This window comes from Geomonas diazotrophica, from assembly GCF_019063885.1.
Classification (GTDB): Bacteria; Desulfobacterota; Desulfuromonadia; order Geobacterales; family Geobacteraceae; genus Geomonas; species Geomonas diazotrophica.
Genome location: NZ_CP077684.1, coordinates 3,055,769 through 3,113,439 on the forward strand (window position 1 = coordinate 3,055,769; position 57,671 = coordinate 3,113,439).

Annotated in this window: 46 protein-coding genes (2 of these 46 running past the window's edge); 22 read left to right on the plus strand and 24 right to left on the minus strand. The window is 63.9% G+C overall.

Going from position 1 to position 57,671, the window contains the following annotated elements; genetic code table 11:
• From dxs to xseA, 4 genes are all read right to left on the minus strand, one after another.
• Positions 1–398: the beginning of a 1-deoxy-D-xylulose-5-phosphate synthase gene (dxs, locus tag KP003_RS13300; RefSeq protein WP_217299673.1), read on the minus strand. Its footprint begins 1,540 nt before the window's first position; only the first 398 of its 1,938 coding nucleotides appear in the window; it begins with the start codon at positions 396–398; its stop codon lies beyond the left edge, outside the window.
• Positions 399–1,283: a polyprenyl synthetase family protein gene (locus tag KP003_RS13305; protein ID WP_216499476.1), complete on the minus strand. Its 885-nt coding sequence runs from the start codon at positions 1,281–1,283 to the stop codon at positions 399–401.
• A gap of 101 nt (positions 1,284–1,384) precedes the next feature.
• Positions 1,385–1,612 carry an exodeoxyribonuclease VII small subunit gene (locus KP003_RS13310; RefSeq protein ID WP_216499477.1) on the minus strand — a complete coding sequence of 76 codons (228 nt, stop codon included), beginning with the start codon at positions 1,610–1,612 and terminating at the stop codon, positions 1,385–1,387.
• Positions 1,613–1,691: 79 nt separating this feature from the next.
• The gene (xseA, locus tag KP003_RS13315; protein WP_216499555.1) at positions 1,692–3,068 is read right to left on the minus strand and encodes an exodeoxyribonuclease VII large subunit; all 1,377 of its coding nucleotides are present in this window, start codon (positions 3,066–3,068) and stop codon (positions 1,692–1,694) included.
• Positions 3,069–3,481: 413 nt separating this feature from the next.
• Between xseA and KP003_RS13320 the strand changes: the two genes are divergently transcribed.
• Positions 3,482–4,855 (plus strand): ParA family protein, encoded by a 1,374-nt coding sequence (locus KP003_RS13320; protein WP_216499478.1) that lies wholly within the window; start codon positions 3,482–3,484, stop codon positions 4,853–4,855.
• Positions 4,856–5,019: 164 nt separating this feature from the next.
• Here KP003_RS13320 and KP003_RS13325 read toward each other — a convergent pair whose 3' ends face one another.
• A complete protein-coding gene (locus tag KP003_RS13325) occupies positions 5,020–5,970 on the minus strand; it encodes a divergent polysaccharide deacetylase family protein (protein ID WP_216499479.1) in 951 nt (316 codons plus the stop codon).
• A 206-nt stretch (positions 5,971–6,176) separates the two neighbouring features.
• Between KP003_RS13325 and KP003_RS13330 the strand changes: the two genes are divergently transcribed.
• From KP003_RS13330 to KP003_RS13345, 4 genes are all read left to right on the plus strand, one after another.
• Complete coding sequence (locus tag KP003_RS13330; RefSeq protein WP_216499480.1) at positions 6,177–6,596, plus strand: bacteriohemerythrin; 420 nt, start codon at positions 6,177–6,179, stop codon at positions 6,594–6,596.
• 158 nt (positions 6,597–6,754) lie between these two features.
• Complete coding sequence (ric, locus tag KP003_RS13335) at positions 6,755–7,486, plus strand: iron-sulfur cluster repair di-iron protein (RefSeq protein WP_216499481.1); 732 nt, start codon at positions 6,755–6,757, stop codon at positions 7,484–7,486.
• A 353-nt stretch (positions 7,487–7,839) separates the two neighbouring features.
• Entirely contained in the window at positions 7,840–8,556 is a 717-nt protein-coding gene (locus KP003_RS13340) for a c-type cytochrome (RefSeq protein ID WP_216499482.1), read from the plus strand.
• Entirely contained in the window at positions 8,553–9,923 is a 1,371-nt protein-coding gene (locus tag KP003_RS13345; RefSeq protein WP_216499483.1) for a cbb3-type cytochrome c oxidase subunit I, read from the plus strand. The genes KP003_RS13340 and KP003_RS13345 overlap by 4 nt, the downstream gene beginning before the upstream one ends.
• 615 nt (positions 9,924–10,538) lie before the next feature.
• Here KP003_RS13345 and hcp read toward each other — a convergent pair.
• Positions 10,539–12,188 carry a hydroxylamine reductase gene (gene hcp / locus KP003_RS13350; protein ID WP_216499484.1) on the minus strand — a complete coding sequence of 550 codons (1,650 nt, stop codon included), beginning with the start codon at positions 12,186–12,188 and terminating at the stop codon, positions 10,539–10,541.
• Positions 12,189–12,387: 199 nt separating this feature from the next.
• On the opposite strand from hcp, the gene KP003_RS13355 reads away from it, so the two are divergent.
• Positions 12,388–12,564 carry a hypothetical protein gene (locus KP003_RS13355; RefSeq protein WP_216499485.1) on the plus strand — a complete coding sequence of 59 codons (177 nt, stop codon included), beginning with the start codon at positions 12,388–12,390 and terminating at the stop codon, positions 12,562–12,564.
• On the opposite strand, the gene KP003_RS13360 is transcribed toward KP003_RS13355, so the two are convergent.
• Positions 12,561–13,226, minus strand: coding sequence for a hypothetical protein (locus KP003_RS13360; RefSeq protein ID WP_216499486.1), 666 nt, complete (start codon positions 13,224–13,226; stop codon positions 12,561–12,563). The two genes, KP003_RS13355 and KP003_RS13360, sit on opposite strands and share 4 nt — an antisense overlap.
• A gap of 387 nt (positions 13,227–13,613) precedes the next feature.
• Here KP003_RS13360 and KP003_RS13365 point away from each other — a divergent pair, with 387 nt between their 5' ends.
• From KP003_RS13365 to cobO, 10 genes are all read left to right on the plus strand, one after another.
• Positions 13,614–15,017 carry a cbb3-type cytochrome c oxidase subunit I gene (locus KP003_RS13365; protein ID WP_216788771.1) on the plus strand — a complete coding sequence of 468 codons (1,404 nt, stop codon included), beginning with the start codon at positions 13,614–13,616 and terminating at the stop codon, positions 15,015–15,017.
• A 12-nt stretch (positions 15,018–15,029) separates the two neighbouring features.
• The gene (locus KP003_RS13370) at positions 15,030–15,893 is read left to right on the plus strand and encodes a cbb3-type cytochrome c oxidase subunit II (protein WP_216499488.1); all 864 of its coding nucleotides are present in this window, start codon (positions 15,030–15,032) and stop codon (positions 15,891–15,893) included.
• A gap of 1 nt (position 15,894) precedes the next feature.
• A complete protein-coding gene (locus tag KP003_RS13375) occupies positions 15,895–16,080 on the plus strand; it encodes a cbb3-type cytochrome c oxidase subunit 3 (protein WP_216499489.1) in 186 nt (61 codons plus the stop codon).
• Entirely contained in the window at positions 16,064–16,555 is a 492-nt protein-coding gene (locus tag KP003_RS13380; RefSeq protein ID WP_216788773.1) for a c-type cytochrome, read from the plus strand. The genes KP003_RS13375 and KP003_RS13380 overlap by 17 nt, the downstream gene beginning before the upstream one ends.
• A gap of 11 nt (positions 16,556–16,566) precedes the next feature.
• Positions 16,567–17,775 (plus strand): 4Fe-4S dicluster domain-containing protein, encoded by a 1,209-nt coding sequence (locus tag KP003_RS13385; RefSeq protein WP_239027530.1) that lies wholly within the window; start codon positions 16,567–16,569, stop codon positions 17,773–17,775.
• Between the two features lie 233 nt (positions 17,776–18,008).
• The gene (locus KP003_RS13390; RefSeq protein ID WP_216788776.1) at positions 18,009–18,464 is read left to right on the plus strand and encodes a FixH family protein; all 456 of its coding nucleotides are present in this window, start codon (positions 18,009–18,011) and stop codon (positions 18,462–18,464) included.
• The gene (locus tag KP003_RS13395) at positions 18,461–20,881 is read left to right on the plus strand and encodes a heavy metal translocating P-type ATPase (RefSeq protein WP_239027531.1); all 2,421 of its coding nucleotides are present in this window, start codon (positions 18,461–18,463) and stop codon (positions 20,879–20,881) included. The genes KP003_RS13390 and KP003_RS13395 overlap by 4 nt, the downstream gene beginning before the upstream one ends.
• Positions 20,874–21,149 (plus strand): cbb3-type cytochrome oxidase assembly protein CcoS, encoded by a 276-nt coding sequence (ccoS, locus tag KP003_RS13400; RefSeq protein WP_216499493.1) that lies wholly within the window; start codon positions 20,874–20,876, stop codon positions 21,147–21,149. The genes KP003_RS13395 and ccoS overlap by 8 nt, the downstream gene beginning before the upstream one ends.
• A gap of 19 nt (positions 21,150–21,168) precedes the next feature.
• Positions 21,169–21,843 (plus strand): sulfite exporter TauE/SafE family protein, encoded by a 675-nt coding sequence (locus tag KP003_RS13405; protein WP_216499494.1) that lies wholly within the window; start codon positions 21,169–21,171, stop codon positions 21,841–21,843.
• Between the two features lie 141 nt (positions 21,844–21,984).
• Entirely contained in the window at positions 21,985–22,566 is a 582-nt protein-coding gene (gene cobO / locus KP003_RS13410) for a cob(I)yrinic acid a,c-diamide adenosyltransferase (RefSeq protein WP_216499495.1), read from the plus strand.
• On the opposite strand, the gene KP003_RS13415 is transcribed toward cobO, so the two are convergent.
• Positions 22,560–23,525: a diguanylate cyclase gene (locus KP003_RS13415; RefSeq protein ID WP_216499496.1), complete on the minus strand. Its 966-nt coding sequence runs from the start codon at positions 23,523–23,525 to the stop codon at positions 22,560–22,562. The genes cobO and KP003_RS13415 overlap by 7 nt on opposite strands.
• Positions 23,522–27,190, minus strand: a complete 3,669-nt coding sequence (locus KP003_RS13420; protein WP_217299674.1) for a PAS domain S-box protein — start codon at positions 27,188–27,190, stop codon at positions 23,522–23,524. Before KP003_RS13420 ends, KP003_RS13415 begins: the two co-directional genes overlap by 4 nt.
• A gap of 228 nt (positions 27,191–27,418) precedes the next feature.
• Between KP003_RS13420 and KP003_RS13425 the strand changes: the two genes are divergently transcribed.
• The 3 genes from KP003_RS13425 to KP003_RS13435 all read left to right on the plus strand — a co-directional run bounded on the left by KP003_RS13425 (position 27,419) and on the right by KP003_RS13435 (position 29,322).
• Positions 27,419–28,699: a 4Fe-4S dicluster domain-containing protein gene (locus KP003_RS13425; RefSeq protein WP_239027532.1), complete on the plus strand. Its 1,281-nt coding sequence runs from the start codon at positions 27,419–27,421 to the stop codon at positions 28,697–28,699.
• Between the two features lie 85 nt (positions 28,700–28,784).
• Positions 28,785–29,063: a type II toxin-antitoxin system Phd/YefM family antitoxin gene (locus tag KP003_RS13430; protein ID WP_216499499.1), complete on the plus strand. Its 279-nt coding sequence runs from the start codon at positions 28,785–28,787 to the stop codon at positions 29,061–29,063.
• Positions 29,053–29,322 carry a Txe/YoeB family addiction module toxin gene (locus KP003_RS13435; protein WP_216499500.1) on the plus strand — a complete coding sequence of 90 codons (270 nt, stop codon included), beginning with the start codon at positions 29,053–29,055 and terminating at the stop codon, positions 29,320–29,322. Before KP003_RS13430 ends, KP003_RS13435 begins: the two co-directional genes overlap by 11 nt.
• A 7-nt stretch (positions 29,323–29,329) precedes the next feature.
• On the opposite strand, the gene KP003_RS13440 is transcribed toward KP003_RS13435, so the two are convergent.
• From KP003_RS13440 to KP003_RS21490, 14 genes are all read right to left on the minus strand, one after another.
• Positions 29,330–29,947, minus strand: a complete 618-nt coding sequence (locus KP003_RS13440) for a LysE family translocator (protein WP_216499501.1) — start codon at positions 29,945–29,947, stop codon at positions 29,330–29,332.
• Between the two features lie 20 nt (positions 29,948–29,967).
• A complete protein-coding gene (locus KP003_RS13445) occupies positions 29,968–31,302 on the minus strand; it encodes an MFS transporter (protein ID WP_216499502.1) in 1,335 nt (444 codons plus the stop codon).
• A gap of 6 nt (positions 31,303–31,308) precedes the next feature.
• Complete coding sequence (locus KP003_RS13450; protein WP_217299676.1) at positions 31,309–31,851, minus strand: surface-adhesin E family protein; 543 nt, start codon at positions 31,849–31,851, stop codon at positions 31,309–31,311.
• A gap of 34 nt (positions 31,852–31,885) precedes the next feature.
• Positions 31,886–32,587, minus strand: coding sequence for an aspartate/glutamate racemase family protein (locus tag KP003_RS13455; protein ID WP_217299677.1), 702 nt, complete (start codon positions 32,585–32,587; stop codon positions 31,886–31,888).
• A gap of 15 nt (positions 32,588–32,602) precedes the next feature.
• The gene (gene recD2, locus KP003_RS13460) at positions 32,603–34,813 is read right to left on the minus strand and encodes an SF1B family DNA helicase RecD2 (protein WP_217299678.1); all 2,211 of its coding nucleotides are present in this window, start codon (positions 34,811–34,813) and stop codon (positions 32,603–32,605) included.
• Positions 34,814–34,900: 87 nt separating this feature from the next.
• Positions 34,901–35,620, minus strand: a complete 720-nt coding sequence (locus KP003_RS13465) for a general secretion pathway protein GspB (RefSeq protein WP_216499506.1) — start codon at positions 35,618–35,620, stop codon at positions 34,901–34,903.
• 1 nt (position 35,621) lies between these two features.
• Positions 35,622–37,280, minus strand: coding sequence for an AAA family ATPase (locus tag KP003_RS13470; protein WP_217299679.1), 1,659 nt, complete (start codon positions 37,278–37,280; stop codon positions 35,622–35,624).
• 191 nt (positions 37,281–37,471) lie between these two features.
• Entirely contained in the window at positions 37,472–45,769 is an 8,298-nt protein-coding gene (locus KP003_RS13475; protein WP_217299680.1) for a retention module-containing protein, read from the minus strand.
• Positions 45,770–46,112: 343 nt separating this feature from the next.
• Entirely contained in the window at positions 46,113–48,086 is a 1,974-nt protein-coding gene (locus KP003_RS13480; RefSeq protein ID WP_217299681.1) for a hypothetical protein, read from the minus strand.
• Positions 48,058–49,164, minus strand: a complete 1,107-nt coding sequence (locus KP003_RS13485) for a hypothetical protein (RefSeq protein ID WP_216499510.1) — start codon at positions 49,162–49,164, stop codon at positions 48,058–48,060. The genes KP003_RS13480 and KP003_RS13485 overlap by 29 nt, the downstream gene beginning before the upstream one ends.
• Positions 49,161–49,634, minus strand: a complete 474-nt coding sequence (locus KP003_RS13490; protein ID WP_216499511.1) for a hypothetical protein — start codon at positions 49,632–49,634, stop codon at positions 49,161–49,163. The genes KP003_RS13485 and KP003_RS13490 overlap by 4 nt, the downstream gene beginning before the upstream one ends.
• Before the next feature lie 10 nt (positions 49,635–49,644).
• Positions 49,645–50,220, minus strand: a complete 576-nt coding sequence (locus tag KP003_RS13495; RefSeq protein ID WP_217299682.1) for a hypothetical protein — start codon at positions 50,218–50,220, stop codon at positions 49,645–49,647.
• 19 nt (positions 50,221–50,239) lie between these two features.
• Positions 50,240–50,782 (minus strand): hypothetical protein, encoded by a 543-nt coding sequence (locus KP003_RS13500; RefSeq protein WP_216499513.1) that lies wholly within the window; start codon positions 50,780–50,782, stop codon positions 50,240–50,242.
• A 77-nt stretch (positions 50,783–50,859) separates the two neighbouring features.
• Positions 50,860–53,211 carry an OmpA family protein gene (locus tag KP003_RS21490; protein WP_217299683.1) on the minus strand — a complete coding sequence of 784 codons (2,352 nt, stop codon included), beginning with the start codon at positions 53,209–53,211 and terminating at the stop codon, positions 50,860–50,862.
• A gap of 324 nt (positions 53,212–53,535) precedes the next feature.
• Between KP003_RS21490 and KP003_RS13510 the strand changes: the two genes are divergently transcribed.
• The 3 genes from KP003_RS13510 (at position 53,536) to KP003_RS13520 (ending at position 57,610) form a co-directional block, all read left to right on the plus strand.
• On the plus strand, positions 53,536–54,837 hold the full coding sequence (locus tag KP003_RS13510) for a TolC family outer membrane protein (RefSeq protein WP_216499516.1): 1,302 nt from the start codon (positions 53,536–53,538) through the stop codon (positions 54,835–54,837).
• 88 nt (positions 54,838–54,925) lie between these two features.
• Positions 54,926–55,615, plus strand: a complete 690-nt coding sequence (locus KP003_RS13515) for a transglutaminase-like cysteine peptidase (RefSeq protein ID WP_236026952.1) — start codon at positions 54,926–54,928, stop codon at positions 55,613–55,615.
• Positions 55,616–55,633: 18 nt separating this feature from the next.
• Positions 55,634–57,610 carry a bifunctional diguanylate cyclase/phosphodiesterase gene (locus KP003_RS13520; RefSeq protein ID WP_217299684.1) on the plus strand — a complete coding sequence of 659 codons (1,977 nt, stop codon included), beginning with the start codon at positions 55,634–55,636 and terminating at the stop codon, positions 57,608–57,610.
• Here the strand turns inward: KP003_RS13520 and KP003_RS13525 are convergent.
• Positions 57,603–57,671 carry the 3' portion of a hypothetical protein gene (locus KP003_RS13525; protein WP_216499518.1) on the minus strand. Its footprint extends 252 nt past the window's final position, so 69 of the gene's 321 nt are visible here — the last part of the coding sequence; the start codon falls outside the window, past its right edge; the stop codon is at positions 57,603–57,605. The genes KP003_RS13520 and KP003_RS13525 overlap by 8 nt on opposite strands.

Sequence of the window (57,671 nt, forward strand, 5' to 3'; positions counted from 1 at the left end):
AGGTCGCGCGCCACGGCGAAGCCGACCCCGGCGGAGATGGAGGTGGAGGAGTGCCCGACGTCGAAGCAGTCGTGGGCCGACTCGGCCCGCTTGGGGAAGCCGCTGATCCCCCCGCGGGTGCGCAGGGTGCCGAAGCGCTCCTTCCTGCCGGTCAAAAGCTTGTGGGCGTAGGCCTGGTGCCCGACGTCCCAGACGATCTTGTCCTTGGGGGAATCAAAGACCCGGTGCAGCGCGATGGTGAGCTCGACGACACCCAGGCTCGGGGCCACGTGTCCGCCGTTGGCGGCACAGGTCTCGATGATGCGCGCGCGCAGCTCTTCGGCGAGCGTCTCGAGCTCGCGCAGCGAGAGCGCCTTCAATTGACTCGGGTCGGTGATGCCGTCAAGGATACTGGGCATTTAAGATTTCCTTTTCACGATGTAGGAGGCGATGGCGCGCAGCGGCTCCGCCCGTTCGTCGAAGGAGGCGAGCGCGTCGAGGGCGATCTGCACCAGCTCCTGGGCGCGCGCCTTGGACGCCTCCAGACCCATCAGAGCGGGGTAGGTCGCCTTGCCGCGGGCCTGGTCGCTGCCGGCGTCCTTCCCCAGCTCCTCGGTGGTCCCCTCGACGTCGAGGATGTCGTCGGCGATCTGGAAGGCGAGGCCGATGGCGTCAGCGTAACGGGTGAGGGACTTGAACTGCTCCTCGCTCGCCCCGCCCAGGATGGTGCCGCAGCGGACCGAGGCCCGGATCAGGGCGCCGGTCTTGTGGGTGTGGATGTAGGAGAGCGTGGCGAGGTCGACGTCGTGGCGCCCCTCGCTTTCCATGTCGACCACCTGCCCGCCTACCATGCCGCGCGAGCCGGAGGCGACGGCGATCTCCTGGATCACCCTGAGCCGCGCAGCGGGGTCTCCCCCGGCGCCGTTGGAGAGCAGGATGAAGGCCTCGGTCAACAGGGCGTCGCCGGCCAGGATGGCGGTCGCCTCGCCATATACTTTATGGTTGGTGGGGTTTCCCCTGCGGAAGTCGTCGTTGTCCATGGCGGGAAGGTCGTCATGGATCAGCGAGTAGGTGTGGATCATCTCCATGGCGCAGGCCGCCGGCATGACCGCATCCGCGGAGCCGCCCACGGCCTCGCAGGCCGCCAGCATGAGCACCGGGCGAACGCGCTTGCCGCCGGCGAAAACCGAGTAGCGCATGGCGCCGTGCAGGGATGCCGGGAGCTCCTTGGCATCGGGAAGGTAGCGCTCCAGCGCCTGGTCGACCAGCTGGCACTTCTGCTTCAGGTATTCCTTAAGATCCATGCGAGATTCCCTTGTAATCGAGATCCCCCTCCCCTTGCGGGAGGGGGGGAGGCGTCCTGCTTTGAGATGCGTGGCAGCCGTGACGAACGCGGACGCGGGTGTTACTCCTCCTCTTCGAAAGGCCTGGTGGAGAGACTTCCGTCGCGCTGCTTGATGAGGAGTTCGACCCGCCGCTCGGCCTCGTTGAGCTTCTTGGAGCAGAAGGCGGAATGCTTCACCCCCTCCTCGAACGCCTTCAGGGAATCCTCCAGGGAAAGCTCCCCCCCCTCCAGCTTCTTCACGACGTCCTCGAGCTTCTTCAGTGCGGTCTCGAACTTTTCAACGGCCATGCCAACCTCGTGTCCGGTTACTGCCGCGGCGGCAGATTAGGAGCGCCGTCGCGTTTAATTATTAAAAAGTGATCGCCTATTATACCGATCGCTCTGGAGCCGTCAAGGATTCACTCTGCCCGCGGGTCTCATCCACGGTGCAAAGGGCGGAACCGGCGGCGAAGGAGAGTTCTAGCCGGTCCCCGGGGGCCAGTTGCCTAAAGGAGGTGATGACGGAGCGGCCGGGGAGCTTGCGGGCGATGCTATAGCCGCGCGACAGGGTGGCCAGGGGAGAGACCGCGTTCAAGGTTCCCGTGGCACGGCCGACGCTCTCGGCGGCGCAGGCCAGGCGCCGGGTGACGGCGTGGTCCAGGCGCAGCGTGAGCGTCGAGAGCCGCTCCGCGTTCTGCCTCAGCACCAGCGCGGGGCTCTGGCGTGCCAGGCGCGCCGACAGGGTGACAATCCGCTCCGAGGCGTCGTCGAGGATCAGCCCCGCCTCCCGCACCAGGCGGGCGTCCAGCGAGTCGACCCGCTGCGCCAGGTGACCGAGGATGCGGCTCGGGTCGGTGACGGCGCGGCTCAAGGCCGTCACCAGCGCGCGCGAGCGCTCAAGCCGGCGCAGTTGCGCGACCTGGAGCCGGTGGTTGAGCGCCTCCACCGCCGCGGTCAGCTCCTGCTTGCTCTGCACCACGAGCTCCGCCGCGGCCGAAGGCGTGGCGGCCCGCAGGTCCGCCACGAAGTCGGCGATGGTGAAGTCGATCTCGTGCCCCACCGCCGAGATGACGGGAACGGCGGACTTATGAATGGCGCGCGCCACCACCTCCTCGTTGAAGGCCCAGAGATCCTCAAGCGATCCTCCCCCGCGCCCTACGATCATGACATCCACGTTGCCCGCCCGGTTCAGGTCGGCGATGGCCGCCGCGATCTCCTGGGCCGCCCCCTCCCCCTGGACCCGGACCGGCGCGATCAGGAGTTCCACGTTGGCGAAGCGGCGGGAGAGCACGGTGAGGATGTCGCGGATGGCGGCGCCGGTGGGAGAGGTGACCACGCCGATCCTGCGGGGGAGTTTCGGGATCTCGCGCTTGTGGAGCTCCGAGAAGAGCCCCTCCTTGGCGAGACGCTCCTTCAGCTGGATGAAGGCGAGCTGGAGTCCGCCGATCCCCTGCGGTTCCATGGTGTCGACCGAGAGCTGGTACTCCCCGCGCGGCTCGAACAGGGTCATCCGGGCGCGCACGAGCACCCGCATCCCGTCGCGCGGTGTGAATTTGAGGGTGCGGAAGGCGCCGCGGAACATGACGCAGCGGATCTGTGCGCCGGGGTCCTTGAGGGTGAAGTAGCAGTGCCCCGACTGCGGGCAGGCGAGGTTGGAGATCTCCCCCTCGACCCATACCTGGTCGAAGTTCTCCTCCAACAGGCCGCGCACCAGCGCAGTCAAAGCGCTTACCGTGAGGACCCGCCGTTCCTTGAAAAGTTGCACGTACCCTCCTTGCTTGCTGATCCCCCTCTCCCCGTGGGAGAGGGTCGGGGTGAGGGCGCTGCCCATCGCATCCCCCCTCGCCCTCCGGGAGAGGGGCAGGGGTGAGGGCGCTGCCTGATGGCAAAATCGTGCCGCCGCCATCGCCCTCACCCGGCCTTCGGCCACCCTCTCCCGGAGGGCGAGGGGAAAAACTCTGCTGAGACAGGGTGAGACGACAAAGTGAAAAAGGATAGCGCGCCTGCAGTAACGCCCCTCCGCCCGGAGGGGGGAAGCCGGTGCACGACGCTGCGCGCCTCCTCCCCCTCCGGGGCGGGGAAGAAGCGGTCCATCCAAACGACATCTGCAGCCGTTTTCTAGCACGCACCCAGCGCCACTGTCAAACGGGTTGACCGTCCGGGCGTGTCGATGTTAGTATGCGCGCCATGAAAAATTACCCTTATGTAATAACCGTTTCCTCGGAAAAGGGGGGCGTCGGCAAGACGACCTTGGCGACCAACCTCGCGATCTTCCTGAAGGCCCTGGACGAAAACCTCCCGGTGTCGATCTTCTCCTTCGACAACCACTTCACCATCGACAAGATGTTTTCGATCAAGGGGCAGAAGCAGAACGGGAGCGTGGCCGATCTCCTGCTGGAGACCCGCGGGCGCGACCTATTGCACACCGGCCAGTACGGGGTGAATTACATCCCCTCCTCCACCACCCTTCCCGAGCTGCGCGGCTCGCTCAAGGGACCGATGGTGCTGGCGCGGCTCCTGGCGATGTCCGAGATCCCCGGCATCCTGATCGTCGACACCCGCCCGGACCTCGACGTGTTGACCCAGAACGCGCTCTACGCAGCGGACCGGGTGCTGGTCCCGATCAAGGACATGGCCAGCATGGACAACTGCCGCAACATCTTCGAGCTCTTCGACAAGAGGGGGCTGGACAGAAAGAGCCTGTCGCTTATCCCCTGTCTCATCGACGAGAGGATCAAGTTCGAAGGGATGTTCAAGGACCAGAAGACGCTCCTGAAGGCCTTCGCCATCAACCGCGGCTTCCGCTGCTCCGACATATTCATCTCCAAGAGCCCCAAGGTCGAGAGCCTCAACACCAACCCCGAAGGGAAGATCTACCCGATCCTCACCCACGGGCGCGGCACCGACGTCTATGGCCAGTTCGCGGCGCTGGGGCAGACCTGTCTCAACGAGTTCTACGAGACCGAAGAGCCGCGCGCCATGCTCTACGACAAGTGGCAGCACGAGGAGAACAAGAGAAAGAAAGAGGAGTACTTCGGCAGGCTGTCCGGGCTGAAGAGCCAGTGCCTGGTCTGCGGCAAGGAGTTGAGCCAGGAATCGCAGGTTTCCTACTACTGCGAGAGTTCCGACGGCGCCGCCAGCGGCTACATGGAAGCCGACTGCTTCACCGGCTTCCTGGTCTCGACCATCTTCAAGATCGAGCGCCAGTTGCCGCATGACGATCCGACCAGGCAGATGATCCACCAGACCGCGCTGGAATCGGTGTTCGTGCTGAATCCCGGGGTTGGTGACGAGGCGGGGAGCATCGACTTCCACCGTTTCGATTTGAGCGGCAGCGAGCTGTTGAAGAAGAAGTACCCCTTGGCCCGCGCGCCGGAGCGCGATGGCTTCTCCGGGATCATGTCGGAAACGCTGGCCGGGTACGAGGGGGAATTGCGGGACGCCTTCCTGATAGTTCACCCGGTGAACGGCGACAACCCCGCCTCCATCCTGGTGGACGACAAGTACCGCGAAGTGTCGAAGCTCAAGAAGAGGATCGCGGCACAGCTCTAAACACGTTCAGCCAAAACAAGTTCTACGTTCTACGTTCTATGTTCTACGTTAACAGCCCCAACCTGTAACTCAAAGGTTGGGTGAATTTTACTTTAACATCCCGAAGCTGTAACACTCCCAAGGCTGGTGGGTTTTAACATAGAACTTAGAACATAGAACGGCTTCTAGTTGGTCAGCTCCGACGCATGGACAAAGGTGATGCCGCTTTTGGCCAGTTCGGGCATATAGAGCTTCAGGGCTCGCATGGTTGCAGGGTGCGGATGACAGATTGCTATCGCCGCACCCTTTTTTCTTGCTATGGCGGCGGCCTGCGCCAACTGCTTGCCGATCGCACTCTCGTCCTGCACGTTGTCCAAAAACACCTGGCGCGCCGCACACCTCATCCCCAGCGCCTTCGCCTCCCGGTACCCGACCGAGGCCGGCGAGGTCTTGCTGTCCACGAAGAACAACCCTTTCTCCTTCAGTATCTGCAGCACGACTTTCATCTTTGCCGGATCCTGGGTGAAGCGCGATCCCATGTGGTTGTTGGCACCCACGGCGTGGGGCACCGTGGCGAAATAGCTCTTGATCCGCCCGGCGATCTCCGCATCGTCCATGGCGACCAAAACGCCTACCGACTCCATCTTCTGCTTGGGATACCCCTCGGGCTCCATCGGCATGTGCACCATCACCTCGGCGCCCGCGGCATGCGCGCCCTCGGCCACCTGCCTGGCGTGGGCGAGGCTCGGGATGACCGAGTAGGTAAGCGGCTGCCCGATCGACTGCAGCGTCTTCAGCTCCTGCATGCTGGTTCCCATGTCATCGATGATGATGGCGAGACGCCCGGGACCAGCGGCCTTGGGGAGTGCGGCCGGATGCGGTTTGGCTGCCGGCGCCTGCGCGGTGGAAAGTTTCTGCTGCACCGGGGCCGGCCGCTCCGGGATCGGCTGATGCTTCGACGCGCTGACCGCGGGCTTTGCGGGAGGTTGAGGCGGCGGAGAGGGCTTTTTAAAGTGCTCCAGCAGGAAAAAAGCCGCGGCTATGAGTATCGCGACTATCAAAAGCGCCATGAGCGGCTTGCGCCCGCCGCCCGGTGCAGGTTTACGTCTGTTTACCGCCTTACCCTTCTTTGCCACACACACCTCCGCTGGGACGTGCACAGCAACAAGGAGTTGCGGAGCCCGCCCCGGGACATCATTTTAATGTGAGATAGCATGAGGCACGGTGCCATTGCAAATGATTTGCAAAGGGAGACTCGAGAAAGGAAAAGGCAAACATTAAAGATATTGATAAAACGGAGGCGACTAAGGTATAAACACCGAAGACAGTTACGGAGGAATCTATGTTGGTGGAGTGGCGAGACGACCTGAACATCGGGATGCTGGAAATCGATATCCAGCACAAGCTTCTTTTCGACAAGTTCAACGCGTTCGTCAGCGCCTACCAGTCCAACCAGGACCAGGACGAGATCATGCGCATGTTCTGGTTCCTCGAAGCCTACGCCGTCACCCACTTCAAGGAAGAGGAAAAGCTGATGCAGCAGGTCCGGTACCCGGACTTCGTGGGGCACCGTGAAAAGCACCTCGCCTTCATCGACCAGATCAACCGGCTGAAAGAGCGCCTGAAGGTGGAGGGGATCACGCAAAACATGGTCAGCACCATGACCGGCTTCATCACCAGTTGGCTCATCGAGCACATCTCCACCATGGACCGCGCCATCGGCCGCTTCGTCAACAATTCCCCCCTCACCCCCCTGCCCTGATCGTCGCCCCCTCCCCGCACGACCTCTCACTTTTTGATCTGGATCATACTCTGAATTGCATATAGTGTTACCATGGGTCTCAAGGGGGCACGCAAACGCCCCGCAACGTCTGTCTGAACCGGCCGCTCTTCCATCAAGAGCGCCAAGGGAGCGACACCATGGAAAAAACAAATCAGGAACCGGCTGCAGCAACCAACACTGAAACCGTAGGCTCGGTGGTCGCCAGGGATTTTCGCGCCGCCGAAGTCTTTGAAAAATACGGCATCGACTTCTGCTGCGGTGGCAACATGCCGCTGGCACAGGCCTGCCGGGAAAAAGGGATCGACCTCGCGGCGCTGCTGCGCGACCTGGAGCAGGTAGCGGCCCGCCCGCTGGAGCGCAGCCAGAACTACGACGCCTGGGAGCTTCCCTTCCTGGCCGACTACATCGTCAACGCACACCACAGCTACTTGAAGGAAAACATCCCCACCATCGAGGCCTACGCCAACAAGATCGCGCAGGTACACGGACCCAACCACCCCGAGGTGGTGCAGATCGCGGGGATCTTCGCCAAGGTCGCAGCCGACATGGCGCAACACTTGAAAAGCGAAGAGGAACAACTCTTTCCGGCCATCAGGAAGCTGACCGAACTGAAGAAGGAGGGGGCCGCACCGGACCCGGAAGAGATCAAGAGGCTGAAGGCGGTCCTGGCGGAACTGGGACACGAGCATGACGAGGTAGGGGCCGCGGTGCACGAGATCCGCCGGCTGTCCAAGAACTACTCGGTCCCCGGCGACGCCTGCAATACCTTCACGGTCACCTACCAGAAGCTGGAGGAGTTCGAGGACGACCTGCACAAGCACGTCCATTTGGAGAACAACATACTGTTCCCCAAAGCAGGCAAGCTGTAAGCCCCCCTACCGGCCCCCTCTCCCCTTGCGGGAGGGGAAACCCAAAACAAATAACAAGGAGCAGCGATGACCCTCATAGTAGCAATGTTCGCTTTATCGTGGCTGGCGCTGGCAGCCCTTTCTCTTTGCCCCCTGAGGCAGCGCAAAGATTAGCAGGCCGCCGCCACCCCCACATTAGCCCCTCCGCCCAAACCGCCACCGTATCGCAAGGCCCCGAAAAAGGATCCCTACAATCCTTTCGGGGCCTTATTTGTACCGCCGGGTTGACATCCGTCCTCCTCACGGTATCCTTCCTGCTGTCAATCATTAGAACAATCTAACCATATCATCAACCACGGCAAAAGGAGGGCGGTATGACCGGAAAAACAGCCCGGCTGATCTTCTGGGTGGGAACCCTCACCTCGGCAGCGATTTTCCTCTGGCAAACCTATGACTTCCACATGCAGACCCCCAAGTTCACCCACACGGACAAGCTCACCGAACAGGTAGTTGCCGGCAAGAAGGTCTGGCACAAGTACAACTGCAACGACTGCCACACCATCCTCGGCTTCGGCGGCTACTACGCGCCGGACATGACCAAGGCCTTCTACCGGCTGGGGGAAAACAACATCGCCTCAATCGTGCAGCACCCGGAAGTGATGTACAAAAACTCCTTCCGGAAGATGCCCCACCTTGGCGTCAGCGAGACGGAAACCACGCAGTTGGTCACCTTCCTGCGCTGGGTCGGCGAGATCGAGAACCGGCACTGGCCCCCGCAGGACGAGAAGTTCGTGGAGGCATACAAGCTGCGCGAGTCCCAGCCGCAAAAGCTCGACAAGGTGCATTTGGTCCTGCAGGCCTGCGGCGGCTGCCACACCTTCGAGAACCAGGGACGCAATGTGGGCGGAGACCTCACCGCCATCGCCAACCGCATCACCTACGACCGGCAAACCCTCATCAACTACATGATCAACCCGCAGTCGGTGCGCCCCGGTGTGACCATGCCGCCGCAGGATGTCAGCCCGCAGACCGCCGGGATCATCGCCGATTTCGTGCTGAGCCTTAAGTCGAACAAGGAGGTGAGCAAATGATGCTGATCGAATACCAAAGCCAGCGGGTGTCGCTGTGGTACTTCCGTCTCGCCCTGGTTCTTTTCATACTGCAGGTGATCATAGGGCTGTGGCTCTCCATCAACTACGCCTTCACTCTGCCGCAGGAACTGGTCAACGTCTTCCCCTTCTCCACCGCCCGCGAGATCCACACCAACACGCTGGTGGCCTGGATGCTCTTGGGGTTCATGGGAGGAACCTATTATATCCTCCCCCCGGAGTGCGGCCGTGAGCTCTACAGCCCGAAGATCGCCTACGCCCAGCTCATCATCTTCGTCGCCGCCGCGGTCACCGCGGTCGTCGGCTTCCTGTTCGGCTGGACCCGCGGCAAGCCGCTTTTGGAGATCCCCTTTCCACTCAACGCCCTGATCGTGGTTGCAGCGCTTCTCTTCATCGCCAACGTCGCCATGACCATCATCCAGTCCAAGGAGAAATCGGCCCTGCAGTGGATGCTGCTGGGGGGCGTCACCTTCCTTGCGGTCATGTATCTCTTCGGGATGCCCTTCTACAAGAACCTGAACACGGATTACTACTATTGGTGGTGGGTGATTCATCTCTGGGTGGAGGGGGCCTGGGAGGTGGTGACGGCGTCCATCGTCGCCTACATCATCATGAGGGTGACCGGGGTGGACCGCAAGGTGGTGGAGAAATGGCTCTACGTGGAGACCGGGCTCTTCCTCTTCACCGGCATCGTCGGCACCGGCCATCACTACTACTGGATCGGCGCCCCCGACTACTGGCTCTGGTGGGGGGGCGTGTTCAGCGCACTCGAACCGCTCCCCATCGTGCTCATGGTGGTGGACACCTGGATGCACGTGCGCGAGCGCAAAAACCCCATCGTGAACCCGCTCACCTGGTACTACATCGTCGGGCTCGCCATCTATCACCTGGTCGGCGCCGGGCTTTGGGGCTTCATGCACACGCTGCCGCCGATCAACTACTACACCCACGGCAGCCAGATCACCGTCTCTCACGGTCACTTAGCCTTCTTCGGCGCCTACGCCCTGCTGAACCTCACCATCTTCTACTTCGCCATGCCGCGGCTGAAGGGGATCAACAAGTACAATGACCGGCTGGGCAGGTGGGGCTTCTGGATCATGACCATCGCCATGTTCCTCCTGGGGCTCGTCTTCGGAATCGCGGGGATCCTGCAGACCTACCTGGAGCGGTTCCTGGACATCGGTTACAGCACCGCGCACCTCACCATGATGTTCTGGTTCCGGGTCGCCTTCGGCGTGGGTCTCGTCTTCCTCGCCGGCGTCATCATCACCGTGTACCATCTCTTCACCATCAAGCAGTCCAACCTCCCCGCGCCCGAACCGGTGGTAACGCCGGCCGCAAACATCTGACCCCAGGCGAAATAAAGAAGGGACCATACACCTTTGTATGGTCCCTTCCCTGACATCCGTCTGCCCTATGGCACCAGCCTGAACTGCTGCTTAGGCTGGCGTCATTTGATCACCCTGATCACGTCCCCCCCTCGAAGGCAACCTCTCCCACCCAAATAATAGAAAAGCCCGCCGAAATGATGGACCTCGCATTGCAAGTCCAGCATCAATTTCTCTTCGAGCGCACGGATTGAATCGGTAGCGTTGGCGATTTATCGCCGACGCCAAAGATTGAATCACCAGCGCGGGCAATTTATCGTCGACGCCGAAGATTGAATCGGCAGCGCGGGCGATTTATCGCCGACGCCGAAGATTGAATCGGCAGCGCGGACAATTTATCGCCGGGGCCGGAGGTTGAACGCGTTGATTATTATTAAACAGGTGTGGTGTAGCTTGGGAGTGAGTGCTACGCATCGCGGGAATTTACTCGATGGACCCGAATTACAGGATGAAAAAAAGGCGCCAGGTCTGCCCGGACCTGGCGCTAAAGGAGCTACATCTGCTCTGGTGCTGCGTGCTGCTACTGCAGGGACCGGCTAAGGCCGGTCCCCTTAGATTATTGTCCGAGGCCCGCTATTACTGCCCGAGGCTCGCCTTGAGGTCCGCGTCAACGCTGCCGATCTGGCCGATGTTGAAGTTGTCGACCAGGAACTGCAACACGTTGGGCGACAGGTAGGCGGGAAGCGCGGGTCCCAGCTTGATGTTCTTGACGCCGAGGAAGAGCAGGGACAGCAGGATGACGTGGGCCTTCTGCTCGTACCAGGAGAGGATGAAGGAAAGCGGCAGGTCGTTCAGCCCGCAGTTGAAGGCACCGGCCAAGGCCGAGGCGATCTGCACCGCGGAATAGGCGTCGTTGCACTGCCCCACGTCCAGAAGACGCGGGATGCCGCCGATGTCGCCGAACTCCAGCTTGTTGAAGCGGTACTTGCCGCAGGCGAGGGTCAGGATGACGCAGTCCTTGGGCACCTTCTCGGCGAACTCGGTGTAGTAGTTACGCCCGCTCTTCGCGCCGTCGCAGCCGCCGATCAGGAAGAAGTGCTTGACCGCACCCGCCTTCACCGCCTCGATCACCTTGTCCGCCACACCGAGCACCGCGTTGTGACCGAAGCCGGTCAGGATCTCCTGCCCCGGTGCGTCGGGGAGGTCCGGGCACTCCAGGGCCTTGTTGATCACCTCGTCGAACTTCCAGCCGGTGAGGTGCTTGGCGCCGGGCCAGCCCACTTCGCCCCAGGTGAACAACCGGTCCTTGTAGCTCTCCGCCGGGCGCTGGATGCAGTTGGTATTGAAGATGATGGCGCCGGGGAAGTTCGGGAACTCCTTGGCCTGGTCCTGCCACGCGCCGCCGAAGTTGCCGTAGAGGTGCGGGTACTTCTTGAGCCCCGGGTAGCCGTGAGCCGGGAGCATCTCGCCGTGGGTGTAGACGTCGATCCCCTTCCCTTCGGTCTGCTTCAAGAGCTCTTCGAGCATGCGCAGGTCGTGACCGGAAACCAGGATCCCCTTGTTCTTGCGGGTGCCGAGCTGGACCTTGGTCGGGACCGGATGCCCGTAGTGCTCCACGTGCCCGGTGTTGAGCATCTCCATGACCTTGATGTTCAACTTGCCGCACTCCATGGCGATCCCCACGAAGTCCATGAGCCCCTTGGTGGTGTCGGTGGTGGCGGCGAGCGCCTTGTGGAAGAAGGCGAAGACCTCCTCGTCGGTCTTGCCCAGGATGATGGCGTGTTCCGCGTAGGCCGCCATCCCCTTCAGGCCGTAGATGATGATCTCGATGGCGGAAAGGATGTCGGGGTCGCTGTGCTGGCTCTTCACCCCGTGGGCCTGTCCCTGTGCGACCAGCCCTTCCAGGTTGTCGGCGATCACCCAGGCGGCAGGGCCGTCAGTGATGGCGGGGGCCTCCGCGCCGTTCTTCTCGCGGTAGGCGCTCTCGTACATCGCCTTCACCTGCTCCTTGAGGTCGTAGCACTTCCTCAGTTTGCCCGCCAACTGCACCGGATCGAAGTCCACGTTGGTCACGGTGGTGAAAAGGCCCTCGATAAGGAACATGTCCGCGACGGTGTTGCGCGCGTCCAGCTCCCTTGCCTTGTCAGCGTAAATGGCCAGCCCCTTGAGACCGTACATCATAAGATCCAGCAAGGCGGCGACCTCAGGATTCTTGCCGCATACCCCTACTACCTCGCACCCGGTTCCCTTGGCGGCCTGCTCACATTGGCGGCAAAACATCGACATATGGATTCCCCCTTTTCTATTGAAGTCACTAGGAAATTTCGAAAACTGATTTACTATATCTGGAATGTTTTCCATTTCAACAACGGCCGGCCCGAAATTCGAATTAAATCGAGCTAACAGGCAAGGCAGACTTTCTCTGAGCCGGAAGGAAGAGCGGGCATGGCAGGGTAAGACCTGTCGGTGCCACAGGAGTTAACAGATGGGAAAGGACAGCAAGACCCTATGCAAGTGGGACAAGGACGAGATAAAGGACAACCTGAAGGAACTTAAGAAGATCGTCGCCGAACCGCGCTACGTCTGCAAGAAATGCGGCCGCGCGGCCAAGAAAGAGGAACACCTCTGCAAGCCCGAAGCGCTGGACAAGAAGGATGGCTAGGAGGGGCCCTTCGCCTCCCCGGGGGCGGGACCTTCGTTGAGCCACTTCATCATGACGCTGCTCACCGGGTTGCGCCTGCGGAATTCGTTGCGCACGAAGTCCATGAGCCGGTTTAACAGGTCCTCGAACTGCGCCCACTCCTTCTTCAGGTCTTCGACGGCGAGGGCATTCTGCGGCTCCCTCTGCACCCGGCGCAGCAGTTCCTCCAGGCGCTCCTGGGCCGTCTTCTGCTGGGTCAGGAGGTCCTTCCCCGTCCTGGTGAACTCTTCCGACAAAAAGAGGCTCTGCTTCTGAAAGATCTCGGAGAAGCTCTCGCCGGTCCCCCTTATCGTCCTCAGCTGTTTCTCCGCCTGAGCCCGCTCACCCTGCCCTATCGAGGCCAGGAATTCCCTCCCCAACCGCAACTGGTCGATCAGGGCGGCGTAGAGTCTCGCCAGGGCGTCGGATTTATTCTCCTGCTGGACGATCTGTTCGCAAAGCCCCTCCCGGAACAGCTTCAGGGCCCGTTCCGCCTCTCCCTGCATGCGCACCCTGAAATCATGGCAACTCTGCTGGGTTACCTGCCTTATGAAAAAATTGACGGCCCAGTAGGTCGCCCCTATCCAGATGACGAGCAGCGTAGCCCCCGCCGCACAGTAGTAGATCAGTTCGCTGGTACTCATACGACTCCTCCGGGCCGGATATCGCCCCCGATGAAGCGACATCACGATGAACAAGGCTAAGGGATAAACCGATTCAATGAAAGCGGGTAACCGCGTTACTTTGCGTATCGGCAAACCTGCACCTTTCTCCAGCTAAAAGAGCCGTGAAAAATGAAGCCGTATACAGGTGCATCGCTTGCTAAACCGAGATTACAACCTAAACTAACACTTTGTTATTGCTGGATCATTGGACGTTACTTTTGGGAAAAGGCTTTACCGCCGGACAAAGTCACGACAGTTCCGGCATTTATGACACAAGCTTGCGGCAACAGAGCGATCGATGTCTCCACGACATCGCCCTCGTCCACATGTTGCCTTCACTGATCCATTCATCTCCAGGAGGACGGCATGAACCAACAGGAAGGGTACGCTGACGACATCGTCAAGGGGTTTGTGATCTGGAGCATGGTATGGGGGCTGGTGGCCGTGCTGGTCGGCGTCTTCATCTCGTTCCAGATCGCCTTCCCGCAGCTCAACTTCCCCCCCTACCTCACCTACGGCCGGCTGCGCCCGATCCACACCAACGCCGGGATCTTCGGCTGGGGCATCGGCAGTTTCATGGCCTTCTTCATCTACATCACCCAGCGCCTTACGCGCACGAGCCTGTGGAGTCCGGGGCTGGCGAAGGTCCAGCTCTGGCTCTTCAACGTGGTGATCGCGCTGGCGGCGGTGACGCTGGCCATGGGGATGAACCGCTCCAAGGAATACGCCGAGCTGGAATGGCCGGTGGCAAGCCTCGTCGTGGTGCTCTGGGTGATCTTCGCAGTGAACATCGTGATGACCATCGTGAAAAGGCGCGAGGAGCAGATGTACATCTCGCTCTGGTACATCCTGGCCACCCTGGTCGGGGTCGCCGTACTCTACCTGGTGAACAACGCCGCGATTCCGGTCTCCCTCACCAAGTCCTACTCCGCCTACGCCGGCGCCAACGACGCCAACGTCCAGTGGTGGTACGGGCACAACGCGGTGGCCATGGTGCTCACCACGCCGCCTCTGGCCATCTTCTACTACTTCCTCCCCAAGGCGACCGGGGTCCCCATCTACAGCCACCGGATGGGGGTAGTCGCCTTCTGGAGCCTCATCTTCATGTATCTCTGGACCGGGGCGCACCACCTGCTCTGGACGCCGGTCCCCGACTGGGTGCAGACGCTCGCCATGGGCTTCTCGGTGATGCTGATCGCACCCTCCTGGGCCGCCGTCTTCAACGGCTACTTCTCGATGAACGGGCAGTGGCACCAGATGCGCGAGAACTACCTGGTCAAGTTCCTGATCTTCGGCATCACCTTCTACGGGATGCAGACGCTGCAGGGGCCCTCGCAGGCGGTGCGCACCTTCTCCGCCTTCATCCACTACACCGACTGGGTCCCCGGCCACGTGCACATGGGGACGCTGGGGTGGGTATCGCTGGTGCTCTTCGCGGCCATCTACTACACCGTCCCCAGGCTCTACCACACCGAGGTCTACAGCGTCCCGCTGGCCAACGTGCATTTCTGGCTGGTCCTGACCGGGCAGCTCATCTTCTCCATCACCATGTGGATCGCCGGCGTGCAGCAGGCGGCCATGCTGAACGCGACCAACCCGGACGGAAGCCTGCACTACAGCTTCATCGAGACCATGGTCGAACTCTACCCCTACTGGCACATGCGGGCCCTGGGCGGGGTGATCTATCTCGCGGGGCTCCTCGTCTTCCTCTACAACATCTACCAGACCATCGCCGGCGGCAAGACCCAGGCCGCGGCGCAAAGAGCCTAGGGAGGAGACGCCATGATAGAGAAGAAGCCCATCATATTCCTGCTCCTGGCCACGCTGACCATCCTGGTCGGCACCGTGATCACCATGGTCCTCCCCTTCCGCTGGATCAACGACCCGAAGCTCGCCATCGCCTCGGTGAAGCCCTACACCCCGCTGCAGCTCGAGGGGCGCGACATCTACATCCGCGAAGGGTGCAACAACTGCCACACCCAGACGGTGCGCCCGCTCCTCTCCGACACGGAGCGCTACGGTGAGTACTCGAAAAGCGGCGAGTTCGTCTACGACCAGCCGTTTCTCTGGGGCTCGCGCCGTAACGGCCCGGACCTCGCGAGGATCGGCGGCAAGTACCCGGACGCGTGGCACGTGAAGCACATGAAGGACCCGCGCTCCATGGTGCCCCGCTCCAACATGCCCTCCTACGACTTCTTGAACCGGCCGCTAGACACTAGCCTCTCCGAGAAGAAGATGAAGGCGCTCAAGTTCCCCTACACCCCGGCCGACATCCAGGCGCTGCAGGGAAAGAGCGAAATGGACGCCATCATCGCCTACATGCAGAAGGTGGGCAACGACATCCCCTGGAGAAAGACCGGCAAGGCGGAGGTCTTGGGCGAGCTGAAAAACCCGTTCCAGGGCAACATGAGCGTCCTCCCCGAAGGGCAGAAGCTCTACGCCGAGCACTGCGCCCAGTGCCACGGCATCGAGCTTAAGGGCGAGGTGGGGCCGGACCTGCGCGACCTGGACCAGCCCGACGCCAAGGTGTTCACCAGCGTCTACGGCGGCATCGCCGCCGGCGGCATGCCCTCCTTCGGCGACACCTTGGGCAAGGAGCGCACCTGGAAGGTGGTCACCTACCTGAAGTCCGTGCACAGGAAGTGACATGGACAGCGCAAGCATCTACTACCTGGGGGTGACCCTGCTCCTCTTCCTGGTCTTCGCCGCCATCGTGGCGCGCACCTACAGCCGTAAACAGAAGGCGAAGGGGGAGCAACCCAAATACCGGATGATGGACGACGACTACCCGAGCGACGAGAAAAAAGGAGGACGCGATGTCCGACGAAAATAAAGAGTACGACGGCATCAGGTACCGCGCCGAGAAGAACTCCCCGCTGGTGTTCAGGATCCTGTTCTTCGGCCTTGTGACCTGGGGAATCATCTTCATGGCCTACTACCTGTTCAGCGGCTGGAGCTCCTACGGCGAGTTCGCCGAGGTCAAGAAGGCCAAGGAGGCGCGCCTCGCCGTGCAGAAGGAGACGGCGGCCGCCGGCCAGGCGGTTCCGGCACACGAGGAGATCAGGACCGCGGACCTCGCCGCGGAGGGTAAGAAGGAGTTCGCCGCCCGCTGCGCCTCCTGCCACGGCGCCGACGCCAAGGGGGGAATCGGCCCCGACCTTACCGCGAAAAAGTTCAAGTACGGCAGGACCGCCCCGGAGGTGACCACCAGCATCAGTGACGGGCGCCCGGGCGGCATGCCGGGCTTCAAGAACGAACTCTCCGGCGACAAGCTGCAGGGGCTGGTCCAGTACGTCCTGTCGCTTTGAAGACAGTACCGTTGAAGAAGTGGCGCATCGCCCCCTGGCGCAAGGGGGTGCAGTGGCTCGCCACGCTGCTCATCCTGGTGATCCCGTTCGTCCGTCCCGGCGGCGAATCGCTGCTGCGGCTGGACGCGGGCACGAGGACGCTCCTTTTTTTCGGTGCAAAGCTGCGCATCGAGGAGTTCTACCTGCTCCTCATCGTGGTGCTGATCCTGGTCTTCGCCTTCTTGTTCGTCACCATGCTCTTTGGCAGGGTCTGGTGCGGCTGGCTCTGCCCCCAGACCACGCTTGGCGATCTTGCCGACTGGTTCGACGCCCGGACCCGGGTCCTGCCCGCGCCGGCGCGTGCCGCGCTAAGAGTGCTTTGGCATCTCGCCCTCTCGGCACTGGTGGCCGCGAACCTGGTCTGGTACTTCATCGCCCCGCCCGATTTCTTCGCGCGGATTGCCGCGGGGAAGCTGGGGGCGGTGGCGGGGATCTCCCTCACCGTGACGGCGCTCATCGTCTACCTCGACCTCGCCTTCGTGCGGCGCCGGTTCTGCAAGAGCGTCTGCCCCTACGGTCGGATCCAGCTGATGACCATGGAGCGCGGCACGCTCACCCTGGAGTTCGACCCGGAGCTCAAGGGGGTCTGCCTGCGCTGCGGCGCCTGCGTCAGGGCCTGTCCCACCGGGATCGACATCCGCCAGGGTCTGCAGATCGAGTGCATCAACTGCGGCCGCTGCCTGGACGCGTGCCGTGACGTGTTCGCCCCGCGCAAAAGCGGAGGACTGATCCATTACACCTTCGGGCCGCGGGGTCCCGACGGGTCGCGGCCGGTTAACAAAAAGGCGCTCCTTTTGGGGGGCGTGCTCCTGTTGCTGGTGGCCCTGCTGGTCTTCGAGGCGACCACGCGCCAGGAGGCGACGCTCAAGGTACAGCGCGCCGAAAGCGGCGAGGTGAAGCGGCTGCCGGACGGCTCGCTGGTGAACTTCTACTCCGTGTTCCTGGAGAACCGCGGCGGTGCGTCCCGGACCTTTTCGTTGGAGGCGGCGCCCTTGCCGGGATACCGGGTGGAGCTGATAGGCCCGGTGCGGGAGATAACGCTGGCGGCGAACGCCAACAGGAAGATCGGGTTCGCCTTGAAGCTCAATCCGGCGCCGGCGCCGGGAATGCAGGTAGAGCTGCGGCTCGTCTCCGGCGACAAGGTGGTGGCGGCAAGCCCGCTGCCGGTCGCCGTGCAGTAGCGCGGAAAGCGGTGCAGATCACGGTACGGCGGCGCCCTCACCCCTGCCCCTCTCCCGGAGGGCGAGGCTGGTGGAGCACCTTGTCCCGCGCTGGAATCCTCATCGCTTCTCCAGCGAGGGGCACCCCCCTGTGACAGACTGCGCTCAATTACGACACCCCCCGTCCGTCCCCTCGCCCACCGGGAGAGGGTGGCCGGAGGCCGGGTGAGGGCTTTTCGATGAAGGAAGAAACCATGAAGAGAAGAGCCACCATATCGTCCTGCCGCTGGCAGTTGGCCATCCTGCTTTTATTGGCGGTCTTTCTCCTGGGGATGGGCACCAGCATGTTCATCTCGTTCGAACGCGGGAGCCGGGTCACCGACACCGACTACTACCAAAACGGCCTCAACTACGCCAAGACCAGGAGCGGCGCGTACAACCCCGGCCTGGACTGGGTCATGTCCGCCTCGCTTGCCGGCAGCGATCTGCAGGTCCGGGTGCACGACGAGAAGGGGGCCCCGGTCGCCGGCGGGAGCCTCTTGTTCCAGACCAGGCGCGGCAACGAGAAGGAGGTGCTGACGCTGGCGGAATCCGCGCCAGGTGTCTTCGTCGCCCCTTGGCCCGTCTCCGGGCAGGCCGAGCTGCGCGGCGAGCTCATCTTTACCAAGGGAGAGGCGGTCGCCTCCCAGAAAGTGGTGTTTTTCAATTGAGAGGCGCGCTGGCACCCTGTTTCCATTGCGGCGGCGAGATACCGCCGGGCATGCTGGTCGAGGAGCGCACCCCTGACTCGGTGCTCTCCTTTTGCTGCCACGGCTGCCACGGCGCCTACCTCCTCATAAGCGGGTCGGGGCTCGCCGACTACTACCGCCGGCGCGACTGGCAGGAAACGGGGCTGATCCCCCGGGCCTTCAAGGGGGAGTACCGCGACGCCTACCTGTCCAGCTTCGTCTACGCCACCGCCGAGGGAAGCGTCATCGACATCATCATCGACGGTATCCGCTGCGCCTCCTGCGTCTGGCTGAACGAAAAGATCATCGGCGCGATCCCCGGCGTCACCGAGGCCCGGGTCAACTACGCAACCGGCCGGGCCAGGGTCCGCTTCGACCCGGACCGGATCACGCCCGCCGCCATATTCAACCGCATCGACCAGATCGGCTACGTCCCCCGCCCCTACACCGAGGACGCGGCGCGGGAGGCGGGGCAGCGGGTGCAGAAGGATCTCCTGGTCCGCTTCGGCACCGCCTTCTTCCTCAGCATGCAGCTCATGGCATACGCCTTCGCCCTCTACGCCGGCTACTTCCAGGGGATCGAGCCGCAGATGAAGGGGTACCTGCAGCTCTTCTCGCTCCTGGTCACGACGCCGGTGGTCTTCTACTGCGGCTGGCCCTTTCTCTCCGGCGCCTGGCGCGGCATCTGCAACGGCGCTCCCAACATGGAGCTCCTGATCGCCATCGGCGCCCTCTCCTCCTACGGCTACAGCGTCTACGCGACCTTTGCCGGGGGCGAGGTCTACTTCGAAACCGCCGCGATGATCGTCACCCTGATCCTCGCCGGGCGGCTCCTGGAAAATGGCGCCAAGCGGCGCGCCTCCAGCGGGATCGGGAGGCTTTTGGAGCTTTGCTCGGGGCAGGCGCAGCGCTTTGCCGGGGATAAGCTGGAGACCGTGGAGCCCTCGCAGCTCTCCCCGGGCGACCTGATCCTGGTTGCCCCGGGGGAGAGGTTCCCGGTGGACGGGACGGTAATGGAAGGGAGCAGCGATGTCGACGAATCGGCCGCGACCGGAGAGCCGCTGCCGCAGCTGAAAAAGGCAGGCGACCAGGTCATCGCCGGGAGCAGCAACCTGACCGGCGCCCTGCGCGTGGCCTGCCTCAGGAAGGCCGGGGAGAGCTTCATCGCCAGGGTGGCGCACCTCGTGGAGGAGGCCCAGAGCCGGCGCGCACCCATCCAGGCCATCGCCGACCGGGTCAGCGCCTACTTCGTCCCGGCCGTCCTTACCCTCTCCGTGGCGACCTTTTGCTGGCACTACAGCCAGGGAAGGTCGTTGGGGGCGAGCCTCATGGTGGCGCTCGCCGTGCTGGTGATCGCCTGTCCCTGCGCGCTTGGTCTCGCAACCCCGACCGCCATCCTGGCCGGGACCGGCGCCGCCGCGGCCCTCGGGGTCGTGTTCAAGGGAGGCGACGTGCTGGAGCGGTTGAGCCGCGTCAGCGTCGCGGTCTTCGACAAGACCGGCACCCTCACCCGGGGCGCTCCCATGCTGGTCGACATACAGGCTGCGCCGGGGATGACGCCGCGCCAGGTGCTGGCGCTGGCCGCCGCGGTGGAATGCGGCTCCCTGCACCCCATCGCCAAGGCGGTGCGCGACTACGCTGCCCGGCACGACATCGAGTATCCCGCCGGGACCGAACTGGTGACGCTTGCCGGCGCCGGGGTCACGGGCCGAGTGGCGAGCGAGACGGCGGCCCTGGGAAGCGTTCCGTTTTTGGAGCGCCTGGGGGTCTCGGGTATCCCGACCGAGCTGGCATCGCCGGAGGGGGGGATGCTGGTGGGAGTCGCCCACAAGGGGCGCTACTGCGGCACCCTCACCTTCAAGGACCGCATGCGGGACGACGCCCCCGGCGTGGTCTCCTACTTCCGGCGCAAGGGAATCGACACCCTGCTTTTAAGCGGCGACCGCCAGGAGTGCACCGACAAGGTCGCCAAAAGCGCCGGGGTGGCCAAGGGGGTGGGCTCGCTCTCCCCTGCGGACAAAACCAGGGAGATAGAAAAGCTCCAGCGAGAAGGCGCGACGGTCTTGATGGTGGGGGACGGCATCAACGACGCCCCGGCACTCTCAGCCGCCGACGTCGGCTGCGCGGTCGCCGGTGGGACCGACATCGCCCTGGAGACCTCGGACCTGGTCCTCGCCAAGCCGGACCTTGAGCGCCTTTCGCTCGCGCACAGGATAGCGCGGCGCACCATGGCGGTGGTCCGGCAGAACCTTGTCTGGGCCTTTCTTTACAACCTGATCGGCATCCCGCTCGCCATGACCGGGCGCCTCACCCCGATCTACGCGGCGGCCGCCATGGCGCTCAGCTCCGTCTGCGTGGTCGGCAACTCGCTGAGGCTTATGAGGACTCCGGATGAATAACTCGCTTTTCGCACTTATTGGACTATCCTTCTTCCTTGGCTGCGGCTGCTGGCTCTTCTTCCTGTGGGGGGTGCAAAAGGGTGAATTCAACGACCTGGAGCGCCCAAAGCACAGGATGCTCGATGACGACGAGGCCCCGCTCCCTGCCCGTAGCGAGGGTTCCCCTCCCCTGCCCGTCCCTCCTTCCGAGCATGAACTCACCCTGTCCCACCGCCCTCCGGAGCCCCCGGAAGCGGAAGCGCAGGCGGGGGCGGTGCCGCACCGATAACACCTACAGGAGACCGCCTATGCTACAGATCTGGTTGGCGTTCGTGGCCGGTTTGGCCGGCAGCTTCCACTGCATCGGGATGTGCGGCGGCATCGTGGCCGCTATCTCCCTTAAGGACAAGGACGGGGCGCTGGGGTCAAGGCTCAAGTCCCAGCTCTTCTATAACACCGGCCGCATAGTGACCTACACGCTTTTGGGGGCGCTGGCCGGTCTGATCGGCTCGTCGCTCAACCTCATGGCCATGAAGACGGTCTTCCGCTGGTTCATGGTGGGGGCGAACCTCATGGTGATCATGGTGGGGCTCTCCTCCGCGCTGGGGCTGAGCGTTCTCAACCTCTCCACCCTGGAAGGGAGCGGCGCGCGCTTCCTTACGGTCCCGGTGAGGCGTGCCCTCGCCGCCCCCTCACCGCTCGCCTCCCTGCCCTTGGGCCTGGTGCTGGGCCTGCTCCCCTGTGGCCTGGTCTACGCGCCCCTTCTCGTCGCCGCCGGGACCGGGAGCCCCATCACCGGTGCGGCCACCATGGCCGCCATGGGACTGGGAACGGTTCCGGTGATGCTCGGCTTCGGAACCGCCTCGAGCGCCGTCTCCGGCGCCCTCAGAAACGCCATGCTGCGCGCCGCCGGCATCGCCATCGCCTTGATGGGAGTGGCTGGCCTGTGGCGCGTCATCGGCAAGATGGCGGCGCACCATTGATCGCCCCCCACCTCTAAAAGCGGTAGTGCAAAGAACGCTAAGTATCCGCGAAGAACACGAAGAATTGCCGGGGTAAACCTTTTTTGGCGTACTTTGCGTAACCGCTTTATAAAGGGTTAGAATATGCGGGGAGGCCGTATCATGAATAAACAGGGAAGCCCGCCGGTGCAGATACACAGGCTGGAGCCGAAGCTGAAAAAGGGACTGACCGTGGTCATCACCGGTCACGGCAAGGGGAAGACCACCTCGGCGCTGGGGATGGCGCTGCGCGCCTGCGGACACGGCATGAGGGTCTGCATCATCCAGTTCATGAAGGGGGACCTGTACGCGGGGGAGTGGGACGGGGTGAAGCTTCTGGGCGATCAGGTTGAACTGCACAAGACCGGCAAGGGGTTCTGCGGCATCCAGGGTAACCCCTACCCCAAGAGCGAGCACCGCGCCAACGCCCAGGACGCCGTGGCGCTCGCCCTGGAGAAGATGGCGTCGGGGAAATGGGACATGGTGATCCTGGACGAGATCAACAATGCACTGCAGCTGCAACTGATCGACCTGGAGCAGGTGCTGGAGATACTGGCGCAAAAGCCGCCGCTCATGCACCTGGTTTTGACCGGCCGGGACGCGCACCCCCTGGTGATCGACCTCGCCGACACGGTGAGCGAGGTGGTGGAGGTGAAGCACGCGTACCGCAAGGAGATCGAGCCGCAGCCCGGGGTGGATTACTGATCCTCCCAGACGCTGACCCGGTTCCTCCCCCCCGCCTTGGATCGGTACAGGGCCCCGTCCGCCGAGCAGATGTACCACTCCACGTTGTGGTCGCGCGTCGCCAGCCCCCCCCCCACGCCGAGGCTCATGGTGACCACGCCGAACTCGGACTGGGCGTGCGGCAGGGCCTGCCCCATGAGCTCCAGCCGCAGCCGCTCGGCCAGGTGCCCCGCCAGCTCGGCACTGGTGTCGGGCAGGATGACGGCAAACTCCTCGCCGCCGTAGCGCGCCACCACCTCGCCGGCGCGCTTGAAACTCTTCCTCAACAGCTCCCCCACCAGTTGCAGACAGCTGTCCCCGGCCAGGTGCCCGTACAGGTCGTTGAACTGCTTGAAGCGGTCGATGTCGCACATGATCAGTGAGAGGTTGCGCCCGTTGCGCGTGGCGCGCTGGACCTCCGAGCGCAGCGCCTCGTCGAAATGGCGCCGGTTGGCCACCCCGGTCAGCCCGTCCTCGCGCGCCAGCACCTCGAGCTCCAGATTCTTGCGCGCCAGTTCCGCGCTCAGCTGCTCCAAGAGGTCGCCCCTGCGCTTTAGTTCCAGGTGGTTGCGCACCCGCGCCAGCACGATGGGAGGCCGGATCGGCTTGGTGAGGTAGTCGATGGCCCCAAGCTCCAGCCCCCTGGTCTCGTCCTCGTCGTTTCCCATCGCCGTCACAAAGACCACCGGCATGCGAGCCGTCGCGGGGTCCCGCTTCAGTAGACGGCAGACCTCGTAGCCGTCCATGTCGGGCATCATGACGTCCAGAAGCACCAGATCCGGCGTATGCTCCCGCACCATCCGCATGCCGTCGGCGCCGCTCTTGGCGAAGAGGACGTCGAACTCCCCCTTGAGGATCTTGTACAGGATCTCGATGTTGGCCGCGGTGTCGTCCACGATCAGGATCTTGCCCCTTGCTGCTTGTTCCGGCTCCTCGCTCATGTCCTTAGCTCCAGGTGTTCAATCATTTCCTGCAAAACCGCACGGGCGTCGGCGAAATCAAGCGCCTGCAAGGTCGCGTCCAGCCGCGCCGGCAATTCCCCCGCCAGCAGGGGGCGCATCTCCTCCCACACCGCCAGGGCGTTCATGTTCTGGCTCGCCAGCAGTCGGGCGAGGGTGCGGGCCAAGGCCGCCACCTGCTCGGGGTCCTCGCACTCGATCCTCGCCGTAAAAGGACCCGCCTCCCTTTCGGCGATCCCCCACTCCTCTTCCAGCTGCCGGATGGAGCCCATCACCTCCTCCAGCTTCTCGGCAAACCTTTCCAGGGTTTCGTGCACCTGGCTGGCGTCGTTTCCCTGCAGGGCCATCTCCAGGGAGGCGGCGGCGCTCCCCAGCCAGATCGCCCCCAGGCTCCCCGCGCTTCCCTTGACCGTGTGGATCGCCCGCCGGGCCTCTTTGAGGTCGCCGGCTCCCGCTGCCGCGGCGATCCGCTGCACGAGCCCTTCGTTGTCCCGGCGGAAGCTGACCAGGAGCTTCTTCAAAAGCTTGCCGTCCTGGATCCTGGACTTGGCCCGCTGCAGGTCCAGTCCCGGCACCTGGTCGGGGAGGTCCTGCCCGCTTTCCCCCGCCTGCCCGGCCGGGGGCTCCGGTTGCCCCGGCAGCGCCCCCACCCAGCGGTTCAGAGTCGCGAACAGCCCGGGGACGTTGATCGGCTTGTCCACCTGGTCGTTCATGCCCGCTTCGCGGCAGAGCAGACGCTCCCCAGGCAGCGCACTGGCGGTCATGGCGATGATGGGGAGCCGCTCCAGCGCGGGATCGAGCCGCATGCGCCGGGTCGCCTCCAGGCCGTCCATGACCGGCATGTGCACGTCCATGAGCACGGCGTGGTAAGCCGTCCCGGGGGCGTGCACCATGGATAGGGCCTCGGCGCCGTTACGCGCCACCTCGACCTTGACCCCGCCCCGCTCCAGGATGAACCGGGCCACCTCCTGGTTGATGGGGTTGTCCTCCACCAGCAGGACGCGCATCCCCGCCCCCACCTGGATGGGCTCTCCCGCCGGGGGCTCGGGGAGCGGGGCCTGTCCGCTCCCGGTCACGCCGAAACGGGCCATGAAGCTGAAGGTGCTGCCGCGGCCTGGCTCGCTCTCCACCCACATCTGCCCCTCCATGAGCTGAACCAGCTCACGGCAGATGGCGAGGCCGAGCCCGGTCCCGCCGTAGCGGCGGGTGGTGGAGTTGTCCGCCTGGGTGAAGGGGGTGAAGAGCCCCTCCTGCTGCTTGGCCTCCATCCCGATGCCGGTATCGGAGACGGAGAAGCGCAGCGTCACGCAGTCCCGCTCCAGGGCCAAAAGCACCACCCCCACCTCGACCTTCCCCTTCTCGGTGAACTTGATGGCGTTGCCGGTGAGGTTCAAAAGCACCTGCCCAAGCCTGAGCGGGTCCCCCACCAGGAGCTCCGGGATGCCGTCGCCTGCGGCCACCGAGAACTCGATCTCCTTGTCCCGCAGGATGGCTCCCACCACGTTCTGCAGGTCGGAGAGCACCTGATCCAGCCGGAACGGGATCCGCTCGAGCTCCATCTTCCCCGCCTCTATCTTGGAGAAATCGAGGATGTCGTTGATGACCCGGAGCAGTACCCCCGAGGCACTCTGCGCCTTGTCCAGGTAATCCATCTGCTGCTCGGTGAGTTCGGTATGCCGCAAAAGGTAGAGCATCCCCAGCGCGGCGTTCATCGGGGTGCGGATCTCGTGGCTCATGTTGGCCAGGAACTCGCTTTTCGCCCGCGTCGCCGCCTCCGCAGCCTCGGTCGCTCTAAGCAGCTCCTCCTCGGCCCGCTTGCGCTCGGTGATGTCGAAGAAGGTGACCACCCCTCCCACCAATTCCCCGTCCCTCATCTGCGGATAGGACCAGAACTCCACGGCGAAACTGGTGCCGTCGGCACGCCAGAAGACCTGGTCGTCGCTGTGCAGCCCCTGCTCCCCGCGCAGCACCCGGCTCAGGGCACAGGACTGCTCCGGATTGGGAGAGCCGTCGGAAGTGGTGTGATGGATGAGCAGGTGCATGTTCCTTCCCAGCAGTTCCTCGGCCCCGGCATAGCCGAGCAGCCTGGCGCAGGCGCGGTTGGCGAAGGTGCAGTTCCCCAGGAGGTCCATCCCGAAGATCGCCTCGGCCGTCGATTCCAGCAGGAGCCTGATCCGCTCGTCGCTCCTGACCAGCGCCTCCTCGGCCCGCTTTCTCTCGGTGATGTCCTCCTTCACCGCCACGAAGTTCCTGATCTCCCCCGTGTCGCCGGTGACCGAGGATATGGAGGCGCTCTCCCAGTAGAGATCCCCGTTTTTGCGCCGGTTGCGCATCTCGCCGCGCCACTGGCGACCGGAGAGCACCGTCTGCCACATCTGGGCATAGAACTCGGGGGGATGCCACCCCGATTTCACGATCCTGGGGTTTTGCCCCAGCGCCTCCTCGGCGCTGTAACCGGTCACCTTGGTGAAATGGGGGTTGACGTACTCGATCTGCCCGTTGCGATTGGTCACCATCACCGTGACCGGCGCCTGATCGATCGCCAGGCGGAGCTCGCGCGCCGATTCCTTTTGCCGGCGCAGCTCAAGGATCATCCGGTTGAAGGCGCGCGCCAGCGTCCCGATTTCGTCCCCGGTCCGGATGGCCACCGGCTCCAGCTCCTGCTCCTGGTCGCTGATCCCCTCCACGTGGCGGATGAATGTCAAAAGCGGCGCCGTCAGCCGCCGCATGAAAAGCAGGCAGACCAGCACGCTCCCGGCCAGGGCCGCCATCAGCCCGGCCGCCAACAGCAGTTTGGCCTCCCGCACCGGCGCGTAGGCCTCGGTGAGCGGGAAGGTCGAGGCGAGGATCCACCCCGTGCTGTTCAGGCGCTTGAAGGCGGCCACCGCCGGCAATCCGCGCGAGGTCACCGTCTCGCCGGCACCCTCGTACCCCGCCAGTGCCCGGTCCAGCAGGGGATTCGCCCCCGGAGGGAGGTCGCGCTTCATGATGCGCTGCTGCTCCGGGTGGGCGATGATGATGCGCTGGGTGTTGAACAGGTAGAGGTAGCCGTTTTTCCCGATCCTGGCGTGGGCGAGCTTGCCCAGGTAATTGTCCTTGTACAGGTCGATCATCCCCCCGATCATCCCCAGGATGTCCCCCTTGCCGTCCAGCACCGGGACCACGAAGGCGACCGTGGGGTGACCGTGCGCCTGGGTCGAGACGAAGGGCTCGGAGATGACGGGCCTTTTGCTGCGGGCGACATCGCGGTAGTAGTCGCGGAAGGAGTAATCCCTGCCGATCAGCTGCTTTTCCAGGGGATTCACCGCGAGGAGTCTGCCCCGGGCGTCGAAGATGAAGATGTCGCTGTCAAAGAGCGCCAGGATGTCGGGCCGCTGTTCCAGGAAGCGCTGGGCCAAAAGCGGACTGGTCAAGAGCCGGTGCGGGATGGTCCTGGCGAGGGCCTCGAGCTGGAGCTGGGTCTGACGCATCTTGCTGTCGATCTCTCCGGCCATGGAGTTGACCATGGAGAACTGCTGCTCCGACACGGTCTCCTGGTACTGCTTTTCCAGGAACCATGAGGCGGACAGGGTCATGCAGGAGAGCACCAGCACCACCAGCAGGGACACCATCAGGCTCATCTTGGTTGTCAGGCTCAGTTTCTTCATCCCGGCGAGCACTCCTCGCCACCACGCGTACGAAAATGGCCGGGGCAAAGGCTCGGCACGGTGGTCGCTCCAGTCCTCTTCGGCGCACGGGGGGGAATCTTTAATTAGCGGCATCAGGATATACGAAGCCGCGATGTCGGGATCCCCCTCCGCGTTATGGGAGGTTGCCTGCCCTTGGGGGACTGCTATACTGGCACATTGTCGTTTTTTAACAACAGGAGATCCTCCTTGTCAGAGCAGCGATCAAACGACGGCTATCACCGCCTGATGCGGCGGGTGAACCGGTTTCCGCAGGGGGCGCCCGAGTCGGAGCTCCTGCTCAGGATCTTTTCCATCCTGTGCAGCGAGCGGGAGGCGGTGCTCATGAGCCTGTTGCCGCTGCGCCCCTTCTCCGCGACCAAGGCCGCCCGGATCTGGAACCTTCCCACCAGGGACGCCCGGGCCCTGCTGGAAAAGCTCGCCTCCCGCTCGCTGCTGCTGGACATCGAGCGCGACGGCAGGCGTATCTACTTCCTTCCTCCCCCCATGGCCGGCTTCTTCGAGTTCTCCCTGATGCGGCTGCGCCCCGACCTGGACCAGAAGGAGCTGGCGCGGCTCTATTTTCAGTACATAAACGTCGAGGACGCCTTCATCCGCGACCTCTTTGCCGGGGGCGAGACCTCGCTCGGGCGGGTGCTGGTGAACGAGGAAGCGATTCCGGACGAGCAGGCCTGCCAGGTGCTCGACTACGAGCGCGCCAGCGAGGTGATCAAGAGCGCGAGCGACATCGCGGTGGGGCTTTGCTACTGCCGGCACAAGATGGCGCAACTGGACCGGGCCTGCGCCGCGCCGCTGGACATCTGCATGACGCTGAACCTCGCGGCGCAGTCGCTGTTAAGGCGGGGGGTGGCGCGCCGCGTGGAGAGCGCCGAGGGGCTGGACCTGCTGCAAAAGGCACGCGACCTGAACCTCGTGCAGTGCGCGGACAACGTGCAAAAGCGGGTCAACTTCGTCTGCAACTGCTGCCGCTGCTGCTGCGAGGGGCTCATCGCGGCCCGCAGGCTGGCCATCCCCAACGCCATGTACAGCACCAACTTCGTGCAGGCAACGCAGGCCGACCGCTGCAGCGGCTGCGGCAGGTGCGCGGCCGTCTGCCCGGTCGGCGCGGTGACCGTCAATCCCGAAGGGGGCCGGTCCCAGACCGACACCGACTTCTGCCTTGGATGCGGGGTATGCGTGCGCAACTGCCCCACCGGCGCCCTCCGGCTCGAGCCTCGCGCCAAGCGCATCCTCACGCCGGTGAACACCGCGCACCGGCTGGTGCTCATGGCGATCGAGCGCGGCAAGCTGCAAAACCTCATCTTCGACAACCAGGCCTATCTGAGCCACCGCGCCATGGCGGCGATCCTCGGGGCGATCCTCAAACTGCCGCCGGTGCAGCGGCTCATGGCCGCCGAGCAGCTCAAGTCGCGCTACCTTGAGCGGCTTTTGGCCAAAGTGGAGGTGGACCGGTTCTCCGGGTACGACTAGCCGCAGACACCTCGGTTGACTGTTGCCAAAACGCAGCAGTTACTGTACGGTGTTCCTGTACAGCCGACAAGGACAGGGGGAGAAGATGCTGAAGACCACCTACACCAATGCCCGGGCCAACCTCGCCGGGCTTTGCGATGAAGTGACCAAAAACCGCGAGATCGTCATCATCGATCGCCGCAGCGGTGAGAGTGTGGCCATGATAGCCGCGGACGAATTGGCCAGCCTGGTAGAGACGGCGCACCTGATGCGCTCGCCCAAGAACGCCCAGAGGCTCCTGACCGCGCTGGAGCGCGCCCTCAAGCGGGAGGGTGAACCGGAAACGGTTTCAGGACTCCGTCAGGAGTTGGGACTTGGCGGCTAAGGCCCGGGCGGCGGTGTTTCATCCGGAGTTTCGCGAAGACCTGCGCCACTGGGTGGAGGTGGACCGCAAGACGGCGTTACGGGCCCTGTCGCTGGTGGAGGCGGTGATGCGGGACCCTTTCCGTGGAATCGGAAAACCCGAACCGCTCAAGTATCTCTCCCCCGCCGCCTGGTCCCGCCGCCTCACCCAGGAACACCGGCTGGTGTACCTGGTGAGCGACGACCGCGTCGACTTCCTCCAGGCACGCTACCACTACTGATCCCCTCCTACCACACCCCCAGCAGTTTGAGCCCCTCACGGAACAACAGCAGAGCAAAGAAGGTCAGCAGCGCGCCGAGCAGGCGCATGATCCAGAGGTAAACCCTGCTCCCCATGAAGGCCCGCGACCTCCCCACGGCGAGGGCGAGGACGATCTTGGCGCCGACCAGGCAGAGGTAGAAGCTCCCGATGAAGGCGACAAAGGCGGCGGGTCCGACCTTGAGCGACCTGGACAAAAGCGGCGCGCCCACGGTGATCCAGAAAAGGTAAGGGTGCGGGCTGAGCAAGTTGGTCACCACCCCCTTGCGCAGCGACTTGGGAGGGTCCTTGGGGAGGTCCAGTTGGACCGGCTTGGCCCGCAGCGATTGGTAGCCGGTGTAGAGCACGAAGAGGCCGCCTGCCAGCGAGACGCAGCCCAGGATGCCGTGGTAGCCGGAGACTTTCATCAGTAACAGCAGTGTGGCGGCGACGATGGGGAAGTCGGTGATGATGGGGGAGAGCGCCACCCGCACCCCGGACCTGGTGCCGTGGCTGAGCGTTTCGGAGATCACCAGCATCAAAAGCGGCCCCGGCGAGAACCCCGCCGAGCAACCGAGAACAAGACCTGCAGTGAGGAAATCTATCATCTAAAACTTCATCCTTTCCTTCATTCCTTCTCCTTGGGCAGTTGCGGCTGCTCGGCCGCGGTCTCCATCCCCTGGGCCACCTCTTTGACGATGCCCATGCGGGCGTAGATGGGGCGGATCATCTGCCTGATCCGGGGGAGGTTTTTGGCGAATACCAGTGCTCCGGCCAGGCAGCAGGCCGCCCCTATGACCAGGGTCACGCGCGGGCCGACGACCTTGGTCATGGCACCGGCTCCCAGGCTGCCGAAGGGAGCCATCCCCATGAAGGCCACGGTGAAGAAGCTCATCACCCTACCCCGCTTGTCCTCCTCCAGGATGGTCTGCAGGATGGTGTTGCAGGAGGCGACCAGCGTCATGGCGCCGAAACCGGCCACGACCAGCGCGGAGAGGGAGAGCGCCATGCTGCTCGAGACGGCGAAGACGGCGACCCCGATGGAGAAAAGGCAGGTCGAGAGCACGATCAGCTTGCCAAGGCCGAGGACGCTGCTGCGGGAGGCGAGGTAGATGGTGCCGACCAGGGCGCCGCATCCCGCGGCGGTCATCAAAAAGCCGAAGGTGTGGGCGCCGCCGTGCAGGATGTCCTTGGCGAAAACCGGGACCAGCACGGTGTACGGCATTCCGGTAAGGCTCATCAGGGCGACCAGCAGCAGGATGCTCCGAATGGGGCCGAAACCGAAGGCGTAGATGAAGCCTTCCTTGAGTTCGTGATAGATGTGGCGCCGGGGCTTGTCGTTGCCTCCCCGCGGCTCGATGCGCATGGCGGCCAGGGCCAGGAGCACGGCAAGGTAGCTCACGCTGTTCAAGAGGAAGCAGATCCCCTCTCCGACCGAGGCGACCAGCAGGCCGGCGATGGTCGGACCGATCAGGCGGGCGGCGTTCACCATGGAGGAGTTGAGGGCGATGGCGTTGCCGAGATCCTCGCGCTCGGTCACCATTTCGACCACGAAAGACTGGCGGACCGGGATGTCGAAGGCGTTCACGACGCCGAGAACGAGGCTCAGCAACACGATGTGCCAGACCTGGACCACCCCCAGCAGCACCGCCGCCGCCAGGAGCGCCGCCTGGACCATGGCCAGCGCCTGGGTCAGCATCAGCAGGCGGCGCCGGTTGCAGCGGTCCGCGAAGACACCCGCCACCGGGGCGAACAGGAAGGTCGGAACCTGGCTGGTGAACCCGACCACCCCCAGCAGCATGGCGGAGTCGGTCAGTCGGTACACGAGCCAGCTCATGGCAACCTGCTGCATCCAGGTGCCGACCAGGGAGACGCTCTGCCCGGCCACGAAGAGGCGGTAGTTCCGGGAGCGTAGCGCCCGCAGCAGCACCTTGACGCGGGATATGCCGGCGAGGGGGCTCATGGGAGCTTAAAGGGGCGTGCCTTCCTGGGAGGGGGCCTCTCCCGGCACGTCCCGGGTGGGAGTGTCCTCCTCGGTCCCGTCGTCCTCCAGGGTGCAGACGATGGCGGCGACCGTTTCACCGAAGCTGCCGGGGACGACGTCGCTCCACTGTTCGTCGTTGCCGTAGGAGCTCACCGGATTCCCCTTGGCGTCGTAGTAGTGGACCGAGGAGACGTTCATGGTCGCCTCGTTGCAGTTGATGTTCCACTTTTCCTTGCTGTAATAGCTTCCCTTCAGCGGCCCCGCGAGCGCCTTGCGCCCTTCATCCGTGTAGAGAAAGGCGACCCACGCCGAGCGGATGTTGCTGTCGGCGTCGACGATCTGCGCGGAACCCTTGACGCCGTAGACGCACATGCTGTCGCTGCAGTCCAGCTTCAAAAGCGAGGCATCCGCGTCCCACTTCTCCTGCAGCGTTTGCGAGCTCGGCGCATCCTTGGCCGTCTTTGTCTTCTCACCGGCGAACGAGGTCGAGGCGACGAGAACCAGCGCCAGGATCAATAAAGTTTTCATACTGCCCCCTGTTCTTTATTCCGACCTGCTCCTTTTACCACGTCCTGCCTTCCCTGCAATATCTCACCACACTCTCGACATGGATCGCCGTTGTATTGAGAAAGGTCGTGTCGAAGTCGCCGTCCTTTAGTATCAGCGGCAGTTCAGTGCAGCCAAGGATGACCGCCTCCACCTTTTCCTGCAGCACCAGGCGCTCGATGATGTCTATCAACCCCTTCCTCGTGTCGTCCTTTATGATCCCCAGCTCGATCTCCGTCATCAGCTTCTCGTGGATGTAGTGCTGTTCACTGGCAGAGGGGACCACCACAGAGATCCCCGCTGCCGCGAAGGGAGGCGCAAAGAAGTTCTCCTCCATGGTGAACCTGGTCCCCAAAAGCCCGACCTTCTTCACCCCCAGCCCCTTCGCCTTCTCGCAGGTGGCCGCGACGATGCTGATGAGCGGGATGGGCGACTTCGCCTGGACCTCGTCGAACACGACGTGCGGCGTGTTGGCCGTTATGATGGCGAAATCGGCGCCGGCCTTGTGCAGCGCCCTCACCTTCTGCAGCAGCAGGTAAACGAGATGGTTCCATTCGCGCCGGGCGGCGAGGTCCATCACCTCCTGCAGGCTAACGCTGTAGATCACCATCTCCGGTGCGGCGAGGCTCCCCGGCACCCGGAAGGCTTCGATGATGCGCTGGTAGTAGTCGATGGTGGACTCCGGTCCGAGCCCGCCGATCATGCCGATGGTCTTCATCACTTCCTCCTGAGCTCAAGGCTGCACGGTCGCTTCCACCATGCCGGCGCTGCAGATCCTGCGCGCCAGGTCCGTCATCCTGCGCTGCGATTTATTGGTGCGCACGGCCATGGCCAGCGCCTTGGCTTCGCCGATCACCACCACCAGCTTCTTGCCCCGGGTCACCGCGGTGTAGATCAGGTTGCGCTCCAGCATGGTGTAGTGCTGCATGGACAGGGGGATCACGACGGCGGTGTATTCGGACCCCTGGCTCTTGTGGATGCTGGTGGCGTAGGCGAGGCTCACCTCGTCCAGTTCGCCGAACTGATATTCCACCAGCCGCTCGTCGAAATCCACGCTGAGCGTCCCCTCCTCCTGGTGCACCTCCACGATCCGGCCGATGTCGCCGTTGAAGACTTCCTTCTCGTAGTTGTTCACGGTCTGGATCACCTTGTCGCCGGGCGCGAAGCCGGTGCCGAAGCGGGTCACCCTGGGTTCAGCCTTGCCGTTTAGCACACCCTGCAGTTCCGCGTTCAAGGATCCGGTGCCGAGTCCGCCGCGGTTCATGGGGGTGAGCACCTGGATGTCGCGCACCGGGTCGAAGCCGAAACGCTTCGGGATACGCTCGGTGATCACCTGGAGCAGCTTGCCGTGGATGTCCTCGGCGGACGCGGCGGGGATGAAGTAGAAATCGGCCAGCTCCTTCCCCTCGTCCTGCAGGGGGAGCTCGCCGCGGTTGATGCGGTGCGCGTTGACGATGATCTTGGAGCCCGCGGCCTGGCGGAAGATCTCGGTCAGGCGCACGGTGGCAACGGCGCCCGAATCGATGATGTCGGCAAGGACACAGCCGGGGCCGACGGAGGGGAGCTGGTCCACGTCCCCCACGATGATCACGCCGGCGTGGTCCGGGACGGCGGGGAGGAGCTTGTTCATCAGCACCACGTCGACCATGGAGGCCTCGTCCATCACCAGGAGGTCGGTGGCAAGCGGGTTTTCCCGGTCGCGCTTGAAGCCGAAGCTCTGCGGGTCGAACTCCAGCAGGCGGTGGATGGTCTTGGCCTCGATACCGGTCGATTCGGTGAGCCGCTTGGCCGCCCGTCCGGTCGGGGCGCACAGGGTCACCCGTAGTTCCCTGGAGCGGATGATGGCAAGGATGCTGTTCACCAGCGTGGTCTTGCCGACTCCCGGGCCGCCGGTAACGACGACCACCTTGCTCTTCAAGGCAAGCCGGATGGCGTCGCGCTGCGATTGGGACAGGGTGATGCCGTTGTGGCTCTCAACCCAGGGGATGGCCTCTTCCGCGACGATGCCCCCCCAGGGTGGGGCTCCGTTGCAAAGGCGCGAGAGGCTCCCGGCGACACCGACTTCGGCACGGTGCAACGGCGCCAGGAACAGGCAGGGGCGGCCGGCGATCGGCTCGGCGACCAGGTTCTGCTCGGCGATCTCCGCGTCGATGGCGGCTTCGATAACGGCAACGGGGATGTCGAGCAGGGAGGCGGCGCTCTGCGCCAGGTCGGACCGGGCGGCCGCGCAGTGGCCGCTTGCCGAGAGTTCCTGCAGCACGTGCCTGACGCCGGCCTGCGCCCGGATCATCGAGTCGCGCGCGACGCCGAGGTTGGCGGCCAGGGCGTCGGCGGTCTTGAACCCGATCCCGTGGATGTCGAGGGCAAGCCGGTACGGGTTCTCGGTGACCTTGAAGATCGCCTCGTTGCCGTAGCTCTTGTAGATGCGCACGGCGCGTGCGGTCCCAAGGCCGTTGGACTGCAGGAAAACCATGATCTCCCGGATCGCCTTCTGCTCCACCCAGGCGCTCGCCACCGCCTCCATCCGTTTGCGGCCGATGCCGGGGAGTTCCAGCAGCCGCTCGGGGCGGTTCTCTATGACATCGAAGACCTCCTCGCGAAAGGCCTGCACCAGCACCTTGGCGAAGTGGTGGCCGATGCCGTGCACCATCCCGGATCCCAGGTACTTCTCGATCCCCTCCAGCGTGGTGGGGGGCACCACCTTCAGGTGCTCCGCCTTGAACTGCATGCCGTGGGTGCGGTCGTTGTGCCAGGAACCGGTGCACTCGAGGAACTCGCCCGGGGTGATCGACGCGGCGCTCCCGGTCACCGTCACCAGTTCCCGGTGTCCTGAAACCTTCACACGCAGCACGCAGAAGCCCGTCTCCTCGCTGTGGAAGGTAACCCTCTCCAGGGAGCCGGAAATTCTTTCGACCGCATGTTCGGCAGGTGATCTTTCTTTCATCGGGGCTCCAGCTGCAGTGCTTCGGAGATTGGGAACCGTGATGGCCGGCCAGGGCGATACGCAGGGGTCGGGGCGTGAAGGCCGGGGTTAACGGGACTGGAGCCCGGAGGAGAAGGGAACCTCGAAGACGCGGCCGCCGCGGGACAGCCGCACCTTGGTTTCCTTGATCTCGACCACGCGGGCGCCCCCCACCTCCGCCCCCTCGCCGACCAGTATCCCGTTCAGGACCGCGCGCCTCAGGCGCCGCTCGTCCTGGTAGGCGATCCCGGAGATGGTGATGTCCTGGGCACCGCCGGTAGCGGCGGCAGGTTCCTGGGGTGCCATCTGCGGCGCGTCGGACGGCAAGGACCGGGGGACGGCTGCGGCACGGGAGGCTTTCCGGGCCTGCCCGGTGGGTGGCGCAACCGACTGGGGAATTGCGACCGGAGATTGACCGGCAACGGCCGTCGCGGCCGGAGGCGCCGGTGCCGGCGGCACGGCCGGGGGTGCGACTGTTACCGGTGCGACTGCGGGCGCTGCGGGCGGTGCGACCGGTGCTGGGGTTGCGGGCACTTGGGGTGCGGGAGCTGCTGCGAGACCCGGTTCCCTTGCCGGTTCCGGGGCGTGCCCCTTCAGCAGAAAACCTGCACCGATGCCGGCCAAAAGCAGTGCGGTACCGGCGACCACGGCCACCGGGTAGCGGCGCGGCTCTTTGGGCTGGGCCGCCAGGCGGTAGCGCAGCACCTCGGGACGCAGGTCTTGGGCGGACCCGCGCCTGCTCCGTCGTTCCTGCTCCATCTTTCTCAAAGCGTCGAGTATCAGGCTCATGTCAGATCCGTCCCGTTGTCTGCTTGCCGTTGGCGCCAACCCGCATAAGCCCCGGGGGGAAGAAGCCGCCGGCCTTGCGGTACAGGAGCATGAGGGTCTGAGCCCCCACCTTGCCGTCCGCCGTCAGCTGTTCGCGGCGCTGAAATTCGGCGAGCGCCGCCTTGGTAGCCTCGTTCAGGTTCCCGTCCAGCGGACCGGCATAACAGTCGACCTGCTTCAAAAGCCCCTGGAGAGCCTTGGTCCCGGCAGCCTTGTCTGCGGCCTTGGTACGCGAGGCGATGCCATGGAAATCCTTCCAAAGAACGGTGGTCCCGCCGGTCCAGAGCTGCGCCAGTTCGGCGTGGCTGAGCTTCGAGCGCCCCGCCACCTGCGGGACGACCTCCAGTCCGCCCCTATCCGCTCCCACCAGGGCCACCAACCGCTCGCCTCCCCCCGGCAACGCGATGTGGAGCAGCGCCGGCGCGTCCAGCCGCGTCAGGAGTTCAAAGCTCGCGGAAAACTTCGAGGCGACGAGCCCGCGCTGCCGGACCAGCGTGCGCAGGTTGGCAGGTTGACCCGGGACCGGATCGACCCGCTGCACGTGCCAGGCGTCCAGTACGGCGTTGACGGCTGCGTACAGGTTTTCCTGCTCGGGCTGCGTCGCTATCGCCTGCCGCGCAGCCTCGGCCGACACGGGAGGCATCTTATCGGCTTCCTGCGTCTCCCTGGCCTCCTTCTTCTCCGTGACCGCCTTCTTCTCCTCCGGGAGCAGGTGGAAGGAGACCGCGGAGAAACCGGCGATGATGACGACACAGAGAACCAGCGCCGCCGACAGCGCCCTCACCTGCAGCGCCCGTCGCCGGCGCGGCGACTCCTTGCGCAGGTCGGCAATGGCGAGCGACGCCATCGCAGGGGTGACCTCCTTGCAGTCGCGAGTGTAGGCGAGCAGCAGCGCGCGGTCGCACACGCCGTTGATCAGGCGCGGCAGACCGCCGGAAAACTTGAAGATGCGCTTGAACGCGCCGGGGGAAAAGACGAGCGGCTCCCTGCCGTCGGCGGCGAACCTGATCCGGTGCCGGATGTAGGCGCAGGTATCGTCGAAGCACATCGGCTTCAAGTGGTAGCGCACCGTGATGCGCTGGTCGAGCTGCCGCAGTTCGTCCCGGGCGAGGAGCGCGTTCAGCTCCGGCTGCCCGACGAGCACGATCTGGATCAGCTTGTCGCTCTCGGTCTCCAGGTTCGAGATGAGCCGGACGTGTTCCAGCACCTCGACCGAGAGGTTCTGTGCCTCGTCGATCACCAGCACCACGGTGTGCCCCGCGCGGTTTTCCTCAAGCAGGTACGCGTTCAGGGCGGCGTGCAGGTCGCGGATCTCGTTGCCTTCGGTAGGAAGGCCGAACTCCGCGTTCACCTCCTTCATGAACCCCAGGGGGGAGAGGATCGGGTTGAAGATCAGCGCGGTGCGGTGGGTTTCCGGGTCGAGTTGGTTCAGAAGGGTACGGACGAGGGTAGTCTTGCCGGTGCCGACCTCGCCGGAGAGCTCGATGAAACCGGCGCGGTTCTCAATGGCGAAAAGCAGGTGCGCGAAAGCCTCCTGGTGCGGAGAGCTCAGGAACAGGAAGGACGGGTTTGGAGTGAGTGCGAAAGGTGCTTCTTTGAAGCCGAAAGATTCCCAGTACATGTTTCCCCGATTGGCCCGGTCCGGGCGGGAGAAGGTTGGGTGAAGTGGAGGTTATAGCTATAGTTTTTTGCGGCGGGAGTGTCAAGCGAATCCTGCGGGATGGATGAACAGTCGTTAAGGCTACGGACAGAAAAAAACCTGCTGCGGAAGAAACTTCCGCAGCAGGTTGGTGTCACCGCCGTGAGACGGGATCAATGGTGCGTCTTGACTTCATCCAGCAACGTGTTGATTGACGTTGTGTCGTTCGACGCGATGTTGTCAAAGGTCACACTGCCGAGTGTGTGGCTGGCGTTATCCACCACGGTTATCTTCAGATGGTTCGCTCCGTCGTTGCCCACCACCAGGTTGCTTTGGGTGGCGTTCGCCAGCAGGCTGCTGACATCCAGGGTGTCGTGGTTGACATCGAAGTCGGTGATGTGGTCGCTGCCCTTGGTCGCCATGATGGTATCGTGGCCTGCCCCAGTCGAGAAAATATCGTTGCCCGAGGTGCCGATCATGGCATCGCTGCCGGTGGTTCCGGCAATGACGGTCCCGGCGGTGTGAACGCCGAGCAGCGTCACGTCCAGGCTGTGCGATCCGGTCGGGTCGCCGTCGCCGTCGGTTGCGGAGACCTGGAAGTGCAGGGTCTCGTCGTTGGGGATCAGCCGCTCGGTGAAGGAGAAGCTGTCCAGTTTGCCGGTGCCGCTGGTGACCGCGAAGGTAATGGAAGTGAAGTCATGCGCCGGATCGAAATGCATCATGCCGTTGCTGTCGAGCGTTGCACTACCTGTGTCGTGCCCCGTGGTGCCATCAGGGTTGAGGTAGTCCGTTATGTAGGACATGGTCAGGGAACCGGCAGCCTGGACCTTCCCGTAGAGCGAAATGGTGTCGACGGCTATACCGCTGTTGAATGTTACGTTGAACTGCTCGCCGGTATCGACGTTGCCGTTGGCAACGCCAAAACCTGTCGAGGTCGGCTTCAACTGCTCGGTCTTGTCGATGGTCCCGTTGTGGTTGGTGTCGATGGCGTTGAACGTCGCGTCGTTGAGGGCGAAGCTGTTGGTGGCCGCACCGCCGTTGACGTTCAGCAGGCTAATGTTCCCTGATGCAAAGGTCGCCCTGGCATTGACCATGTCGAAGGCGTACGTGCCATCGGTGTTGATGGTCAGGTCGAAGAAATGATTAGCGGCGCTATGGTCGGTGCTGGAGTAAGCCGCAGCGGTGACCGATCCGTCGGCATGGGTGGTGTACTCGTAGCTGAGTTTGCCGTTCAGTGAATCGCCGACAATGTTGATCGGACCTATCGAATCGGCACCGAAGTTGATGTCGTGGTTGCCGTAGAGCACACCGGCGGTGGAGCTGTCCTCGTTGCCGATGATGGCGTGATCGATCATGGTGAAGGTCGGGTGATCGTCCACGATGGTGATGCCAAGGGAAGAGTTGGCAACGCTGCCGTTCGCATCGGTTACGCTGACGGAGACCTGCTCCACGTAGCTCTCCACGCTGGCAGGCGGGGTCAGCACGTTGTCGCTCAACGTGAAGCTGTACTGGAGCGTGCCGCCGGTAGCGGTATCGGTGTAGCCGGTGACCGTCATCTGCCCGTAGGTAACGCCGTCGATCGAGATCGGGCCGGTAGAACCGAGGTCATGCAGCGCGGCGATAGAGATGTCGGTGTTGCCGATATGGACGCTACTGACGCCATCCAGGGCGGTGATCGAAAGCGATCCGCTCTGGGTCAGGGCAGCCGCGGCAGGGCTTGAGCCGTCCGACAGGTTCGCCTCGTTGACGGAAACGCCGACAGGTGTGAGTGTGACGCCGTGGTCGATGCTTGCAGTGGCAGTTGCGCCGACGCTGGTCGCTTCATAGTTGCCGCCATTGATGGCGGTAACGGTCGCGGTGATGCTCTCATCCGCGGGGTTCGACAGTGCGACGAACAGCGACCCGTTGCCGGAACCGTCAATATTGACGGAGTGGGTCGTGGTCAGCCCGGTGTACTGGTCATAAACGTCAACCGTCGCCGTGGCCGCTCCCTGCGGGGCGTTGTCGAGGTGAATGCTGAAGGTCGCCCCGGCATCATGCTCGCCGATGTTGGTGGTGCTGATGTGTACACCGGTTGTATCGATGGTATCAGCGATGTGAACGGTGGCCGCAGTGTGGTCGACGACGAGGTTCTCGAAGTTGCCGCCGGAAGCGCTGGTGATCGTCACGCTGCTGTTGCTCGGATCGACGTACACGTCATCGCTGTTTGCGAAGGTGTAGTCAACCGTGCCGGTGCTGTGCCCGTCGGCGATGGTGATGGTCTGGCCGTTGTCGAGGTGAACGGTGACGTCGCCATGTGCGGCGCTGGTCAGGGTGGCGGTGTAGGTAACCGTTGCACCCGCCTCGGTGATGGATGCAGGGGTGACTGCCAGGCTCACCGTGGTGTCGTTCACCGTATCAGCGATACTGACCGTGGCGGCGGTGTGGTCGACGACAAGGTTCTCGAAGTTGCCGCCGGAGGCGCTGGAGATCGCCACGCTGCTGCTGCTCGGATCGACATACACGTCATCGATATTGGCGAAGGTGTGGTCCACGGTGCCGGTTGTGTGACCGTCGGCGATGGTGATGGTCTGGCCGTTGTCCAGATGCACCGTTACGTCGCCGTGGGCCGCATTGGTGAGCGTCGCGGTGTAGGTGACGGTGGCGCCCGCTTCGGTGATCGACGCCGGGCTGACACCGAGGCTCACCGTGGTGTCGTTGATGGTATCGGCAATGTGGACCGTAGCCGCGGTGTGATCGACAACAAGGTTCTCGAAGTTCCCGCCGCTGGCGCTCGAGATCGTCACGCTGTTGTCGGAAGGATCGACGTAGACGTCATCACTGCTCGCGAAGGTGTGGTCCACGGTGCCGGTGGTGTGGCCGTCGGCGATGGTGATGGTCTGGCCATTGTCCAGATGCACCGTCACGTCACCGTGGGCCGCGTTGGTCAGCGTCGCGGTGTAGGTGACGGTGGCGCCCGCCTCGGTGATCGACGCGGGGCTGACGGCCAGGCTCACCGTGGTGTCGTTAATGGTATCGGCAATTTGGACGGTGGCCGGAGTGGCATCCACGACGAGGTTCTCGAAGTTGCCGCCGGAAGCGCTGGAGATCGCCACGCTGCTGTTGCTCGGATCGACGTACACATCATCGGTGTTGGCGAAGGTGTGATCGACGGTGCCGGTGGTATGCCCGTCCGCGATGGTGATCGTCTGCCCGTTGTCCAGGTGGACCGTTACATCGCCGTGAGCCGCGCTGGTCAGGGTGGCAGTGTAGGTCACCGTTGCGCCCGCCTCGGTGATGGATGCCGGGCTGACACCGAGGCTCACCGTGGTGTCGTTCACCGTATCGGCGATGCTGACCGTGGCGGCGGTGTGATCGACGACAAGGTTCTCGAAGTTGCCGCCGGAGGCGCTGGAGATCGCCACGCTGCTGCTGCTCGGATCGACGTACACGTCATCGATATTGGCGAAGGTGTGGTCCACGGTGCCGGTGGTATGCCCGTCCGCGATGGTGATCGTCTGCCCGTTGTCCAGATGCACCGTTACGTCGCCGTGGGCCGCATTGGTGAGCGTCGCCGTGTAGGTGACGGTGGCGCCCGCCTCGGTAATGGATGCCGGGCTGACGCCGAGGCTCACGGTGGTGTCGTTGATGGTATCGGCAATGTGGACCGTGGCCGCGGTGTGATCGACAACAAGGTTCTCGAAGTTCCCGCCGCTGGCGCTCGAGATCGTCACGCTGTTGTCGGAAGGATCGACGTAGACGTCATCGCTGCTCGCGAAGGTGTGGTCCACGGTGCCGGTGGTGTGGCCGTCGGCGATGGTGATGGTCTGGCCGTTGTCCAGATGCACCGTCACGTCGCCGTGGGCCGCGTTGGTCAGCGTCGCGGTGTAGGTGACCGTTGCGCCCGCCTCGGTGATCGACGCCGGGCTGACTCCCAGGCTCACCGTCGTGTCGTTCACGGTATCGGCGATGCTGACCGTGGCGGCAGTATGGTCTACGACAAGGTTCTCGAAGTTGCCGCCGGAAGCGCTGGAGATCGCCACGCTGCTGCTAGTCGGGTCGACGTAGACGTCGTCCGTATTGGCGAAGGTATGGTCCACGGTGCCGGTGGTGTGGCCGTCGGCGATGGTGATGGTCTGGCCGTTGTCCAGATGCACCGTCACGTCGCCGTGGGCCGCATTGGTGAGCGTCGCGGTGTAGGTGACGGTGGCGCCCGCTTCGGTGATCGACGCCGGGCTGACACCGAGGCTCACCGTGGTGTCGTTGATGGTATCGGCAATGTGGACCGTGGCCGCGGTGTGATCAACAACAAGGTTCTCGAAGTTCCCGCCACTGGCGCTCGAGATCGTCACGCTGTTGTCGGAAGGATCGACGTAGACGTCATCACTGCTCGCGAAGGTGTGGTCCACGGTGCCGGTGGTGTGACCGTCGGCGATGGTGATGGTCTGCCCGTTGTCCAGATGCACCGTTACGTCGCCGTGGGCCGCATTGGTGAGCGTCGCCGTGTAGGTGACGGTGGCGCCCGCCTCGGTGATGGATGCCGGGCTGACGCCGAGGCTCACGGTGGTGTCGTTGATGGTATCGGCAATGTGGACCGTGGCCGCGGTGTGATCGACAACAAGGTTCTCGAAGTTGCCGCCGGAAGCGCTGGAGATCGCCACGCTGCTGCTAGTCGGGTCGACGTAGACGTCGTCCGTATTGGCGAAGGTATGGTCCACGGTGCCGGTGGTGTGGCCGTCGGCGATGGTGATGGTCTGGCCGTTGTCCAGATGCACCGTCACGTCGCCGTGGGCCGCGTTGGTCAGCGTCGCGGTGTAGGTGACCGTTGCGCCCGCCTCGGTGATCGACGCCGGGCTGACAGCCAGGCTCACCGTAGTGTCATTGATGGTATCGGCGATGTGGACCGTGGCCGGAGTGGCATCCACGACGAGGTTCTCGAAGTTGCCGCCGGAAGCGCTGGAGATCGCCACGCTGCTGTTGCTCGGATCGACGTAGACGTCATCCGTGTTGGCGAAGGTGTGGTCCACGGTGCCGGTGGTGTGACCGTCGGCGATGGTGATGGTCTGCCCGTTGTCCAAGTGGACGGTCACGTCGCCGTGGGCCGCGTTGGTCAGCGTCGCGGTGTAGGTGACGGTGGCGCCCGCCTCGGTGATGGACGCCGGGCTGACACCCAGGCTCACGGTGGTGTCGTTGATGGTATCGGCAATGTGGACCGTGGCCGCGGTGTGATCGACCACAAGGTTCTCGAAGTTCCCGCCGCTGGCGCTCGAGATCGTCACGCTGTTGTCGGAAGGATCGACGTAGACGTCATCACTGCTGGCGAAGGTGTGGTCCACGGTACCGGTGCTGTGACCGTCGGCGATGGTGATGGTCTGGCCATTGTCCAGATGCACCGTCACGTCGCCGTGGGCCGCGTTGGTCAGCGTCGCGGTGTAGGTGACCGTTGCGCCGGCCTCGGTGATCGACGCCGGGCTGACGGCCAGGCTCACCGTGGTGTCGTTCACGGTGTCGGCAATTTGGACGGTTACCGGAGTGGAGTCCACTACCAGATTCTCGAAGTTGCCACCGGAAGCGTTGGAGATCGCCACGCTGCTGCTGCTCGGGCCAACGTAAACGTCATCGATATTGGCGAAGGTATGGTCCACGGTGCCGGTGGTGTGACCGTCGGCGATCGTGATGGTCTGGCCGTTGTCGAGATGGACGGTCACGTCACCGTGAGCCGCATTGGTAAGCGTCGCGGTGTAGGTCACCGTTGCGCCCGCCTCGGTGATCGACGCCGGGCTAACACCCAGGCTCACCGTGGTGTCATTTACCGTGTCGGCGATGCTGACCGTGGCGGCAGTGTGGTCGACGACCAGGTTCTCGAAGTTGCCGCCGGAAGCGCTGGTAATCGCCACGCTGCTGCTGCTCGGATCGACGTAGACGTCATCCGTATTGGCGAAGGTGTGGTCCACGGTGCCGGTGGTGTGACCGTCGGCGATGGTGATGGTCTGGCCGTTGTCGAGGTGAACGGTCACGTCGCCGTGGGCCGCGTTGGTAAGGGTCGCGGTGTAGGTCACCGTTGCACCGGCTTCCGTAATCGACGCCGGGCTGACTGCCAGGCTGACGGTGGTGTCGTTCACGGTATCCGCAATCTGGACGGTTACCGGAGTGGAATCCACCACCAGGTTCTCGAAGTTGCCGCCGGAGGCGTTGGAGATCGCCACGCTGCTGCTAGTCGGGTCGACGTAGACATCGTCCGTGTTGGCGAAGGTATGGTCCACGGTGCCGGTGGTGTGACCGTCAGCGATGGTGATGGTCTGGCCGTTGTCGAGATGGACGGTGACATCGCCGTGAGCCGCGCTGGTCAGGGTCGCGGTGTAGGTGACCGTTGCACCGGCTTCCGTAATCGACGCCGGGCTGACAGCGAGGCTCACGGTGGTGTCGTTAACGGTATCGGCAATCTGGACGGTTACCGGAGTGGAGTCCACTACCAGGTTCTCGAAGTTGCCGCCGGAGGCGCTAGTGATCGATGTAGCGCTGCTGCTCGGATCGACGTACACGTCATCGATATTGGCAAAGGTGTGGTCCACGGTACCGGTGGTGTGACCGTCGGCGATGGTGATGGACTGCCCGTTGTCCAGGTGGACGGTCACGTCGCCGTGGGCCGCATTGGTAAGCGTCGCGGTGTAGGTCACCGTTGCGCCGGCTTCCGTAATCGACGCAGGGCTGACAGCCAGGCTCACCGTGGTGTCGTTCACCGTGTCGGCGATGCTGACCGTGGCGGCAGTGTGGTCGACGACCAGGTTCTCGAAGTTGCCGCCGGAAGCGCTGGAGATCGCCACGCTGCTGCCGCTCGGATCGACGTAGACATCGTCCGTGTTGGCGAAGGTGTGGTCGACGGTGCCGGTGGTGTGACCGTCGGCGATGGTGATGGTCTGGCCGTTGTCCAGATGCACCGTCACGTCACCGTGGGCCGCGTTGGTCAGCGTCGCGGTGTAGGTCACCGTTGCGCCCGCCTCGGTGATCGACGCCGGGCTGACTGCCAGGCTCACGGTGGTGTCGTTCACAGTATCCGCAATCTGGACGGTTACCGGAGTGGAGTCCACCACCAGGTTCTCGAAGTTGCCGCCGGAGGCGCTAGTGATCGATGTAGAGCTGCTGCTCGGATCGGTATAGACGTCGTCCGTGTTCGCGAAGGTGTGATCGACGGTACCGGTGGTGTGGCCATCGGCGATGGTGATGGTCTGGCCGTTGGCAAGATGGACGGTGACGTCGCCGTGGGCCGCGTTGGTAAGCGTTGCGGTATAGGTTACGGTTGCGCCGGCTTCGGTGACAGATGCCGGGCTGACCGCGAGGCTTACGGTCGTGTCATTGACAGTATCGGCAATGTGCACGGTGGCAGGGGTGCCATCTACAACGATTTGCTCGAAATTGCCGCCGGAGGCGCTGGTGATCGCTACGCTGCTATTGCTCGGGTCGACGTAGACGTCGTCCGCGTTGGCGAAGGTATGGTCCACCGAACCGGTGGTGTGGCCGTCAGCGATCGTGATCGTCTGACCGTTGTCCAGGTGCACCGTCACGTCGCCGTGGGCAACGTTGGTCAGGGTGGCGGTGTAGGTCACCGTCGCACCCGCCTCCGTTATCGCGACCGGGCTGACCGCGAGGGTTACCGTGGTCGGGGTGGGGATGTCATGAACCTGCGTCACCACCGGGGTATGGTCGACCACGACAGTTTCGGTCCCGCCCGTTGCGGAGGTGACCGTAGTGGTTACGGTGCCGGCGTCGATGTACGGGTTGTCCGGATGAACGGGGACGTGGACGGTGCCGCTGGTCCCGCCATTGGGGATGATAATGGAGCTTCCATTGGAGAGGGTTACCGTGATGTCACCCTGGGCCGGATGGGTAGTCGTCGCGGTGTAGGTGATATCCCCACCCTCGTTGACATCCGTCGGCGCGGTAACCACGACCGTGTTGGTGGTCGGAACGGTGGGGGGGGCTACGGTCTCGGTGATCACCGAATCAATGGTCCCGGTGCTCCCGAAGGTGACGCCCGTGGTGGTCACACCGGCGGTGGGGAGAACCTCCTCGCCCGTCGGCGCAAGGATAAAGACCGGGTGGGTGCCGCCTGCATCGGCGGGACCACCTGCTGCCGGGGCTTCCAGCTCGATGGGCTGGTCGCCGGTGGCGAGCGCCTGCTGGATCTGCTGGACCTCGGCTGTCGTATCGGTGGTGTCACCGGCGGTCACGGTTCCATAGACGTCGTGGTCGATGGCGACGTTGGTCATCCTGCCCAGATCCAAATGGTTGCCCTGGGCGCCGTCAAACGCAATCGAGACACTGCCGTCGCTCTCGGTTACGATGCGATCATTCGCGAAGATCGGGCTGTTCGGCATGAGCAGACGGATCGCGCCATCCGGGGATATGGCTTTTACCGTTCCGTAGAGAATGACAACCTTGCCGACTACCTGGTTCCCGGCGCCTGCCGCTGCTGCTTGATCGTTCTGTGCCATGACCGTTCTCCGTAATATTTGATAGTGAAGCGTGAAAGGAGCTACTAAATTTGGTTATGGTAAAGATATCTCTGAGGGGAAACCATGTCTATTGTACCTTGGTACTAGATTGACATAGTGATCAAGATTACAGAGACCTCACTTTTACTCCTGCCATACCTGCCGGTAGCTAAATCAGAGCTGATATATTACCTGTGTCCAGGCCAATGCCAAGCATGGGACGAAAAAAAGCCCTCTGCTACTTCAGAGGGCTTTTTTATGATTGGGGGGAAGGTAAATCCCCTGTCCCCCTTTGCAAAGGGGGGAACGCTGGGGCACGTGCTGCACTTCGGCAGCCGCCAAATCAGAACGGCCGGTCCAGACGGTTTGGTTCCTTGACCAGCTTGGTGAAGTTGGAGTTCTTCTGGATCTCCTCGAGATAGAAGAGCTTCAAAAGGTTGTGCGTCGGATGGTCCGGGTTCCTCTGCATCTCTTCACGCATGCTCTGGAACGAGGCGACCAGTTGGGTGTCGGATGGCGCATCGGCAGTCGCCGTGCCGGCAAAGAGCTTGTCGATCGCCGTTATGTAGGCAAGGCTCGCCGTCGCCGTCTCCGGACGCTGCGCGCTCACCCACTTCTTGATGGCCGGAGACTGCTTGATGCGGCTCGCCAGCGGCAGGAAGTAGTCGAGGTACAGGTTGTAGCGCCCGTCCTTCTTGAGCGCCGACGAGGTCTGGCGCACCTCGCGCAGGGAGAGCGGGAACAGCTCGGCCGAGAGGAGCCGGTGCGTGAACCACAGGTTGTAGGCGCCGTTGTCGGTACTGAACTCGCTCACCTTGCGGTAGGCGTAGGAGACCTTGTCGCTCGCCTCGAAGGCACCGAAGTAGGCCGAGTCCGGGATCACGTCGTTGTACCCCCTACCCTGCTGGGCCGTCAGGAAGTTCAGGTAGGAGTTGAGCGCCATCTGCATGGAGGTGGCGTAGCTTTGGATGCTCTGCGAGTCCTGGGTGGTGTTCAGCTTCACCAGGTAGTAGTCGCCGGTCCAAAGGGCGAGCTCCATGATGGCCCGCCAGAGCCGGTGCGCCGACTTCAGGTACAGCTCGCGGCTCTGGTAGCCGGCCCGCTCCCATCCCCCCGCCGAGTATGGCGCGATGTCGTTGAAGATCGCCATCGACTTCAGGAGCGCGGTGCGCCCCTCCTGATCCGGCAATGTGGCGAAGAACTTGTAGGACGCGGAGTTCTCGTTGTCGGCCAGGCGCGGGATGGCGAAACTGGTCATGTCCAGGTAGTCCACCGCCGCCGTGACCACGCCGCTCGACCTCGGCCCCGCTGCCCACTTGAAGCAGAGGTCGTTGTAGGTCCGCGCCCGCTCGTAGGTCTTTTGCACCGCCTCCGTCATACCCTCGGCGTCGAGCTTGGCGCTCGCCACCTGCTGCAGGCGCTTGGACTCGATGGCCGCAACGGTGAAGTTCAACCGGTAGCGGTCCGAGTCGGGCGCGTTCAGCCCGTCCACGATGCGCTGCACCAATGTCTTCGTGTACTTCCCTTCGCTGTCCTTCTCCCCGAGGTTCCTGTCGTTCATCATCACGAACAGGGGGCCCAGCGCATTCAGGCCGTCGAGCTTCCTCGCGATGATGGCCCGGTTCACCACTAGGTTGATGAGGTTACGGTAGTAGAAGGGGGTGTTGGTGGGGACTGAGCCGCTGGTCGCACCGGTGGCGATCTCGTTCTTCTCGATGTACAGGATCGACCCGTTCCAGATGCCGTAGACCTGGGCGACGAAATCGTCCGCGTCATCGCGCTCCAACGCCTGCAGCGCCTTCACCATCCCGGACCAGTAGGCGACCTCGGGCATGGAGGCCTTCCCCTTCAGGCTCTCAATAGTCTTGGCCGCGGCGGCCAGGCTCTCCTGGTTGTCGCTTTGCAGGTAGTCGACGGTCTGGGCGATGGCGAGCCTTAAATAGTCGCGGTCGCGAAAGAGCTGCGGCTGCTCCCCCTTCTGCCCGGACATGAGCTTGCCGTTCCAGGTGGCGATGTAGGACGTGAGCGTCTCGCCGATCTCCTGGTCGCGCTTCTCGCGCCATTCCTTGATCTCGTTCTTGTCCCAGTAGGTGAGCTCGTAGGCCACGTCGAGGTAGGGCCCCCACTCCTTGATCTGGGGGAGGGCCGGGGCCGGGACGGCAGCCGTCTTGTGCTCCTTCCTGGCCGGTGCGGCGTGCCCCTTTTTCTTGGGGGCGCCCCAGGAGGGGGCGGCCCCCATCAGGAGGCAGAGGGCGCATAAGAAGATGAAACAGAGGATCCGTTTGACGTCAGTTCTTTTTAAGGCAGTCGTAAGCATATTCCAACTCCTCGCATCGCTGGGATGGCTCTCGTCCCCTGGAAGGGAAGATGATGAGGTTGAAGGACGATACGCGTTTGGTCCCCTTGAACTGGAACTCACCTTTGTCACTGCTGCAGCTCGAGCGCGACCCCACCACGCTCAATACCGCCTTGATCGATTCCTCCTGCTGCAGGGCGCTGTCGCAGATCTTGAGGCTCATCAGCGACACCCCGCGCGCCAGCGCGACCTCCGAACCGTTCGCGCCGCTCCCTGCCGGGCTCTTGCTCCGCTGCCGCGCCGCCTGGACCGGCCCTCCCTTGGGCTCCTCGATGGACACCTGCGGCGCGCTCCTCACCGCCGCGACCCGCAGGGGTGGCGCGCTCCCCCCCACCTCGACGGCGCGGGCCGGACGCTGCGGCAAGTAAATCGGTTCGTCGGCCGCGGGAACTGCGTTAGGCCCGCCCCGCACCCGGTAGATGTAGGTGCTCTTGGGCGAGGGGCGCCCCCCCACCTCGACGCTCCCCGCCTCCTTCCTGAGCCTCGCGGCCGGCAGACGCTCCGGAGGCGCGCCGCCAAGAGCGTCGAAAGGTTCCGTCCCCTTGCGCTCCCGGGCGACCGCCGGGTAGAGGGTCACCTCGGAGCCACTCTGGTAGCCTGAAGCGCGGGCGATTGCCGGGCGCTGCAGCTCCGCGGGGTAATCCACCTCGTGCCTGAGCGGCGCGTTCCTGGGCTGTCCGGCATGCTCACGCCCCCCCGGCTCGGGAGGGCGGTACTGCGGCGGCTTCAGGTCCAGGGCGTACATGGTGCGCGGGTTTTGCCGTGCCGGCACCGGCTTCTCGACGGGAGGCAGCGTCCTTGGGTGCGCCGGGGGGGCCTTCAAATCCAGCCGGCTCACGTCCATGATGGTGCGTTTGGAGACCGGAGCCCCGGGCATCTGGAAGCGGCTCACGCAAAGCGCCACAAGGACCAGGGCCGCCACCACCGACCCTCTCAGCCACAGGGGGACCGGGGGGCGCATCTCGTGCTCGGCGCAGACCAGGATGTGCCTAAGGCGCGTGCCCCCGTGGCCGCAGGCGTTCTGGACGCGCAGGGTCATGGCTTGTCCCCTCCGGTGCGCGAGGTGCGCACGACCGCCAGTCCGTTGGAGCTCCAGTACCTGCTCACCACCGCCGCCGCGGAGAGAAGGTCGCTGCTGTAGGATTCGGGAAGCGGCACCACGACCGGGCGCGGCTGCTCCCGGTTCCCCTGCAGGTGCTTCAGCGCCGAGCAGAGCTCGTCGTAGGAGAGGGGGTCGGTGCGCGCCGCCTCCTTGCCGCGCAGGATGTGCGCCAGCCGGTACGGTTTCGCGCTGTGCTTCTCCACCAGGAGCTGGTGGTAGTCGGGGTTGGACTGCATCGCCACCAACTCGGGGCTCTTCGCCACCACCGGCGCCGGGAGCTGCATCTCAGCCACCTGGCTGCTCGAGGTGTCCATCCGGGACATCTGGGTGAAGACCAGGAGGAGCAAAAAGGCGACGTCGGTAAACGAGATGAGCCACTGGTTCCGGGATGTTCCCACCGTGCGCATGGTCCACCTCCTAGATCTTCACCTGCAGGCCGCGGTTGATGGAACGCTTGGCCATCACGTCCAGGCAGACGCAGATCGCCTGCAGCAGCACGTAGTACATGAGGGCGAAGTAGGTCGACCAGAGCTTCGCCCCGATGGCGCCGTTGTTGATGGCGCTCCCCGGGTCCCCGGTGTAGAGAAAGATCACGATCATCCCGGCCACGGTCCCCCACAGGCCGATGGGTGGGAGCAGGTTCGCGCACATGTAGATGCGGTTCACGAAGGTGCCGTTGAAGTTGTTCTGCGCCACTTCGCGGGTGGCGTCGTACAGAAACTCCTTGGGTGCCGCAGCTCCAGTCGTGTTGTCGCTTTGGCTGGTGGCCCAGAGCATCTTCGCCACGCTTTCGGCGAGGGTGTCCGTAGGCGAGGCGTGCTGGTCCTTGATGCTGTCCAGGTGCTTTTGGTCCAGCGCCTTCGCGTGCAAAAAGGCACGCGCCGCCAGCACCATCGCGATGATGAATATGCTGGAGGTCAGGGTGAGCGAGATTCTCAGCGACCAGATGTTGAAACTGTTGGGGTTGATGGTGATCAGGCCCAGAATGTCCATGACGGCGGCTCCTTAGCGGTTATTTCTTGGCGATGCGCGCCAGGTCGCTGTCCAGCTGGCGGATGGCCTCGTCCAGCGTGGTGGTCTTCCCCTGGATCTGCACCGACATCTTCTGGTAGGGAGCGTAGAGCCTCTTCATCTCGGCGAGGACGCTGCCGGCATCATCACGGTAGTTGAGCACGATCAGAAGCCGCGTCTTCACCAGCGCGATCTCCGCCGAGAGCTGGGTCATCTCGTTGTTGGAGCCGTCCACCGCCTGGGTCACCAGGTAGTCGGCGTGCCTCCTCAGGTAGTCGTCGAGGGGTGCCTGGAGCTGGGCCGCCGTCTTGGTCTCGCCGCTGGCGATGAAGTGCTCGGCGAAGTTGAGCATGACCAGGAGGTCCTTCTTCACCGTCTGCAGCCTCAGCTCAAGCCCGAGGTCGTTCGCCTGCTCGGTGGGCGCGTCCTGCGGCGCAGCGGCGGGGGGCTGCGCATCGGCGCCAAGCACCGGCGCGGCAAGTAGAGACACCAATCCCGTCACTACGACAGCCAGTTTCCATCGCAATGCAATACCGTGGTCCATGTCAGACTCCTCCTTACGGATGAGCTACTCAGAGCATCGTATCGTGGGCCTCCGGGAGGCAGCGCCTGCGCTGCCGGTCAGGGGCCTATGTGGTGACTGCTTCTCGGTTTGATATTGATCCTCAACCCGGTGTCGGTCTTGAAGCTGCGGTAGGGGATGATTTCCTCCCGGCCGGCGTCGAGGGTGATCTGGAGATGGTCGGGGAACTCTCTGAAACGAACGTTGGTGAGGTCGAATTTTTCCACCGGCGCCTTGGGGAGGCCTATGCCGTTCACCGCACCGTAGAGGTCGATGACCAGGCTGAAGGGCTCCACCATGGTGATCAGGTTGAATTCGTTCACCTTGCCGCTCGTGTACAGACTGAGGCCGTCCTTGTCGATGGTGATGCCGGTCAGGGCGATCCTGCCATCGGGCACGGGGGTGGGCGTGGTCGCCTTGAGCTCGAAGGGCGCTTCATCGGGAGCGACGGGTTCGGGCTCCTGCTTTCTGAGCGCGGAGGCGACGGATGCTGCTTCGGAAACGGCAGCCAGGGGGAGTGCGGCCGGCGCGGCGGCGATGGAGGGAAGCGCGGTCGGCGCTGAAGTGGCGGGGGTATCGGGAGTAGGCAGGGCTGCCTGTTTGCTTAGTTGTGCGGGGGGAAGCTCGGGCGGCTCTTTCGCCGCCTTGAGTTCCGGGGCCGGCTGCGCTCCCTCGACAAGCGGAACCGCCTGCGGGGGGAGCTGCGCCGCGGGGAGCGCTGGAGCGACCCTCGCCGTCACCTGCCCGGGTTCAGGAGGCTGGTCCGGGTAGGCCGCAGGGGGCTCTTGGATGCGTTTGGCCGCGGGAAGCGGAGGGGGCACGGCCCCCTCCTTCAGTTCGGGTGCTGCCGCGTTGGGGAAGTACCTTGCGGTCTCTTCCCCCTTTCTTTGTGCTGCGGGGAGGAGGGCCGATCCGGATGCGGTCACACCCGGATCAGCGGCCTGCGGGAAAAAGCGTGCTTCGGGTTCGCCCTGGCGTTGCGCAGGAGGAACGTCACCGTTGGCGACGTTACCTTGCGCTGGCACCAGGGCTACCGGCTTTTTTCCAAGGGCGCTCCCTTTCTTTACCGCGGCTGCTTTGCCCGCGGCCTTTGGGGTCGGGCCCGACTGGGCTGCCGGCGCCTGTTGCACACCGTTCTTCTCGCATACGAGGTTCGCCTCGATGCGCCTGTTCTTCGCGCGCCCCACGGCGGTCTTGTTGGTCGCCACCGGGCGGGACTTGCCGTACCCCTTCGCGGTCAGCCGCTTGGGATCGATGTTGAAGTTCTTGACGATGTAGTCGCGCACCGACTGGGCGCGCCGTTCGGAGAGCCTCTGGTTGTAAGGGACGCTGGCGGTGCCGTCGGTGTGACCGGAGATCTCGCCGTGGGCCTCGGGGAACTCGTTCAGGAAGTCGCCCACCGTCTTCAACTCGGCGTGGTACTGCGGCTTCACGTTCCACTTGTCGGTGTCGAAGTTGATCATCAGCACCGCAGGCTGGTTGCAGAAGCGTTTCTCCGCCTGGGTCGGCTGGACCACCATGACTGCCGCGTTGGCGGAGGCGGTGCCCCCTTTGCCCTTGCAGGTCACGGTGTAGATGGTGTCGGCCGCGGGGGTCACGATGGTGGAACCGTTGGCGGCTACGTCGCCGACGTCGGGACGCATCTCGCAGTTGTCGGCCCGCTTGCTCTGCCAGGTCAGCACCGACTTCTCCCCCTTCTTGATGGAGGCGGGAGCGGCGGCCAGGGAGACCTCGGGAGCGGCCACCGGTACCGGCACCACAGGAGGCGGTACGGTCAGGTTCAAGGTCGGCTGCGCCGCGGGGAGCGGCCGCGCCACCGGCTCGGGCGGAGGCGGCGGGGCCGGGAGCTTCGCGACCGGCGGGGTCACGCCGAAGGGGATGTAGATCCCGGTGGTGTACTCGATGGCGTACCTGTCGATCTTGTTGTCGAGGAAGATCCCCCGCACGTCGCCGCGCCAGGCCATGTCCTCGGTGACGAAGTACTTGAAGCCGGCACCGAGGTCGAAGGCCCCCTTGGTCTGCGACTTAAGCTGCGTCCCGGCGTAGCCCGCGGCCACGTTGGGGACGAACTTCTCGTCGGGGCGGAAGTTCCACAGCAGGTCGGCCCCGTAGCGCAGGAAGTCGGTGTTGTTGTCGGTCAGCGTCGAGCGGGTCTTCGAGTAGTCGAAGAGCGCCTCCGCCTCGAGGTTGCGGGTGAAGTTGTAGCCCGCGCGCAGGCCGAACACCGGCGCGGTTTCCAGGTGCTGCTCCCCGTCAAAGGAGACTCCGCCGACCACCGGGGAGATCGAGAAGGTCCCCACCCTGTTGCTCGCCGGGCTCCCCCCCTGCGGCGCGTCGGCTGCTGCCGACGGACCGGGACGGGAGGCGAGGAGCAACGCCATTGCCATCATCATCAATGCATGTCGTTTCAAATCAATCTTCTCCGTTTCAGTTGTATTAGATTGCATTAAAGTTGCACTTTAATCTCACAGGCTTGCCAAACGGTACTACTAAGCTACTATTAAAACCCGCCGTGTCAAATGGCATATGATTCTTTATGCTTGACTCACGGCCCGCCATATATTAAACACAAAAAATAATATTTGCAAATTTATTATGAGCACATAATATGTGTGTCGACATTAGCAACTACTCGGTATATAATGAGTCAAGAGTGCAAATATTAGTAAAATTTAATTTGCAAATACCCATATGACATCACAGGAAGGTATGCTATGCCACGAACCAGGAAATTAGTGACAGTATTGGCATTGGGGATGTTCGCGTCGGCAGCGGGCGCCGCCCAGGCGGAGACGCTCCAGGACGCTGTGCAGTACATGCTTCGCTCCAACCCCGAGGTGCGGGCGAACTACTACAACAAGGTGGCACGCGAGAAGGAAGTGCGCCAGGCCAAGGCCGGCTACCTCCCCACCATGGACCTCTCGCTGGCAGCCGGGGTGACCCGCCAGCACGAGCCGACCTTCGGCACCGTCTACCCAAACGCCGCGACCATCAGCGTGCGCCAGAACGTGTTCCGCTTCTTCGGGACCCAAAGCGAGGTCGAGCGCCAGGAGGCCCGAGCCCGGGCCCAGCAGTACCAGTTGGGGAACTCCGCTGAGAACAACGCCCTTTTGGCCTCCAAGGTCTACCTCAACGTCTTGAAGAGTGAAAAGCTCCTGGCCCTGGCCCAGGAGAACCTGACCAACCACCTGCGCATCCACGACCAGGTGAAGTTGAGAAGCGAGTCCGGGGTCGACCGCCGGGCCGACTTCGAGCAGGTCAAGGGGCGCGTGGCGCTGGCGGAGAGCAACCTCGCCGCCGCCCAGGCCAACCTCTCCGACAGCCTCGCCGACTACCAGGCGGTGATCGGCTACCTTCCCGGCGAACTCACCGAGCCCCAGTCAGTTGGGCCGCGTCTCCCCAGGAGCAAGGAAGAGGCGGAGGAACTGGCGGTTGGCGGGAACCAGGCGCTCAAGTCAGCCCGGGAAGGGGTTCAGGAGAGAACGGCGCAGCACGAGGCCGCGAAGAGCCTGCTCTACCCGAGCCTCGACGTGGCACTCGACTACCGATGGCTCAAGGACTACAACGACTTCCCGGGGAACCGCGAGGAGTTCCTGGGGACCGCCACCCTCACCTTCAACATCCTGAACGGCGGCTGGAACAAGGCGCGCCTGGGTCAGACCCAGAGCGAGGTGTACGAGGCTGAGGAAATCCTCGAGAACACCAAGCGCCAGACGGTGCAGTCGATCCGGCTCTCCTGGGAAGCCAACCGTTCCGCCCAGGAGCGGATCAAGTACCTCGACGACTACGTCAAGGCCGCCGCCCAGACCGCCGACGCCTTCGCCGCTCAGTGGTCCATCGGCAGGAGGACCATGTTCGACCTGCTGGACACCCAGGCCGAGCTGATCAACGCCAAGGCGAGCCTGGTGAACGCGCAGTACGACCAGCGCTACGCCGAGTACCGGCTCCTAAACGGCATGTCGCGCCTGTTGCCGACCCTCGGCCTGCAGGCTCCCGACCAGACCGGCAGGGTCACCACGGCGGCAGGAACGCCGTAGACTATCCCGAGAGAGCACTGTATTATAGAGCCCCGGATCGCCGCTACCTTTAAGGACGGTCCGGGCTTTTTTTTAGAGAAAGAGCACCTTGGCCGGGATAACCGTGGGCATCTACCTGAAACGACTGACATCGCTGTCCTTGACCGCCCTCATGGCGGCGCTTTTGCTTGCCGGCACCGTCCTCCCCGCCGGCAACTTCAGCGTCGACCGCTCCATCCTGCAACAGGCCGAGAAGAAGTACGGCGGGCAGGCCCTGCGCCGCCTGACCGCCTGGGAGGAGCTGATCGCGCGGGACAGGAGCCGGTCCGACCGGGACAAGCTCGACAAGGTGAACCGCTTCTTCAACGAGAGGATCCGTTTCGCCAGCGACTGGGACGTCTGGGGGGTAGAGGACTACTGGGCGACCCCGATCGAATTCCTGGCCAAGGGGGCCGGGGACTGCGAGGACTTCGCCATCGCCAAGTACTTCACCCTAAAGGCGATGGGTGTGGAAGACGAAAAGCTCCGCATCACCTACGTCAAGGCGCTGCGCTACAACATCCACCACATGGTGCTCACCTACTACAGCACGCCCGAGGCCGAGCCGCTCGTGCTCGACAACCTGGTCGATTCCATAGACCACGCCTCCAAGCGCAACGACCTGATGCCGATCTTGAGCTTCAACGGCTCCGGGCTGTGGCTCGCCAAGCAAAGGGGGATGGGCAAGCCCGCCGGCAAGTCGAGCCGGCTGAGGCTTTGGCAGGACCTTCTTCAAAAGATGTCCGAGAACAGACTGTAACGGACAAAGGGTAACCCTATGACACTGTATCGACAGCTCATCATTTTCACCGTCGTGCTCTTCCTGCTGCTGTTCACCGGCACCTGGTACGCGAAGCTCGCCAACACGCGGACCTTCCTCACCAACCAGCTGGAGTCCCACGTGCAGGACACCGCCACATCGCTGGCCCTCTCCATCTCACCCCACGTGGCCCAGAAGGACCTTACCCTGGTGGAGGGGATGATCAGCGCACTGTTCGACCGGGGCTACTACCAGAAGATCACCTACGCCGACCCGCGCGGCAAGGTGCTCATCGAGCGGACGCTCCCGGTCCGGGTCGAGGACGTGCCGCAGTGGTTCGTGGCGCTGGTCCCTCTGAAGACCCCGGAGGCGACCTCGGACGTGATGGCGGGGTGGAACCAGGGTGGGACCATCCTGGTCAAGAGCCACCCCGGCTACGCCTACGCAACGCTCTGGAGCGAGGTGATCAGCATGACCATCTGGTTCGCCGCCTGCGCGGCCTTCCTGCTCCTGGCGGCGGGGATCGGGCTCAGGATCCTGTTGAAGCCCCTGGCCGCCGTCGAGCGCCAGGCGGACGCCCTGTGCCGCAAGGAGTACCAGCTGCAGGAGTCGCTGCCGCGCACCCGCGAATTCAAGAGCGTGGTGGAGGCGATGAACCGGATGACGGTGAAGGTGAAGGAGATGTTCGAGGAGCAGGCGGCGCGGGCCGAGGGGCTCCAGGAAAGGGCCTACCAGGACCCGGTCACCCTCTTGGGGAACCGGCGCCTGTTCGAGAGCCAGGTGAACGCCGACCTCGGTAGTCAGGACCAAAACGGCTGCGGGCTGCTCCTCTTGTTGAGGATCCACGGACTGGAGGCGCTGAACCAGAAAAGGGGGCTGCAGGCGGGCGACGACCTGCTGAAGCGGGTGGCCGCGCTCCTGAAGAATTCGGTGAAGGCCTACGCCGACACCGCGCTTTCCCGCCTCACCGGCGGCGACTTCGGCATCTTCCTCCCCGACGCCTCCCCTTCCGAGGGGGGGATCATCGCCACCGAGATCGCGGCGCAGCTCGGCCGGATCGCCATGGAGAAGATCACCCTTTCCGACAACATAGGCCACCTCGGCATCGCCACCTACCAGGGAAGCACCACGCTCACGAGGCTTCTGGCCGAGGCGGACCTGGCGCTCTCCGCGGCGCTGCAAAAGGGGGCCAACAGCTGGGAACTGCGTGCGGTGACCGGGGATTCGGACGCGCTGCCGCAGGGGCAGCAGCACTGGAAGGACGCCCTGGTGCGGGCGCTCGAGGAGAGGCGCATAAGGCTCGACGCGCAGGGGGTGATCGAGAACGGGCCGGGTCGCAAACTGCTCCAGCTGGAGCTCTTCGCGCGCATCATGCAGGAGGACGGCAAGCCGCTGGACGCCGCCCTGTTCATGCCGGTCGCGGAGCGGCTGAAGCTCGTGTCCGCCATCGACCGCATGGTGATCGAGGAGGCCTTGAAGGCCGACTACCGCCGCCTCGGGGTGGACCGGATCGCCATCAACCTGTCCCCTACCTCCCTGGAGGACGATGCGTTCCGGAACTGGCTCTACGCCTTCTTAAAGGCCCTCCCCCCCTCCGCACCCCACGTGAGCTTCGAGTTCTCCGAGTTCGCCGCGGTGCAGCACCTGCAGAACATCAGGGAGTTCGGCGCCGCCGTACGGGCCTGCGGCCACGGCATCGGTCTCGACCATTACGGCCGCAGCTTCTCGAAGCTTGGCTACCTGCAGTCACTGCACCCGGAATACGTGAAGATCGACCGGGCCTACACCGGCGAGCTTTCCGGCGGGGAGACCGACAGCAGGTTCTACGTCGCCTCGCTCTGCAGCGTGGCGCACAGCATCGACATCAAGGTGGTGGCGGAAGGGGTGGAAAGCGAAGAGCAGGCGGCCATCCTCAAGGAGCTGAACCTTGACGCCATGCAGGGGTACTTCTTCGGCAGGCCGACGCCTTTGGCCTCCTACCCCGCCGTCAGATGATGTCGTGCACCAAGAGGTCGGTGGAGGAGATCTTCTCGCGCAGGCTCTGGCGTGCCTTGAT

Excerpts from the sequence above, each read along its gene's own strand:
- KP003_RS13305 (WP_216499476.1), bottom strand. The coding sequence starts at position 1,283 with ATGGATCTTAAGGAATACCTGAAGCAGAAGTGCCAGCTGGTCGACCAG.
- KP003_RS13310 (WP_216499477.1), bottom strand. The coding sequence starts at position 1,612 with ATGGCCGTTGAAAAGTTCGAGACCGCACTGAAGAAGCTCGAGGACGTC.
- KP003_RS13320 (WP_216499478.1), top strand. The coding sequence starts at position 3,482 with ATGCGCGCCATGAAAAATTACCCTTATGTAATAACCGTTTCCTCGGAA.
- KP003_RS13330 (WP_216499480.1), top strand. The coding sequence starts at position 6,177 with ATGTTGGTGGAGTGGCGAGACGACCTGAACATCGGGATGCTGGAAATC.
- ric (WP_216499481.1), top strand. The coding sequence starts at position 6,755 with ATGGAAAAAACAAATCAGGAACCGGCTGCAGCAACCAACACTGAAACC.
- KP003_RS13340 (WP_216499482.1), top strand. The coding sequence starts at position 7,840 with ATGACCGGAAAAACAGCCCGGCTGATCTTCTGGGTGGGAACCCTCACC.
- KP003_RS13345 (WP_216499483.1), top strand. The coding sequence starts at position 8,553 with ATGATGCTGATCGAATACCAAAGCCAGCGGGTGTCGCTGTGGTACTTC.
- hcp (WP_216499484.1), bottom strand. The coding sequence starts at position 12,188 with ATGTCGATGTTTTGCCGCCAATGTGAGCAGGCCGCCAAGGGAACCGGG.
- KP003_RS13355 (WP_216499485.1), top strand. The coding sequence starts at position 12,388 with ATGGGAAAGGACAGCAAGACCCTATGCAAGTGGGACAAGGACGAGATA.
- KP003_RS13360 (WP_216499486.1), bottom strand. The coding sequence starts at position 13,226 with ATGAGTACCAGCGAACTGATCTACTACTGTGCGGCGGGGGCTACGCTG.
- KP003_RS13365 (WP_216788771.1), top strand. The coding sequence starts at position 13,614 with ATGAACCAACAGGAAGGGTACGCTGACGACATCGTCAAGGGGTTTGTG.
- KP003_RS13370 (WP_216499488.1), top strand. The coding sequence starts at position 15,030 with ATGATAGAGAAGAAGCCCATCATATTCCTGCTCCTGGCCACGCTGACC.
- KP003_RS13375 (WP_216499489.1), top strand. The coding sequence starts at position 15,895 with ATGGACAGCGCAAGCATCTACTACCTGGGGGTGACCCTGCTCCTCTTC.
- KP003_RS13380 (WP_216788773.1), top strand. The coding sequence starts at position 16,064 with ATGTCCGACGAAAATAAAGAGTACGACGGCATCAGGTACCGCGCCGAG.
- KP003_RS13390 (WP_216788776.1), top strand. The coding sequence starts at position 18,009 with ATGAAGAGAAGAGCCACCATATCGTCCTGCCGCTGGCAGTTGGCCATC.
- ccoS (WP_216499493.1), top strand. The coding sequence starts at position 20,874 with ATGAATAACTCGCTTTTCGCACTTATTGGACTATCCTTCTTCCTTGGC.
- KP003_RS13405 (WP_216499494.1), top strand. The coding sequence starts at position 21,169 with ATGCTACAGATCTGGTTGGCGTTCGTGGCCGGTTTGGCCGGCAGCTTC.
- cobO (WP_216499495.1), top strand. The coding sequence starts at position 21,985 with ATGAATAAACAGGGAAGCCCGCCGGTGCAGATACACAGGCTGGAGCCG.
- KP003_RS13415 (WP_216499496.1), bottom strand. The coding sequence starts at position 23,525 with ATGAGCGAGGAGCCGGAACAAGCAGCAAGGGGCAAGATCCTGATCGTG.
- KP003_RS13420 (WP_217299674.1), bottom strand. The coding sequence starts at position 27,190 with ATGAAGAAACTGAGCCTGACAACCAAGATGAGCCTGATGGTGTCCCTG.
- KP003_RS13430 (WP_216499499.1), top strand. The coding sequence starts at position 28,785 with ATGCTGAAGACCACCTACACCAATGCCCGGGCCAACCTCGCCGGGCTT.
- KP003_RS13440 (WP_216499501.1), bottom strand. The coding sequence starts at position 29,947 with ATGATAGATTTCCTCACTGCAGGTCTTGTTCTCGGTTGCTCGGCGGGG.
- KP003_RS13445 (WP_216499502.1), bottom strand. The coding sequence starts at position 31,302 with ATGAGCCCCCTCGCCGGCATATCCCGCGTCAAGGTGCTGCTGCGGGCG.
- KP003_RS13450 (WP_217299676.1), bottom strand. The coding sequence starts at position 31,851 with ATGAAAACTTTATTGATCCTGGCGCTGGTTCTCGTCGCCTCGACCTCG.
- KP003_RS13455 (WP_217299677.1), bottom strand. The coding sequence starts at position 32,587 with ATGAAGACCATCGGCATGATCGGCGGGCTCGGACCGGAGTCCACCATC.
- recD2 (WP_217299678.1), bottom strand. The coding sequence starts at position 34,813 with ATGAAAGAAAGATCACCTGCCGAACATGCGGTCGAAAGAATTTCCGGC.
- KP003_RS13465 (WP_216499506.1), bottom strand. The coding sequence starts at position 35,620 with ATGAGCCTGATACTCGACGCTTTGAGAAAGATGGAGCAGGAACGACGG.
- KP003_RS13470 (WP_217299679.1), bottom strand. The coding sequence starts at position 37,280 with ATGTACTGGGAATCTTTCGGCTTCAAAGAAGCACCTTTCGCACTCACT.
- KP003_RS13475 (WP_217299680.1), bottom strand. The coding sequence starts at position 45,769 with ATGGCACAGAACGATCAAGCAGCAGCGGCAGGCGCCGGGAACCAGGTA.
- KP003_RS13480 (WP_217299681.1), bottom strand. The coding sequence starts at position 48,086 with ATGCTTACGACTGCCTTAAAAAGAACTGACGTCAAACGGATCCTCTGT.
- KP003_RS13485 (WP_216499510.1), bottom strand. The coding sequence starts at position 49,164 with ATGACCCTGCGCGTCCAGAACGCCTGCGGCCACGGGGGCACGCGCCTT.
- KP003_RS13490 (WP_216499511.1), bottom strand. The coding sequence starts at position 49,634 with ATGCGCACGGTGGGAACATCCCGGAACCAGTGGCTCATCTCGTTTACC.
- KP003_RS13495 (WP_217299682.1), bottom strand. The coding sequence starts at position 50,220 with ATGGACATTCTGGGCCTGATCACCATCAACCCCAACAGTTTCAACATC.
- KP003_RS13500 (WP_216499513.1), bottom strand. The coding sequence starts at position 50,782 with ATGGACCACGGTATTGCATTGCGATGGAAACTGGCTGTCGTAGTGACG.
- KP003_RS13520 (WP_217299684.1), top strand. The coding sequence starts at position 55,634 with ATGACACTGTATCGACAGCTCATCATTTTCACCGTCGTGCTCTTCCTG.